Origin of the sequence: Candidatus Enterococcus willemsii (assembly GCF_009933335.1) — a bacterium.
Lineage (GTDB): Bacteria > Bacillota > Bacilli > Lactobacillales > Enterococcaceae > Enterococcus_F > Enterococcus_F willemsii.
In genome coordinates this window covers 1-57,671 of sequence record NZ_MAEL01000014.1, presented here as the reverse complement: position 1 = coordinate 57,671, position 57,671 = coordinate 1, and the positions used below count along the sequence as shown (strand labels likewise).

Annotated in this window: 62 protein-coding genes, 2 tRNA genes and 1 CRISPR repeat array (1 of these 65 running past the window's edge); of the genes, 3 read left to right on the top strand and 61 right to left on the bottom strand. The window is 36.5% G+C overall.

Translation table 11 applies throughout. The features are described 5' to 3' along the window. Window positions 1-702 carry the 3' end of a transglycosylase domain-containing protein gene (locus BAU17_RS02230; RefSeq protein ID WP_231474802.1) on the top strand. Its footprint begins 1,671 nt before the window's first position, so the window shows 702 of its 2,373 coding nt (coding positions 1,672-2,373); its start codon lies beyond the left edge, outside the window; the stop codon is at window positions 700-702. Between the two features lie 83 nt (window positions 703-785). Here BAU17_RS02230 and ccpA read toward each other — a convergent pair whose 3' ends face one another. Beyond that, on the bottom strand, window positions 786-1,784 hold the full coding sequence (gene ccpA / locus BAU17_RS02225) for a catabolite control protein A (protein WP_161901188.1): 999 nt from the start codon (window positions 1,782-1,784) through the stop codon (window positions 786-788). Window positions 1,785-1,966: 182 nt separating this feature from the next. Here ccpA and BAU17_RS02220 point away from each other — a divergent pair, with 182 nt between their 5' ends. Beyond that, window positions 1,967-3,070, top strand: coding sequence for a M24 family metallopeptidase (locus BAU17_RS02220; RefSeq protein WP_161901187.1), 1,104 nt, complete (start codon window positions 1,967-1,969; stop codon window positions 3,068-3,070). 60 nt (window positions 3,071-3,130) lie between these two features. Here BAU17_RS02220 and BAU17_RS02215 read toward each other — a convergent pair whose 3' ends face one another. The 25 genes from BAU17_RS02215 to BAU17_RS02095 form a co-directional block, all read right to left on the bottom strand. Continuing rightward, window positions 3,131-3,481: a hypothetical protein gene (locus BAU17_RS02215; protein ID WP_161901186.1), complete on the bottom strand. Its 351-nt coding sequence runs from the start codon at window positions 3,479-3,481 to the stop codon at window positions 3,131-3,133. Window positions 3,482-3,530: 49 nt separating this feature from the next. Then, on the bottom strand, window positions 3,531-4,079 hold the full coding sequence (locus tag BAU17_RS02210) for a YtxH domain-containing protein (protein WP_161901185.1): 549 nt from the start codon (window positions 4,077-4,079) through the stop codon (window positions 3,531-3,533). Beyond that, a complete protein-coding gene (locus BAU17_RS02205) occupies window positions 4,072-4,518 on the bottom strand; it encodes a DUF948 domain-containing protein (RefSeq protein ID WP_161901184.1) in 447 nt (148 codons plus the stop codon). Before BAU17_RS02205 ends, BAU17_RS02210 begins: the two co-directional genes overlap by 8 nt. A gap of 131 nt (window positions 4,519-4,649) precedes the next feature. Further along, window positions 4,650-5,570 carry a UTP--glucose-1-phosphate uridylyltransferase GalU gene (gene galU, locus BAU17_RS02200; RefSeq protein WP_161901183.1) on the bottom strand — a complete coding sequence of 307 codons (921 nt, stop codon included), beginning with the start codon at window positions 5,568-5,570 and terminating at the stop codon, window positions 4,650-4,652. A gap of 19 nt (window positions 5,571-5,589) precedes the next feature. After that, the gene (locus BAU17_RS02195) at window positions 5,590-6,603 is read right to left on the bottom strand and encodes an NAD(P)H-dependent glycerol-3-phosphate dehydrogenase (protein WP_161901182.1); all 1,014 of its coding nucleotides are present in this window, start codon (window positions 6,601-6,603) and stop codon (window positions 5,590-5,592) included. A gap of 81 nt (window positions 6,604-6,684) precedes the next feature. Next, on the bottom strand, window positions 6,685-7,518 hold the full coding sequence (lgt, locus tag BAU17_RS02190; protein WP_161901181.1) for a prolipoprotein diacylglyceryl transferase: 834 nt from the start codon (window positions 7,516-7,518) through the stop codon (window positions 6,685-6,687). Window positions 7,519-7,530: 12 nt separating this feature from the next. Next, window positions 7,531-8,466, bottom strand: coding sequence for an HPr(Ser) kinase/phosphatase (gene hprK, locus BAU17_RS02185; protein ID WP_161901180.1), 936 nt, complete (start codon window positions 8,464-8,466; stop codon window positions 7,531-7,533). Between the two features lie 131 nt (window positions 8,467-8,597). Beyond that, window positions 8,598-8,957, bottom strand: a complete 360-nt coding sequence (locus BAU17_RS02180; RefSeq protein WP_161901179.1) for a phage holin family protein — start codon at window positions 8,955-8,957, stop codon at window positions 8,598-8,600. Then, a complete protein-coding gene (locus BAU17_RS02175; protein WP_161901178.1) occupies window positions 8,957-9,265 on the bottom strand; it encodes a PspC domain-containing protein in 309 nt (102 codons plus the stop codon). Before BAU17_RS02175 ends, BAU17_RS02180 begins: the two co-directional genes overlap by 1 nt. Window positions 9,266-9,340: 75 nt before the next feature. Next, on the bottom strand, window positions 9,341-10,909 hold the full coding sequence (gene liaX, locus BAU17_RS02170) for a daptomycin-sensing surface protein LiaX (protein ID WP_161901177.1): 1,569 nt from the start codon (window positions 10,907-10,909) through the stop codon (window positions 9,341-9,343). Between the two features lie 171 nt (window positions 10,910-11,080). Then, complete coding sequence (gene phoU, locus BAU17_RS02165) at window positions 11,081-11,770, bottom strand: phosphate signaling complex protein PhoU (protein WP_161901176.1); 690 nt, start codon at window positions 11,768-11,770, stop codon at window positions 11,081-11,083. Window positions 11,771-11,816: 46 nt separating this feature from the next. Then, a complete protein-coding gene (gene pstB / locus BAU17_RS02160; RefSeq protein WP_161901175.1) occupies window positions 11,817-12,575 on the bottom strand; it encodes a phosphate ABC transporter ATP-binding protein PstB in 759 nt (252 codons plus the stop codon). 20 nt (window positions 12,576-12,595) lie between these two features. Continuing rightward, window positions 12,596-13,399, bottom strand: coding sequence for a phosphate ABC transporter ATP-binding protein PstB (gene pstB / locus BAU17_RS02155; protein WP_161901174.1), 804 nt, complete (start codon window positions 13,397-13,399; stop codon window positions 12,596-12,598). Between the two features lie 343 nt (window positions 13,400-13,742). Continuing rightward, window positions 13,743-14,627 carry a phosphate ABC transporter permease PstA gene (gene pstA, locus BAU17_RS02150; protein ID WP_161901173.1) on the bottom strand — a complete coding sequence of 295 codons (885 nt, stop codon included), beginning with the start codon at window positions 14,625-14,627 and terminating at the stop codon, window positions 13,743-13,745. Next, window positions 14,627-15,547: a phosphate ABC transporter permease subunit PstC gene (pstC, locus tag BAU17_RS02145; protein ID WP_161901172.1), complete on the bottom strand. Its 921-nt coding sequence runs from the start codon at window positions 15,545-15,547 to the stop codon at window positions 14,627-14,629. Before pstC ends, pstA begins: the two co-directional genes overlap by 1 nt. A 115-nt stretch (window positions 15,548-15,662) precedes the next feature. After that, entirely contained in the window at window positions 15,663-16,520 is an 858-nt protein-coding gene (locus BAU17_RS02140) for a phosphate ABC transporter substrate-binding protein PstS (RefSeq protein WP_161901171.1), read from the bottom strand. 169 nt (window positions 16,521-16,689) lie between these two features. Then, entirely contained in the window at window positions 16,690-17,574 is an 885-nt protein-coding gene (gene ftsX / locus BAU17_RS02135) for a permease-like cell division protein FtsX (RefSeq protein WP_161901170.1), read from the bottom strand. After that, window positions 17,567-18,253 carry a cell division ATP-binding protein FtsE gene (gene ftsE, locus BAU17_RS02130; RefSeq protein ID WP_161901169.1) on the bottom strand — a complete coding sequence of 229 codons (687 nt, stop codon included), beginning with the start codon at window positions 18,251-18,253 and terminating at the stop codon, window positions 17,567-17,569. Before ftsE ends, ftsX begins: the two co-directional genes overlap by 8 nt. A gap of 109 nt (window positions 18,254-18,362) precedes the next feature. Next, a protein-coding gene (prfB, locus tag BAU17_RS02125) for a peptide chain release factor 2 (protein WP_161901168.1) occupies window positions 18,363-19,473 on the bottom strand; the annotation gives its coding sequence in 2 pieces (ribosomal slippage) (window positions 18,363-19,400 and window positions 19,402-19,473; 1,110 coding nt in all). Between the two features lie 111 nt (window positions 19,474-19,584). After that, window positions 19,585-22,101: a preprotein translocase subunit SecA gene (gene secA, locus BAU17_RS02120; protein WP_161901167.1), complete on the bottom strand. Its 2,517-nt coding sequence runs from the start codon at window positions 22,099-22,101 to the stop codon at window positions 19,585-19,587. 195 nt (window positions 22,102-22,296) lie between these two features. Beyond that, a complete protein-coding gene (gene hpf, locus BAU17_RS02115) occupies window positions 22,297-22,851 on the bottom strand; it encodes a ribosome hibernation-promoting factor, HPF/YfiA family (protein ID WP_161901166.1) in 555 nt (184 codons plus the stop codon). 124 nt (window positions 22,852-22,975) lie between these two features. Next, a complete protein-coding gene (locus BAU17_RS02110; RefSeq protein WP_161901165.1) occupies window positions 22,976-23,653 on the bottom strand; it encodes a ComF family protein in 678 nt (225 codons plus the stop codon). After that, entirely contained in the window at window positions 23,643-24,947 is a 1,305-nt protein-coding gene (locus BAU17_RS02105) for an ATP-dependent helicase ComFA (RefSeq protein ID WP_161901164.1), read from the bottom strand. Before BAU17_RS02105 ends, BAU17_RS02110 begins: the two co-directional genes overlap by 11 nt. A gap of 82 nt (window positions 24,948-25,029) precedes the next feature. Then, entirely contained in the window at window positions 25,030-25,350 is a 321-nt protein-coding gene (locus BAU17_RS02100) for a PTS sugar transporter subunit IIB (protein ID WP_161901163.1), read from the bottom strand. Window positions 25,351-25,429: 79 nt separating this feature from the next. Further along, entirely contained in the window at window positions 25,430-25,738 is a 309-nt protein-coding gene (locus tag BAU17_RS02095) for a DUF7662 domain-containing protein (protein ID WP_161901162.1), read from the bottom strand. Window positions 25,739-25,848: 110 nt separating this feature from the next. On the opposite strand from BAU17_RS02095, the gene BAU17_RS02090 reads away from it, so the two are divergent. Beyond that, window positions 25,849-26,490 carry a YigZ family protein gene (locus tag BAU17_RS02090; RefSeq protein ID WP_161901161.1) on the top strand — a complete coding sequence of 214 codons (642 nt, stop codon included), beginning with the start codon at window positions 25,849-25,851 and terminating at the stop codon, window positions 26,488-26,490. Window positions 26,491-26,506: 16 nt separating this feature from the next. On the opposite strand, the gene BAU17_RS02085 is transcribed toward BAU17_RS02090, so the two are convergent. From BAU17_RS02085 to ilvD, 35 genes are all read right to left on the bottom strand, one after another. Next, on the bottom strand, window positions 26,507-27,214 hold the full coding sequence (locus tag BAU17_RS02085) for a GntR family transcriptional regulator (protein WP_161901160.1): 708 nt from the start codon (window positions 27,212-27,214) through the stop codon (window positions 26,507-26,509). A gap of 106 nt (window positions 27,215-27,320) precedes the next feature. Further along, window positions 27,321-27,485, bottom strand: coding sequence for a hypothetical protein (locus tag BAU17_RS14085; RefSeq protein ID WP_202622261.1), 165 nt, complete (start codon window positions 27,483-27,485; stop codon window positions 27,321-27,323). A gap of 112 nt (window positions 27,486-27,597) precedes the next feature. Further along, window positions 27,598-27,669 (bottom strand) — tRNA-Gln (locus tag BAU17_RS02080). A gap of 1 nt (window position 27,670) precedes the next feature. Then, window positions 27,671-27,754: transfer RNA gene (locus tag BAU17_RS02075), tRNA-Tyr, on the bottom strand. Window positions 27,755-27,846: 92 nt separating this feature from the next. Continuing rightward, on the bottom strand, window positions 27,847-28,080 hold the full coding sequence (locus BAU17_RS02070; RefSeq protein ID WP_202622263.1) for a DUF2969 domain-containing protein: 234 nt from the start codon (window positions 28,078-28,080) through the stop codon (window positions 27,847-27,849). Window positions 28,081-28,197: 117 nt separating this feature from the next. Further along, window positions 28,198-28,842, bottom strand: a complete 645-nt coding sequence (locus BAU17_RS02065; RefSeq protein ID WP_161901158.1) for a CBS domain-containing protein — start codon at window positions 28,840-28,842, stop codon at window positions 28,198-28,200. 3 nt (window positions 28,843-28,845) lie between these two features. Then, window positions 28,846-29,547 carry an ABC transporter ATP-binding protein gene (locus BAU17_RS02060; protein ID WP_161901157.1) on the bottom strand — a complete coding sequence of 234 codons (702 nt, stop codon included), beginning with the start codon at window positions 29,545-29,547 and terminating at the stop codon, window positions 28,846-28,848. Further along, window positions 29,547-30,323: an ABC transporter ATP-binding protein gene (locus tag BAU17_RS02055; RefSeq protein ID WP_161901156.1), complete on the bottom strand. Its 777-nt coding sequence runs from the start codon at window positions 30,321-30,323 to the stop codon at window positions 29,547-29,549. Before BAU17_RS02055 ends, BAU17_RS02060 begins: the two co-directional genes overlap by 1 nt. Then, window positions 30,304-31,281 carry a branched-chain amino acid ABC transporter permease gene (locus BAU17_RS02050; protein WP_161901155.1) on the bottom strand — a complete coding sequence of 326 codons (978 nt, stop codon included), beginning with the start codon at window positions 31,279-31,281 and terminating at the stop codon, window positions 30,304-30,306. The genes BAU17_RS02055 and BAU17_RS02050 overlap by 20 nt, the downstream gene beginning before the upstream one ends. 9 nt (window positions 31,282-31,290) lie before the next feature. Next, a complete protein-coding gene (locus BAU17_RS02045) occupies window positions 31,291-32,193 on the bottom strand; it encodes a branched-chain amino acid ABC transporter permease (protein WP_161901154.1) in 903 nt (300 codons plus the stop codon). A gap of 177 nt (window positions 32,194-32,370) precedes the next feature. Continuing rightward, window positions 32,371-33,555: an ABC transporter substrate-binding protein gene (locus BAU17_RS02040; protein WP_161901153.1), complete on the bottom strand. Its 1,185-nt coding sequence runs from the start codon at window positions 33,553-33,555 to the stop codon at window positions 32,371-32,373. Window positions 33,556-33,723: 168 nt separating this feature from the next. Then, window positions 33,724-33,999: a membrane protein insertion efficiency factor YidD gene (yidD, locus tag BAU17_RS02035; protein ID WP_161901152.1), complete on the bottom strand. Its 276-nt coding sequence runs from the start codon at window positions 33,997-33,999 to the stop codon at window positions 33,724-33,726. Between the two features lie 78 nt (window positions 34,000-34,077). After that, window positions 34,078-34,254, bottom strand: coding sequence for a DNA-directed RNA polymerase subunit beta (locus BAU17_RS02030; RefSeq protein ID WP_161901151.1), 177 nt, complete (start codon window positions 34,252-34,254; stop codon window positions 34,078-34,080). 13 nt (window positions 34,255-34,267) lie between these two features. After that, window positions 34,268-35,560 carry a UDP-N-acetylglucosamine 1-carboxyvinyltransferase gene (gene murA, locus BAU17_RS02025; protein ID WP_161901150.1) on the bottom strand — a complete coding sequence of 431 codons (1,293 nt, stop codon included), beginning with the start codon at window positions 35,558-35,560 and terminating at the stop codon, window positions 34,268-34,270. Between the two features lie 98 nt (window positions 35,561-35,658). After that, window positions 35,659-35,892 (bottom strand): DUF1146 family protein, encoded by a 234-nt coding sequence (locus BAU17_RS02020; protein ID WP_161901149.1) that lies wholly within the window; start codon window positions 35,890-35,892, stop codon window positions 35,659-35,661. Window positions 35,893-36,075: 183 nt separating this feature from the next. Continuing rightward, the gene (locus tag BAU17_RS02015) at window positions 36,076-36,498 is read right to left on the bottom strand and encodes a F0F1 ATP synthase subunit epsilon (protein WP_161901148.1); all 423 of its coding nucleotides are present in this window, start codon (window positions 36,496-36,498) and stop codon (window positions 36,076-36,078) included. 13 nt (window positions 36,499-36,511) lie between these two features. Then, window positions 36,512-37,918 carry a F0F1 ATP synthase subunit beta gene (gene atpD / locus BAU17_RS02010; protein WP_161901147.1) on the bottom strand — a complete coding sequence of 469 codons (1,407 nt, stop codon included), beginning with the start codon at window positions 37,916-37,918 and terminating at the stop codon, window positions 36,512-36,514. 26 nt (window positions 37,919-37,944) lie between these two features. Continuing rightward, window positions 37,945-38,847, bottom strand: a complete 903-nt coding sequence (locus tag BAU17_RS02005) for a F0F1 ATP synthase subunit gamma (RefSeq protein WP_161901146.1) — start codon at window positions 38,845-38,847, stop codon at window positions 37,945-37,947. A 15-nt stretch (window positions 38,848-38,862) separates the two neighbouring features. Next, window positions 38,863-40,425 (bottom strand): F0F1 ATP synthase subunit alpha, encoded by a 1,563-nt coding sequence (atpA, locus tag BAU17_RS02000; protein ID WP_161901145.1) that lies wholly within the window; start codon window positions 40,423-40,425, stop codon window positions 38,863-38,865. A gap of 24 nt (window positions 40,426-40,449) precedes the next feature. Next, window positions 40,450-40,992 carry an ATP synthase F1 subunit delta gene (gene atpH / locus BAU17_RS01995; RefSeq protein WP_161901144.1) on the bottom strand — a complete coding sequence of 181 codons (543 nt, stop codon included), beginning with the start codon at window positions 40,990-40,992 and terminating at the stop codon, window positions 40,450-40,452. After that, window positions 40,979-41,509 carry a F0F1 ATP synthase subunit B gene (gene atpF / locus BAU17_RS01990; RefSeq protein ID WP_161901143.1) on the bottom strand — a complete coding sequence of 177 codons (531 nt, stop codon included), beginning with the start codon at window positions 41,507-41,509 and terminating at the stop codon, window positions 40,979-40,981. Before atpF ends, atpH begins: the two co-directional genes overlap by 14 nt. Before the next feature lie 98 nt (window positions 41,510-41,607). After that, on the bottom strand, window positions 41,608-41,820 hold the full coding sequence (atpE, locus tag BAU17_RS01985; RefSeq protein WP_161901142.1) for an ATP synthase F0 subunit C: 213 nt from the start codon (window positions 41,818-41,820) through the stop codon (window positions 41,608-41,610). A 28-nt stretch (window positions 41,821-41,848) separates the two neighbouring features. After that, on the bottom strand, window positions 41,849-42,568 hold the full coding sequence (gene atpB, locus BAU17_RS01980) for a F0F1 ATP synthase subunit A (RefSeq protein ID WP_161901141.1): 720 nt from the start codon (window positions 42,566-42,568) through the stop codon (window positions 41,849-41,851). 306 nt (window positions 42,569-42,874) lie between these two features. After that, complete coding sequence (gene smpB, locus BAU17_RS01975; RefSeq protein WP_161901140.1) at window positions 42,875-43,333, bottom strand: SsrA-binding protein SmpB; 459 nt, start codon at window positions 43,331-43,333, stop codon at window positions 42,875-42,877. Window positions 43,334-43,354: 21 nt separating this feature from the next. Next, on the bottom strand, window positions 43,355-45,715 hold the full coding sequence (rnr, locus tag BAU17_RS01970; protein ID WP_202622262.1) for a ribonuclease R: 2,361 nt from the start codon (window positions 45,713-45,715) through the stop codon (window positions 43,355-43,357). 2 nt (window positions 45,716-45,717) lie between these two features. Beyond that, the gene (locus BAU17_RS01965) at window positions 45,718-46,476 is read right to left on the bottom strand and encodes an alpha/beta hydrolase (protein WP_161901138.1); all 759 of its coding nucleotides are present in this window, start codon (window positions 46,474-46,476) and stop codon (window positions 45,718-45,720) included. 80 nt (window positions 46,477-46,556) lie between these two features. Beyond that, window positions 46,557-46,796, bottom strand: coding sequence for a preprotein translocase subunit SecG (gene secG, locus BAU17_RS01960; RefSeq protein WP_161901137.1), 240 nt, complete (start codon window positions 46,794-46,796; stop codon window positions 46,557-46,559). Window positions 46,797-47,060: 264 nt separating this feature from the next. After that, a CRISPR array of direct repeats spans window positions 47,061-47,758; the repeat unit is 32 nt; unit sequence ATTTCAATCCATGCACTCATAAAGAGTGCAAC. 318 nt (window positions 47,759-48,076) lie between these two features. Then, complete coding sequence (locus BAU17_RS01955) at window positions 48,077-48,634, bottom strand: YpiB family protein (protein ID WP_161901136.1); 558 nt, start codon at window positions 48,632-48,634, stop codon at window positions 48,077-48,079. Between the two features lie 11 nt (window positions 48,635-48,645). Then, window positions 48,646-49,902, bottom strand: coding sequence for a tetratricopeptide repeat protein (locus BAU17_RS01950; protein WP_161901135.1), 1,257 nt, complete (start codon window positions 49,900-49,902; stop codon window positions 48,646-48,648). 11 nt (window positions 49,903-49,913) lie between these two features. After that, window positions 49,914-50,954 (bottom strand): hypothetical protein, encoded by a 1,041-nt coding sequence (locus tag BAU17_RS01945; RefSeq protein ID WP_161901134.1) that lies wholly within the window; start codon window positions 50,952-50,954, stop codon window positions 49,914-49,916. A 102-nt stretch (window positions 50,955-51,056) separates the two neighbouring features. Beyond that, window positions 51,057-52,313 carry a threonine ammonia-lyase IlvA gene (gene ilvA, locus BAU17_RS01940; RefSeq protein WP_161901133.1) on the bottom strand — a complete coding sequence of 419 codons (1,257 nt, stop codon included), beginning with the start codon at window positions 52,311-52,313 and terminating at the stop codon, window positions 51,057-51,059. Between the two features lie 26 nt (window positions 52,314-52,339). Next, complete coding sequence (gene ilvC, locus BAU17_RS01935; RefSeq protein WP_161901132.1) at window positions 52,340-53,335, bottom strand: ketol-acid reductoisomerase; 996 nt, start codon at window positions 53,333-53,335, stop codon at window positions 52,340-52,342. A 65-nt stretch (window positions 53,336-53,400) separates the two neighbouring features. Continuing rightward, window positions 53,401-53,874 carry an acetolactate synthase small subunit gene (gene ilvN / locus BAU17_RS01930; RefSeq protein ID WP_161901131.1) on the bottom strand — a complete coding sequence of 158 codons (474 nt, stop codon included), beginning with the start codon at window positions 53,872-53,874 and terminating at the stop codon, window positions 53,401-53,403. Between the two features lies 1 nt (window position 53,875). Beyond that, complete coding sequence (gene ilvB / locus BAU17_RS01925; RefSeq protein WP_418904812.1) at window positions 53,876-55,567, bottom strand: biosynthetic-type acetolactate synthase large subunit; 1,692 nt, start codon at window positions 55,565-55,567, stop codon at window positions 53,876-53,878. Window positions 55,568-55,630: 63 nt separating this feature from the next. Next, entirely contained in the window at window positions 55,631-57,313 is a 1,683-nt protein-coding gene (gene ilvD, locus BAU17_RS01920) for a dihydroxy-acid dehydratase (RefSeq protein WP_161901129.1), read from the bottom strand. Window positions 57,314-57,671: the final 358 nt, after the last annotated feature.

Sequence of the window (57,671 nt, the reverse complement as noted above, 5' to 3'; positions counted from 1 at the left end):
GTCTATCAAGAAGGTTATATTATTGAATCCATTAAAGATTCGAAAGGTAACGTTCTTTATCAACATGAAGCAGCACCTGTTCAAGTATTTTCACCAGCTACTGCCTCTATCATGAATGATTTGATGCGTAGCGTTTTAACAGAAGCAGTTACCACACCATTCTTATCGAACCTTAAAAACTTAGATTGGAATTTAGGCAATGCTGATTGGGTTGGTAAAACAGGAACAACCGATGAATATGTTGATTCATGGCTAGTTGTTTCTACCCCTAAAGTGACCTTGAGTAGCTGGTCTGGGCGTGAAGACAACAAACCAACTGATCAAGATGCAGGCCGTCGAACGGCACAATATATGGCATATTTAGCTAATTCTATCTATCAGACAAAACCTGATGTGATTGGTGTGAATGATAAATTTGAACTTGATTCAAACGTAAACACTTATCAAGTCTCTAAATTTACTGGAACCAAACCAGGTGGAAAAGTCACTGTCAATAATCGTTCAATCAGCGTTCCTAATGAGACAGTTGCTTCCTACTGGGCAAAAGGTGGGCCCGCTAATGCTAGTTTCAAATTTGGTATTGGTGGTACCGATGCTAATTATGCTGATTATTGGAAAAAAGCAATCCCTACTCCTTCAAACCAAAGAAGAGCAACCCCCCCTAAAAAAGAGAAAAAAGAAGAAAAGAAAAAAGAAGATTAGTTTTCGCTCCAAAAGTCCTTATGGCTTTTGGAGTTTTTTTACATAAAAAAAGTTCGGTAGCAAGCTACCAAACTTCGACTTTATTATTTTGTTGAACCTTTTTCTAAAATGTTGTATGGTAAAACAATTGTTTTTTGTTCAACATCTTCTTTATTCATCATTTTTGTTAATAGACGCATGGCAACCGCACCGATATCATATAATGGTTGACTCACACTTGATAATCGAGGACGAGCAACATCTGTTAATAATGAGTTGTTACTTGTGATAATTTCAAAGTCTTCTGGCACTTTGACACCACGATCATATAAACCATCTAAAATACCAATAGCTAATTCATCATCTGTAACATAAGCAGCTGTGGCGCCACTATTCAATAAACGTTCAACTAAAGCTAAACCGTCTTTGAAAGAATAAGGTGCTTCAAAAATTAAACCTTCGTTGTATTCCAAGTTGTTGTCTTTCAAAGCTTCTTTATACCCATTCAAACGATTTTGACCATTGATTGGATCAATTAAAGCACCACTAATGAAAGCAATTTTTTGATTGTTTTTTGCTAATAAGCTAACAGCTTCTTTTGTCGCTGACGTATAATCAATATTTACACTACCAACTTGTTCATCCGGATCAATTGAACCAGCTAAAACAACTGGAGTTTTTGAACGTGAAAATTCTCCACGAATTTCATCTGTAATACGGTGACCCATAAAGATGACACCATCTACTTGTTTTGCTAATAAATTATTCAATACATTTACTTCTTTTAGGCTGTCGCCATCAGAGTTTGCTAAAATAATATTGTATTTATACATCGTTGCAACATCATCAATACCACGAGCTAAAGAGGCAAAAAACATATTGCTGACATCAGGAATAATCACACCCACTGTGGTGGTTTTTTTACTAGCCAAGCCTCGAGCAACAGCATTTGGGCGATAATCAAGACGATCAATTACTTCTAGTACTTTTTTACGAGTGGCAGGTTTGACGTTGGGATTGCCATTTACAACACGAGAGACTGTAGCCATCGATACATTTGCTTCTCTTGCGACATCATAAATAGTAATAGTTTGTTTCTCCATATTCTTTAGTTCTCCTATCCAATTCCATTTTCTGAAAATACGGTTTACATTTCTTAGATAGAATAGCAAATTTCTTCAACATTTGCAACCGTTTTAGTTTCATTTTCATGAAAATAACAACTTGCTTCAAACTTTTTTAAGAATTTAGTGATACAATAGAAGAAAAAGAAAGAAGGTTGTTTATGAATCAAGAAAAAATACAAGAACTCAAACATTGGATGAGGAAAGAAAATGTTGACGTTACCTATATCACGAATCCAAATACAATTGCCTATCTCTCTGGCTTTACTAGTGACCCTCATGAGCGTGTTCTAGCGTTGTTTCTTTCTACTAGCCATGACCCATTTTTATTTACCCCTGCTTTAGAAGCCGAGACAGCTAGACAAAGTAGTTGGCCTTTTGATGTTGTTGGTTATTTAGATACAGAAAACCCTTGGCAAGTGATTGCTCATGAAATTAACAACCGTTATGGTCAACCCCAACAACTGGCAATTGAAAAAGCGACCTTTACATTAGATCGCTTTGAACAATTACAACCATTTTTTGCTTCAACTGACTTTTCTAAAGATGTCACACCCATCATCCAACGTATGCAATTATGCAAAACTTCGCAGGAAATCGATATATTGATAGAAGCTGGACAATGGGCCGACTTCGCCTTTGAAACGGGTTTTGCAGCAATTAAAGATGGAGCAACAGAAGAAGAAATTGCAGCAGAAATCGAATATCGCTTAAAACGTAAAGGTGTCGCGCACATGTCCTTTGATACAACCGTCCTTGTAGGACCACATGCAGCTAGTCCACATGGTGCACCGAATAAAACACTTGTGCAAAAAAATGAGCTTGTGTTATTTGACCTTGGAGTTGTTTGGAAAGGCTATTGTAGTGATGCTACGCGAACAGTTGCTTATAAAGAACCAACCGCTTTCCAAAAAGAAGTCTATTCAATTGTTTTGGAAGCACAACTAGCCGCGCAAGCAGCTGTGAAACCGGGTGTTACAGCTGGTCAGCTTGATAAAATTGCGCGTGATATTATCGAAAGTTACGGATATGGCGATGCATTTAATCATCGCTTAGGTCATGGGATTGGCACCTCTGTCCATGAATATCCGTCACTTGTGGCTGGCAATGATTTAGTCATCGAAGAAGGCATGTGTTTTTCAATTGAACCTGGTATTTATTTGCCAAATCAAGTTGGCGTACGAATCGAAGATTGTGTATATGTGACAAAAGACGGCTCACAACCATTGACTCATACTTCCAAAGAATTACTTATTATTGATTAATCCGAAATAAAAAATCCGAATGCTCGTAACAATTTCTTGACGTAAGCATTCGGATTTTCTTCAATTATCTTTCTCTTCAATTAAAAAAAGTTTTGCATGATCCACAACTTTCTTAGTAGTTGAGACGAATTCATAATGCACCACGAATGAATAAGTTTGTTGTTTAGCAGACAATACTCCTGTACAAGCACCGAATTTACCATGACTAATACTTGAAATAATTTTTATTCGTTGAATTTCTGTGATTTGATCAGCTAACTCAGTGCTCACTTGTCCCACAATTTCAAACCATTGCTCAGTATGTTGCTCCTTAAAATTTTCTAACTTTTCTTGGAATATCGCAAGGGTAAATTCTTCCACAAACCGGTTTTTCGGTGAATTATTACATGTATTACTACGTTCAATTTGCATCTTCGTACTCCTTTTTAGCAAAAAAGATGGGGCTTATGCCCCATCTTGCTTATACTTCTGGATTATTTTCTTCAAATTTTTCTTTTAATTCTTCGACTGTTTCTTCAAAGTCTTCTGTTGGAATTGGTTGAGTTTCCTCTACTTCTTCTACTCCTTCAGCAACAATTTCTTGTGCATCAGAAACAGTGTCTTTCACGTCAATGACGATATCTTCTGCGACATCTTCGGCTTCATCGGCCACATCTTCCGCATTTTTTTTGAAGCGTGAAGCAAAATCATTTGTATCTTCAGCCACATTTTCTACAGCATCTTCCGCATCTTCAACTGTATCTGATGCTTTGTCTTTCAAAGTTTGGGCCAAATCTTCGGCTTGCTTGCCTAAACTGCTTGCCTTTTCTTTCGCAAGATCGGCTAAATCTTCCCCTTTTTCTTTGGCGATATCCGTATAATCTGATGCTACATCTAATAAATCATCGACTTGTTTCCCTAATTTATTACGTAATTCTTTTCCTGATTCTGGTGCTAACAACAAAGCAGTTACTGCAGCTGCTGTCCCTCCGATAATTGCACCTAATAAAAAGCCACCGTTTTTACTCATTTAAATCACTCCCGCTATTTTTTTGTTTTTGTTGGTTAAAAAATTTCATTGCTGTTTGACCAACTTTTCCTGCAATTGTTGCTTGTGCAGTCGTACGACCTAAAGTCCCTAAACGAGAAACAAGATTTTTACTTGAATAATTTAATTCTGATACACTTGTACTCAAGTCAGCAACTGCTGTAAACAATGGATCTATTGTCGCTACTTTTTGATTTACATCTTGCAATAACTCATTGCTTTTCACCAAAAGACCTTCAACTTCTCGAGTTAGAATATCTACATCTTTGGTGACTACACTAATTGTTTTATTCGCTTCCACAACGGTTGTTTGCACAGATGCAACTGTTTTTTCAACTTTTAATAATACGCGGATTAAGAAAAGTACCAATACTGCAAAGGCAATAGCTGCGATTAGCCCTGCGATTCCTCCAGCTGTCATAGAAAAACTCCCTTCCAACTCTTATTATATAGCATATCATTTCAAAATTTATTATACAAATAAAAGCGATGCCATGAAAGCTTTTTTTGAAAAGACCTTATTCCATCAAAGAGTGGAAAAAGGCCTTTTTGTTATTTTTCTTTGGTCGATGTTGTTTCTTTCAAGACTGGTTGTTCTTTTTCTTCTAGCATTTTTCCTAGCTCAATAATGTAGTCTTTTAAGCCAATCTTGATTTCAGGATGTGTTAAACCATAATCAATACTCGTTTTTAAAAAGCCTAATTTATCGCCGACATCGTGACGTTGACCTTTAAATTCACGCGCAAATACACGCTGTGTCAAGTTTAAGGTATCAATAGCATCTGTTAATTGAATTTCATTCCCTGCGCCAGGTGCTTGATTTTCTAAAATATCAAAAATTTCTGGTGTCAGTAGATAACGTCCAATAATGGCTAAATCGCTTGGTGCATCTTCAGGCTGTGGTTTTTCGACAAAGCTTTTTACATTATACAGACCTTTGGTTACTTCACCTTCTGGATTAATGATGCCGTATTTTGATGTCTCTTCATGCGGAACTTTCATAACCGCAATGGTTGATGCATGTGTTTTTTCGTAGTCATTAATTAATTGTTTTGTAAGCGGCACTTTGTCTTCCATCAAGTCATCGCCTAGCATGACAATAAACGGTTCATTACCAACAAATGCTTTGGCTTGTAAAACGGCATGCCCCAATCCTCTTGGGTGCGTTTGGCGGATAAAGTGTAAATTCACTTCAGTTGTTTCTTCTACAAGCTTCAACAGCTCATCTTTGCCTTTTTCTTTTAAATTCATTTCTAGCTCTAAATTCGCATCAAAGTGATCTTCAATCGGACGTTTCGCTTTACCAGTCACAATTAAAATATCTTCAATTCCTGATTTTAACGCTTCTTCCACAATAAATTGGATGGTTGGTTTATCTACAATCGGTAACATTTCCTTTGCCATTGCTTTCGTTGCTGGTAAAAATCGTGTCCCTAAACCAGCTGCAGGAATCACGGCTTTTTTGACTTTCATCTTGTCCCCTCCTTCATGATTAAGAAAATTCATTTTCTACTTTACCATCACGAAGCATAATTTCTTTTGCTGCTTGATGGATATCTTTTCCTTCATACAAGACATTGTAAATGGTTTTGGTAATTGGCATATCAACATTTAGACTTGTTGCTAGCTCCATAGCTGCTTTTGTGGTAGCCACGCCTTCGACAATCATTCCCATATTTTCAAGGACTTCATCTAGTTTCTTTCCTTTACCTAAAAGATTGCCCGCACGCCAATTACGTGAATGAACACTCGTACCCGTCACAATCAGATCGCCGACACCACTTAAACCGATAAAAGTCAATGGATCAGCACCCATTGCGACACCTAATCGACTAATTTCGGCTAGTCCGCGTGTCATAATCGCAGCTTTGGCATTATCACCAAATCCTAAGCCAGCAATGGCGCCTGCACCAATAGCAATAATATTTTTCAATGCGGCCCCTGTTTCCACGCCAATTACATCAGTATTCGTGTAAATACGGAAGTAATCGTTCATAAATAAATCTTGTACATAGTTCGCAGCTTCTAATTTTTCGCTAGCAGCTGTAATCGTTGTAATATCATGAACAGCCACTTCTTCTGCATGACTTGGTCCAGACAATACGATAATTTCTTGACGCTTACTTTCTGGAATTTCTTCTGATAAAATCTCTGAAATGCGTTTGTGCGTTCCTTGCTCTAAACCTTTTGATGCATGGATGATATACGGCTTTGTATTCACAGATATTGCTACTTCTTTAGCCACTTCGCGAATGGCTTTCGTTGGTACAACAAATAAAATGGCATCAACATCTATTACGGCTTCTTTTAACTCTTTAATGCCTTTGATACTCGTAGGGATTTTAATATTTGGTAAATAATGTCTATTGGTATGGTATGTGTTTATTTCATCAATTTGTGCCGGATTGTGTCCCCATAACTTGACTGTATGGCCATTTTCAGCTAATACTTGGGCTAACGCTGTCCCCCAAGAACCTGGGCCTAAAACTGCAATTTTTTGTTTCACAATGGAAACCTCCTCTAATTCATAACAAATTATCTTCAAATATATAGCTCAATTTTATCATATTCTTCTTCATCTGTCTGGCTAGATTAAATACTCATTGGAACCACGTGAGCGATCATACTCCTTCAAACTTGTTTGTTTTTTACGACGCCAAATCAATACGATCCAACCATCAATAAATAACAATAAAGACAATAATTGAGATACGCGAATTGAACTAAACAAATATAAACTATCGGTTCGCATACCTTCAATAAACATCCGACCAAAGCTATACCAAAGGATATAACTTAAAAAGACTTCTCCTTGTTTCAATAAACCAGTCTTTTTACGTAAGAATAGTAACAACACAAAGCCAATGACATTCCAGACTGACTCGTATAAAAATGTTGGCTGTCGATAAGCCCCTTCAATATACATATTATTAATAATAAAATTCGGCAAATGAAGTTTTTCTAAAAAAGCACGTGTGGTTTCGCCACCAAATGCCTCGTGATTCATAAAGTTCCCCCAACGACCAATGCCTTGTGCTAATAAGACACTAGGTGCTGCAATATCTAAAAAGGTCCACGTTGAAATAAAATGACGTTGGCAATAGATATATAACCAAATACCACCTGCGATTAAGCCTCCATAAATTGCTAAACCACCAGAACGTATATTAAAGACCTGCATTGGCTCTGCTATATACGGCTCAAGATTAAATAAGACATAATATAGACGTGCACCAATAAATGCTATTGGCAAGGCAACTAACATAAAGTCTGATACATCATCTTGTCGCATCCCAACTCTTAAGGATTCTCGAGTGCTAAGCCACATTGCTATCACGACACCTGAAATAATAATAATCGCATACCAATAGATGGCAATCCCAAATAGTTCAAAAGCGACACGATTAACTGGTTCTCCCATTTCTATCACTTCCTATACATTTGAGTTTTCTTCAATTAATTGACTTAAACGATCTTCAAACGCTTGTGTCGCATCGTAGCCCATTGTTTTCGCTCGGAAATTCATCGCAGCAACTTCGATAATAATCGCAACATTTCGACCTGTTTTAACTGGAATCTTAATTTGCGGAATATCCACTTCTCCTAAAGTCACCGCTTCATCAGACGAACCCAAGCGATCGTATTTTTTATCCTTAGCCCAAGCCTCTAAGTAAACTGCTAATTGGACTTGCATTGATCCTCGAACAGCACTTGCTCCAAATAAATTCATGACATCAATAATCCCAATTCCGCGAATTTCGATTAAATGTTCTAAAATCTTAGGTGGTTCACCAATTAATGTTAATTCATCTTGTTTATAGATATCCACACGGTCATCGGCAATCAATCGGTGGCCGCGTTTAATTAGTTCTAAGGCAGTTTCACTCTTACCAATGCCGCTGTCCCCTTGAATCAACACGCCTAAACCATATACATCGACTAATACACCATGTACATTCGTACGTAATGCTAAGCGACCATCTAAATAACTTGAAATTTGTCCTAATAAACGTGATGTAGATACTTTTGAACGTAAGACAGCAATCTTATTTTCTTCACTCGCTTGAATCATTTCATCTGAAACTTTCATTCCACGAGAAATAACAAACGCTGGTGTATCATCTGCACACAAGCGACGTAAAATCATTAAACGCTCTTCCGGCATCATTCGATGTGAGAACGTAACTTCTTTACTTCCAAATAATTGTAACCGATTGTGTGAATAATAATTAAAATAACCAGTTAATTCTAATCCAGGACGAGAAATATCAGCTGTCGTAATATCACGATCCAGTGCTTCTTCTCCGCCCGAAACAATTTCTAATTTTAATGCTTCAGCTAATTCTCTTACTTTGACGGTTTCTGTCATTCTTTTCCCTCTTTTCTAAAACCTTGGTTCCGTTTTATTTTAACATTATCAGCGAAAAGATACTATGAAAGTAAAGATTTTCTCTTAAATAAATCAAAAAAACTCTCTTTAACACAAAGGTTAAAAGAGAGTTATTCTTGATATTTCTCCATATGATGCTCAGTTACAATCATATTTACAACAGACATAATAATAGCAACTAATATGGCTGCCCCAAATGACGAGAAAGCAAAATTATATTCACCGACAAAAACAGAAGTTAACCGGAGCATCAATGCATTAATCACAAAACTGAAAAAACCCAGCGTTAAAAATGTAAGTGGTAGAGAAATAATGGTTAAAATGGGTTTAATTAGCGCATTTAATATAGATAATACAAAACTTGCCATTAAAGCCATCGCAATACTTCGTACTTGTACCATTTCAGGAAGCAACACTGATAGTGAAATAAATGTCAGCATATTGATAATCAATCGTTGAAAATAAGACACTAGAAGTCACTCCAGTCGTCTTCTTCTACTTTTTCAGCTTCTTTACGAGGACGGCTATTTGTTCGGCGATCATTATTACGATAGTATTTATTGTTATGTCCATAAGTATTTGTGCGTTCCCCGTGATTCGATGGAATTAAAATAGCCATCACAATGTATAAAATGACAGGAGCACCAATAAATGTCAATGAAAGGAAGACATAAATGATACGGACAATTGTTGGATCAATATTTAAATATTCTGCGATTCCAGCCAAAGTTCCTGTTAAGACAACATTATTATTTGATTTCATTAATTTTTTTCTCATGTTCTTTCACCATCCTTTGTTTCTAAATTGGATAGAAATGGAGCAGACATGCTCCATCCTATCTCTATTGTAACTCTATTTTTCGCTATCTTTCAAATAAATATTTCCAGTTGTTGTTGAAAGATCAATTTGAGCAATGTTTTCTGATAGACGACGGAATTGTAATAATTGATTCATACGTTCTTTCTTTTGACGAACAATTTCGTACTCAGATAGACGGCTATTGATTGAACCTAGACTTGTTTTAGCTGTCCCTTCTAAACCTAAAGTTTCTGGTAAAGCTACTTTGACATTCCCGTTAACTGAAGTGGCATTTAAACGGCGTAAATGCGCTTCTTGTAATGTCAAACGAACATCTCCATTAACTAGTGAAATGCCAATATTTTGTGGTGTAGCTGTCATCGTAACTGTCCCATTGACTGTTTCGATAATTGAATCTAAGATTTCTCCAGCTGCCACAGTAATATTTCCATTGACACCTTCGATTTCTAACATGGATGCATTGATTTGTTCAATCTGAATATTTCCATTTGTTGATTTGGCATAAATATCTTTTACTTCTAATTCATTTACTAAAACATTGCCATTTAACAATTTGACAGAAACATGATCATATACACGATTTGGTAAGTAGAAAACCAAATCAGCGCGAACGCGTTTATTTGGAATTTGGAATGACATATGCTCATCATCAACTTGAATTTGACTACGTTCATCAAAGGCAGCTTCTGGTGAGACGGCATCCATTTTGCCATATAATTTAATTTTAGCTTCAACTTTCACACCTGGTTCATCCCATGTATTAAATTGAACGTTCCCATTTGCAACACGTACATCCAAAATACTTGCTTGTGTTTCAGCGAATTCAAATGTTTTTTCGAATTTTTGAGTGGCTACACCTGGAACACGTAAGCTGACGTCTTTCCATTCCACATTGTCGCCTACTGTTTCAGAGACGGATTGGAAGGTTTTCTTCAAGAATTTGCCAAGATGTGTGCTGGCTTCTGCTACCTTGCCACCAACTTGGTTTAGAGTATCTGTCGCTTGCTCTTTCCAATCGTCTGGAAGATCAATTTTCTTGCTAATTTTTTCTTTTTTCTTATCCCATTGATTGCGACGAATATTTTTTAGTTTCGCTTCTAACGCAATTCTTTCTTCCATTAATTCATCTAATGAAGCTTCTAAATCTTGAATTTCGGCTTCAATCGTTTGACGAGACGCTAAATCTTCCTCAAGCACTTCACCTAATTCTTCTTTTGTGTTCAATTCCATCAAGCTTTCTTGAGCTTCTTTTAATTCTACGTGAATTCCTTGAATTTCAGCATTGACTTCATCTAACTCAGCAGACGCTTGGTTTGCTTCAGTAGCTAGAGCATCTAAAATTTTCTCTAATTGTTCACGATCTTCCGCTTCTTTTTGATGAAGTGCATCTTCACCATCTGAAAGGTCCTCTTCAATATTAAAATTCTCTATATCATCAATCCATTGGTTTCTGTCTTGTTTTTCTGCAGTGACTTCATCGGCTACTTTTTGATTTTGAGATTCATCTTTCGCCTTTGCAATGCCTTCCAGCAAATCCAAAGCTTCTTCCGTAGAAAGTACACCTTTTTTTACTAAATCCAAAATACGTTCTCTCTCGTTCATGGAAATTGCCTCCTTAAAGCAAATTTATTTTTTGCAAGTTTTTCTTACACACTTATTATGCCTTGTTTTACTCAAAAAGCATATAGGTCTTAAGTACCAACTTTTTATCAACCTTTAGAACAAGCAAAAATAAACGATTGGAAATTGCAGTAAACCACAATTTCCAATCGTTTATTTATATTCTGCTGGACCTTCATCACGGTTACTATTTAGCTCACTGATTTTTCCAGTTGCCAAGTAAACAATCCATTCACAAATATTTGTTACATAATCACCAATACGCTCTAAATACTGTGCAACATCCAGATAATCTGTTCCACTAACTACCGTTTCTGGATTAGCTTTCATCGCTGCAATCGTGTTGTAGTAAATAGACTCATAATATTCATTTACACGATCATCCATTTTCGCAATTAAACGCGCATCTTCTTGATCAGTTTTAACATAGGCTACTAAGACATTATCAACCATTTTTTTCACATAATCAGACATATCTGAAATCTCTTTTTCAATCTCCAAAATACGTTCTTGTCCTTTGACACGAATTGTTGACTTGGCAATCGAAACCGCATGATCTCCCATACGCTCCAAATCAGAGCTTGCCTTCATGACAGTAATAATACGACGTAGGTCAGTCGTTACTGGTTGTTGTAATGCAATCATTTCAAAACTTTTTCGTTCTAATTCTACTTCAAGTTCATTGACAAGTTCATCACGCTCGATTACTTCTTTTGCTAATTTTTTGTCATGGTCTACATATGAACGAACTGATTTATGAATAGCTTTACTAACCATCATTCCCATTTCATAAAATTGATTGTGTAAATTTAATAATTCTTCTTCAAACTGTGTACGCAACATGCTTTCTTCTCTCCTTTTGAAATTTTATTTATCAAAATTCACTACTTTAACCAAATCGACCAGAAATATAATCTTCAGTCTCTTTTTTACTCGGATTCAAGAAAATTTCTTTTGTATCATTGAATTCAATTAAATCACCATTTAGGAAAAAGGCTGTTTTATCAGAAATACGTGATGCTTGGGACATATTGTGAGTAACCATAATCATCGTGTATTTTTCTTTTAATTCTAAGAGTGTGTTTTCGATTTTTCCTGAAGAAATCGGATCTAAGGCACTTGTCGGCTCATCTAGAAGAATAATTTCTGGATTAACGGCCAACACGCGGGCAATACAAACACGCTGTTGTTGTCCACCAGATAAAGATAGGGCACTTTGATGCAATTTATCTTTTACATCTTCCCAGACAGAAGCCGCCTTTAAACTTTCTTCAACCACTTGATCAAAAACTTGTTTGTCTGTTTCTCCTTTTAATTTCAATCCGTAAATAATATTTTCATAAATTGAAAAGGGGAACGGATTAGGTTGTTGAAAAACCATCCCAATTTCTTTTCTTAAATCAACCGTATCGGTTTTTGGTCCATAAATATCTTTTCCTTTGTAAACAACACTACCAGTAATGGTTACATCCGGAATTAAATCATTCATCCGGTTTAAACAACGTAAGTAGGTAGATTTTCCACATCCTGAAGGACCAATCATCGCAGTAATTTCACCTTGATTAATGCTTAAATCAATTCCTTTTAATGCTTCTTTTTTTCCGTAGTATAGATGTAAATCTTTCGATGTGATAATTTCTTTTCCCATGATTTTTCCTCCGTTTCCCACTAACCAAAGTGTCCTGATACATAATCTTCAGTTGCTTGAATTTTAGGACGTGTAAAGATTTTAGTTGTCTCATCATATTCAATCACTTTGCCAAGATAGAAGAATGCTGTATAGTCACTAATCCGTGCAGCTTGTTGCATGTTGTGGGTTACGATTACAATTGAATACTCTTCTTTTAAGTTAACTAATGTTTCTTCTACCGTACCAGTAGAAATTGGATCTAATGCACTTGCTGGCTCATCTAACAATAAAATATCAGGCTTCATGGCAATGGCACGAGCGATACATAGACGTTGTTGCTGTCCACCAGACAACGCATGAGCGCTTTTATGCAACGAATCTTTGACTTGATCCCAAAGTGCCGCTTGTTTCAAACTTGTTTCAACAATTTCATCTAATACTTTTTTATCTTTTTCCCCATGACGTTTCAGTGCAAAGGTAATATTTTCATAAATTGATTTACTAAAAGGATTTGGACGTTGAAATACCATACCAATTCGTTTTCTTGCTTCAAATACATCGACTTTTGGTGAATTGATATCTACATCTTTGTACATGATTTCGCCAGTCACTCTCGTATTTGCAATGCCATCATTCATACGATTTAGTGAACGTAGATACGTTGATTTTCCGCATCCAGAGGGACCAATCAATGCAGTAATTTTATTTTTTTCAAATGCTAAATCGACACCTTTAATCGCTTCATTATTTCCATACCACACATGTAAATCATTTGTGTGTAAAATAAGCTCTTTATCTTCTAATGTAATGATGTTTCGCTCATCTAAATTATATTCTTTCATAGTCGCTGCTCCTTGTTCATATTAAGGATATAAATTTTTTCAAAATTTAGTTCTATTTTCACGCCGTATATCATTCCACTACCTGACTTTTTTTGCTAAGTGGAACTGACATCCTTGTTCATATTAAGGATATAAATTTTTTCAAAATTTAATTCTATTTTCACGCCGTATATCATTCCACTACCTGACTTTTTTTTGCTAAGTGGAACTGACATCCTTGTTCATATTAAGGATATAAATTTTTTCAAAATTTAGTTCTATTTTCACGCCGTATATCATTCCACTACCTGACTTTTTTTGCTAAGTGGAACTGACATCTTTATTTATCTTATTCCACGATTCATTATGCTGAGGTCATGCGTTTGTACAATCGTTTCCCAACGGCACGTGCACCGAAGTTGAACGCTAGTACAGCAATAATTAACACAGCAGAAGCTCCCGCCGATACGGCTACACCATCTGGCATCGTTCCTTCTGTATTGATTTTCCAAATATGAACCGCCAATGTTTCAGCTTGACGAAACAAACCAATCGGGCTTGATGCACTTAACGGATTCCAATTTGTAAAATCTAAGGCTGGCGCACTCTGACCGGCAGTATAAATCAAAGCAGCCGCTTCTCCAAAAATACGTCCTGAACTTAAGATAACACCAGTTAAAATTCCCGGGGTTGCTTCTGGCACAACGACGCGTAAAACTGTTTCCCAGCGAGAAAGTCCTAAAGCTAAACCTGCTTCACGTTGTGTATAGTGAACAGCACGCAAAGACTCTTCGACATTTCTAGTTAGTAATGGCAAGTTAAAGAATGTTAGAGCCAACGCCCCAGAAAGAATAGAGAAACCATATTCAAATTGAATAACAAAAATTAAAAATCCGAATAAACCAACAACAACTGATGGTAACGAACTTAAAATTTCAATCGAGGTACGAATCACATCTGTTAACCAATTCTTTTTTGCATATTCAGAAAGATAGATACCTGCACCTAAAGAAATCGGGAAACTAATAATCATTGTAATTAAAAGTAAATAAAATGAGTTAAACAACTGGATACCAATTCCGCCACCTGCTTGATAAGCTTTCGATGGTTGAGTTAAAAACTCCCAGGAAATATGAGGAATTCCACGAATCAGAATATACGCTAATAGCGAAGCTAAAATTAAGACGATAATTCCTGAAATAAAATAAAGTACACCTGTTGCAATTTTATCTGCACGTTTTGCATTCATTATTTCAATGCTCCCTTCTTACCGATAAGACGAATCACAATGTTAAATAGCAATGACATTAATAATAAAATTAACGCAAGTGACCATAGTACATTGTTTTCGACTGTTCCCATAATTGTATTTCCGATTCCCATTGTTAGAATAGACGTTAAAGTTGAAGCTGGCGTTACCAAGCTTGTTGGAATTAATGCCGCATTCCCGATAACCATTTGAATCGCTAGCGCTTCACCAAATGCACGAGCCATGCCAAACACAACAGCTGTTAAAATCCCTGGTACAGCTGCACGCAGTACAACTTTGTAAATTGTTTGCCAACGTGTGGCACCTAAAGCCAATGATGCTTCACGATAATGACGAGGGACGGCTTTTAATGCATCGACTGTCATTGTTGTTACAGTTGGTAAAATCATAACAAACAAGACAAATGTTCCAGCTAAAATACCAAAACCTGTGCCACCAAAGATAGAACGCACAAATGGTACAATCACAGATAACCCAATAAATCCATAAACAACTGAAGGAATACCTACTAATAGTTCAATAACTGGTTGTAGAATTTTTTGACCTTGTTTAGGTGATATTTCCACCATAAACACAGCTGCACCAATGGCAAATGGAGTAGCAACAATAGCCGATAAGAACGTTACAATAAATGATCCTAAAATCATTGGCAATGCACCGACCATTGGCTGTCCGTCTGGTCCAATTTGACTAGGATTCCAATTTGTTCCGAATAAAAAATCAAACAAGTTCACTTTGTTTACAAAAAAGGTCGCTAAACCTTTGCTGGCAACAAAATAGAAGATCGATAAAACCACTAAAACAATTAATGCAATACACGCAAAACTAATCATGCGTCCTCGTTGCTCCATTCGGGCACGTCTTGATTTTTTTGTTAACACTTCTTTTACATTTTCCACGAGGGTTCCTCCTCAAAAGCTAAATTTTCACTCTCACCTAGTGTACAGTTCCAACGTCAATTTTAGTTTAACGTTTTGTAAAGGATTGGCGAAGTTTGTAAATTTTGTGTAAATATCACTTAATAACTGTCGTATTTCCTTCTGCATCACGTTCGACTTTCATCTGTGAAACTGGAATATAACCTAGTTCACCCACAATCGTTTCCTGAACAGTCTCAGACAATACATAATCTAAGAATTCTTTTGTTAACGATGTTGGTTCACCCTTTGTATACATATGCTCATATGACCAGATAATCCAATCATTTGTTGTTACATTTTCATCTGTTGGCTCCACCCCATCAATTGACAACGTATTTACTTCATCCGTGACATAAGAAAAAGCAACATAGCTAATAGCTCCAGGAGTATCACTTACAATTTGACGTACCATCCCACTTGAATCTTGTTCTTGCGCTCGTTTTGATACTTCTCCGTCTAGCACCCATTTTTCAAAAGTGCCACGCGTACCGCTACCAGTTGCTCGATTAAGTAACACAATATTTTGATCAGCACCGCCGATTTCTTTCCAATTCGTAATTTTTCCTGTAAAAATTTGTTTTAATTGTTCTAAGGAAACATTATCTACACCAACTTTTTTGTTAACAATTGGCGTAATCCCTACAGCAGCGACACGATGATCCACTAATGCAGAGGCATCGATTCCATCTTTTTCTTCCGCAAATAAATCTGAGTTTCCAATATCGACAGCTCCTGATTGCACTTGACTCAGTCCAGTGCCACTTCCGCCACCTTGAACATTAACAAATTTCCCAGGATTTTCAGATTGATAAGATTCAGCTACCGTTTCTACAAGTGGTTGCAAAGCAGACGATCCTACTGCTGTAATTGACTCTCCTCGATCAATCCATTTTGCACAACCTGTCATTAAAAGTGTTAATCCAATAATTGGAAGTAATAATTTTTTCTTCATCACATATAACTCCTCATTTTTAATAGTCCTTAAAATAGAATCACCTCTATTTTACCATTATCTGAAAAACTTGGAAAATACTTCTTGATAAAAATGAGGTATTTCTTTTTTTACTTCAACAAAAAAACTGTAAGTATTCATTTTCTGAATACTTACAGTTGTCGTTTAATTAGATTTTTAAGAAACGTCTCATTGAAATAACGGATCCCAATGATCCAATCGCCATACCAATAATTGCCAATAACACACAGATTTGAATACTAAACAGTCCTGGTGCTAATAAACTATAATTGGAACGTAACAGAATTGGATTTGCAATTCGATAAAATTCTTGATAGCCAAAGAACATTAAGGCCACTGGAATAACAGCACCTAACAAGCCAATCCAACCACCCTCTAAAAAGAATGGCCAACGGATATAACCATTTTTGGCACCCACTAAACGCATAATCTGAATTTCTCGTTCACGAGAAAGAATCGTAATACGAATCGTATTTGAGATTAGGAACATGGCTACCAACAATAGTAACGCTGAACCTACCAAGCCCCATGTTCGCACACCTTGAGCAATTCCGAAGATTTTATCAGAAATATCTTCTCCATAACTTGCTTTGTCTACATATTTTGTCAGTTTCTCTGCTTCTTTCGTAATTCCCTTAACATATTGTGGTTCTGTAGCACTTACAACATACACATCTAACAATGGATTGTCTTGATCAAATAGTCCCCAGACATCTCCAAAACTTTCTTTAATACGTTCTAATTGCTCATCCTGACTTGAATAGGATACCGACTCCACATGTGGAATTGCTTTTAATTCTTTTTCAAGTTCTTTTTTGCCTTCTTCATCTGTTCCATACGTAATGAAGACAGACACGTCTACGTTATTTTCCATATCTTGTGCTAATTTTACTGTGTTCATAATGACAACTAAGAAGACACCCAATAAAGTGAGGGTAATAGTCACAGCACTGATAGATGAGATTGTCATCCAGCCATTACGACGTAAGCTTTTTAAGCTCTCTAAAATATGTCGAAAAAAGGTTCTAATCATCGTAGCCATACTCTCCTTCTACTTGATCTCGAATAATTCGACCATTTTCAATCGCGATTACTCGGTGACGGATTGTATTTACAATCGTGCTATTGTGTGTTGCCATAACAATAGTAGTGCCTTGTGCGTTGATGCGTTCCAACAATTTCATAATTTCCCAAGAATTCTCTGGATCCAAATTACCAGTTGGTTCATCGGCAATTAATACTTTCGGTGTATTTACAATCGCTCGAGCAATTGATACACGTTGTTGTTCCCCACCAGATAATTCACTTGGAAATACGCGAACTTTGTGTTTTAAACCAACTAAATCCAACACTTCCATAACCCGCTTTTTAATTTCACGTGGTTTACGACCAATTACTTGCATTGCATATGCCACATTTTCATAAACTGTTTTTTTAGGCAATAATTTGTAATCTTGGAAAACAACACCAATTTCTCTACGCATTAGCGGTACTTCACGATTTTTTATTTTCGTTAAGTTATGGTCTGCAACGGTTAGTGATCCTTTCGTTGCTTTTTCTTCTCGATACATTAATTTGATAAAGGTAGATTTCCCTGCGCCAGAAGGTCCAACGACATAGACAAATTCTCCTTGATTAATTGAAACCGAAAGATTACGGATAGCAGTCGTACCATTAGAGTACTTTTTCATTACGTCTTGCATTTCTATCATGGCTATCTATCTCTCCAATCCATTTTATTCATACTGGCTCATTATAGCATGTCAATATTTCATCTGTCTTTCAGTAAGTTACATTTTCGTTTCAATTAAATAACTTTTATTAATTTGCCTCAGTTAATTTTGATTTTAAATAGGCGTCAATAAAGCCATCTAAATCACCATCCATCACCGCTTGAACATTTCCTGTTTCATAATTTGTTCGGTGATCTTTGACCATTGAATATGGATGGAAGACATACGAACGAATTTGTGAGCCCCAACCAATCTCTAATTGTTCACCCCGAAGAGCCGCAGCTTCTTGTTCTTGTTTTTCAACTTCTAACTGATACAATTTCGCTTGTAACATCCCCATAGCTTGCTCTCTATTTTTCAATTGAGAACGTTGAGCTTGACTAGCAACCACAGTTCCGGTTGGTAAATGGGTAATTCTGACAGCCGATTCAGTTTTATTAATATGCTGACCACCTGCACCACTTGCACGATACGTATCAATTTTTAAATCATCCGGATTAATATCAATCGCAATAGCAGCATCTAATTCTGGCATGACATCTACTGAACAAAAAGAAGTATGACGACGTTTAGCAGAATCAAATGGCGAGATACGGACTAAGCGATGGACGCCTTTTTCCGATTTCAAATAACCATAAGCATTGTGACCTTTTATTAGTAATGTCACACTCTTAATTCCAGCTTCATCTCCTGCTTGGTAATCCACCATTTCGACTTGATACCTATGTTGTTCAGCCCAGCGAGTATACATTCTCAAAAGCATACTTCCCCAGTCTTGTGATTCCGTACCGCCAGCACCCGGATGTAATTCAACAATCGCATTATTACGATCATAAGGCTCATCAAGTAACATTGATAATTCATAAGTAGCAATTTCTTCATTCAATTTTTGCATTGCTGTCACTAGTTCCTCTTCAATATCTGCATCTGGCTCTTCTTGAAGCATTTCTAGTAACACTTCCAATTCCTCAACACCACTTGCCAAATGATTGAACTGATTATAGGCATCTTTATTTGCATTATTGTCACTAATTAATTGTTGTGCTTGCTCAGCATTGTCCCAAAAACTAGGATCAGCCATCCGGTGCTCTGCTTCAGCGATATCTTCTTCTAATTGTTCGAGGTCAAAGAGACCCCCTGAAGCTTGAGATTTTTTCATTCATTGTTTCTAATTGATTACGGATTTCAGCAATTTCCATTAAAATTCCTTCTTTCTTTTGATAATAAGAGGACTGGACCTATGTTATGGCCAGTCCTCTTAAAAAATACATCGACAAGTTGTCAAATTTATACGAATAGCCGTTTACTAACTACATGCCTTTTCCATGGCAATTTTTGAATTTTTTGCCACTACCACAAGGACAAAGTTCGTTACGCCCAACTTTTGCGACTTGCACTGGACGTTTTTCAGCTGTATTTGTTTCTGTTGGTTCATTAGTCTCAGCTTCTCCTTGCGCAACTTGCTCACGTTGCACATTTTGACGAATTTCAGCTTTCATGAATAGACGTGTCACATCGTATTCAATTGCCCCTACCATATTTTCAAACATGGTATAACCTTCTGTTTGATATTCCACTAATGGATTGTTTTGACCGTATGCACGTAAGCCAATTGATTGACGCAATTGATCCATTGCATCAATATGATCGGTCCATTTTGTATCAACTACGCGTAAAATAACCACTTTTTGGAATTCCAATAATTGTTCTGGACTATTTAATTGTGCTACTTTTTCATCAAATTTTTCTTGTGCACGAGACATTAAATAATCTTTCACTTCTTGGGCAGATTTGCCTTCTAAATCACTCACTGAAATAGAATCCTCATGAACTAAGACACTTCCTGCAAAATCCACAATTCCTTCAATATTAATTTGGTTGGCTTCTACATCAGTATGACCGTCAACAACACGATTAATTGTCCGTTGTACCATGTTCATCAATACATTAGATAGAGAATCTTCTTCCATGATGACTTGTTGGCGTTGTCCATAAATGACTTCACGTTGCTCACGCATCACATCATCATATTGCAAAACATTTTTACGCGTATCGTAGTTGTTCCCTTCTACTCGTTTCTGTGCTGCTTCCACTTGTCGAGAAAACATTCGACTTTGAATAACGGAATCTTCCTCTTCAATATTCAAACGGTCTAAGAACATTTTGATTCTTTCTGAGCCAAAGCGTTTCATTAAATCATCTTCTAAAGAAAGGTAGAACTGAGACACCCCTGGATCCCCCTGACGTCCAGCCCGTCCACGTAACTGATTATCAATGCGTCGAGATTCATGACGTTCTGTCCCAATTACGGCTAAGCCACCTAATTCAGCAACGCCTAAACCTAATTTAATATCCGTTCCACGACCTGCCATATTAGTTGCAATTGTAACGGCACCTTTTTGCCCTGCATTTAAAATAATTTCCGCTTCTTTAAAATGATTTTTCGCATTTAGGACTTCATGCGGAACACGTTCTTGCGTAAGCATATTAGATAGCAATTCTGATGTTTCAACTGCTACTGTCCCCACAAGTACTGGCTGTCCTTTACGATAACGTTCCTTAATATCTTGCACCACAGCATTAAACTTGCTTGTCAAAGTTGGGTACAATAAGTCTGCACGGTCATCACGAACAACTGGACGATTGGTTGGAATTTGGAAAACTTGCATATTGTAAATTTCACGGAATTCTTCTTCTTCTGTTTTAGCAGTCCCTGTCATCCCTGCAAGTTTTTGATACATGCGGAAAAAGTTTTGGAAAGTAATACTTGCCATTGTTTTTGTTTCGTCTTCAATTTCTACGCCTTCTTTGGCTTCAATCGCTTGGTGTAGACCATCTGAATAACGGCGACCATCCATGATACGACCAGTAAATTGGTCAACGATCATCACTTTGCCTTCTTGTACCACATAATCAATGTCACGAATCATAATATAATTTGCACGCAACGATTGATCTAAGTGATGGGTCAATGCGGTATTTTCGATATCGTATAGATTATCCAAGCCGAATGTTTCTTCCGCTTTTTCAATCCCACTTTCCGTTAAACCAATTGTTTTTGATTGAATATCAATTTTATAGTCTTCATCTTCTTTTAGTCGTTTGATAAAATTATCCGCACGAACGTATAATGCTGTTGATTTTTCGGCTTGACCTGAAATAATCAATGGTGTTCTCGCTTCATCGATTAAAATGGAATCAACCTCATCGACAATCGCATAATTTAATGGACGTTGTACCATTTGATGACGATAAACAACCATATTATCACGTAAATAATCAAACCCTAATTCATTATTAGTACTATAAGTAATATCACAAGCATAGGCAGCTCTTTTTTCTTCTGAAGATTTTGAATTAATATTTAAACCAACCGTTAATCCTAAAAATTCATATAACTCACCCATTTCAGTTGAGTCACGAGTAGCTAAATATTCATTGACTGTGACAACGTGTACACCTTTACCTGTAATTGCATTTAAATATACAGGCATAGTAGCCGTTAGGGTTTTACCTTCCCCTGTACGCATTTCTGGAATGTTCCCGTCGTGTAAAACAATCCCTCCCATTAATTGTACATGGTATGGAAATAGTCCCAATACACGTTTTGCTGCTTCACGAGCAACCGCAAATGCTTCAAATAATAATTCATCTAAAGTTTCCCCATTTTGATATCTTTGACGAAACTCAGTCGTTTTTTCACGTAATTCCTGATCAGATAAGGCACTTGTTTGTTCTGCTAATGCTTCAATTTTATTTGCCATTTGATCTAATCGTTTAAGTTCTTTTTTATCATTTTCAATTAAGGTCTTAAAAAAATTGGCCATTCTTGTCTAATTCTCCTTTTTCACACGTTGTTCCACTTTCATTCAAGGAAAGTCTCCCATTCATTTTATCACTTGTTTCCCTTGATTGCTACAGTTTACCTCAATTCTGCTTTTGCTTTTTTCATTTCTTAAATTTGTTTATAAAAAAACAGAAAAAAATCTAGGTGCTGTAAACACCTAGATTTCTTTTTTTAATTAATCTGTTTCGATTAAGCCGTATTTGCCATCTTTACGACGATAAACAATGCTAGTTCCATTTGTTTCTGCATCTTCAAAGATAAAGAAATTATGTCCTAACATATTCATTTGCAATACAGCTTCCTCGCTGTCCATTGGTTTTAATGAAAGACGTTTTGTACGAACGATTTCTAATTCAGAATTATTGTCTTCGTCAACTTCCTCAGAGTTAGCAAAAATTGCTGTATTTACTTCTGGAAGAGCTGTTTCTCGAGATTTTCGGTTGATTTTAGTTTTAAATTTACGGATTTGTCGTTCTAATTTATCGACAACCAAATCAATACTTGCATATAAATCTGGTGAAGTTTCCTCTGCTCGTAGTACTAGATAAGGTAATGGGATAGTAACTTCTACTTTAGCGGTTTTCTCTGTGTAAACTTTTAAATTTACATGAGCTGTTGCATCGGGTGCATCGCTGAAATAACGCTCTAATTTCCCTACTTTTTTCTCTACATAACTACGGATAGCCTCAGTAACTTCAATATTTTCTCCGCGTACATTGTATCTAAACATAACAATTGCCCCTTTCATCTACCAATTAAAGAGTAACAAAATAAATTTTGTTCTCTTCTTATCTTTATTATATCGAACTTTGTAAGAAATGCAAAAGAAATCGTTATCAAAAACAAAAAATATTTTATCTAGCTAATGATAAAGTACGAATTTCTCTAGGATTATAAGGAAGTAGAATCTCGGCTGCATGAAATAAAGTGCGACCTGTTGTGTAAACATCATCCACAATAATCACTGTTCGATTAGTTATATCTTTAGCTTTTGCTGTTGCTTCAAAAGGTTGTTTCGTAGCCAAACGTTCTTGTCGATTCTTCTCAGCTTGTGGAGATGTGTGTTCTTTTTTTATTAATAACGGGGTCGTTTTGATATTTGCTGCGTCTAAAAAAGATGTCACTTGATTAAAACCACGTTCTGAGAAACGGGTATCAGATAATGGAATTGCGGTAACGATGACATCATTTTCGTATTTAAAGTAGGATACTAGTTCTGTCACAAATGTTTGTTTTAATTGATAATTTCCTAGCTTTTTATATTGATAAATCCATTCTTTAAATCCTTCGTTGTATTGAAAAAATGCGTGATGTTTAAAGATATAATCTGGATACTGTTGCTGCCAACGTTCACACTCTTGACACTTTTTGTCAGTACCTTCCTTACAACAATACGGACAGCACTTTTCAGGGATAGGAACAAACTGTTCCGCACATAATTGACATCGCTCTTCACGAATACACCAAGGAAATAAAATTTCTTTCATTTGCAAATTGCGAATAATTTCTTTTTGGCACCAACTACACTTCATCTGTTTGCCACCTCTTTGCTAATCGATTCATTTCTTTGATTTCTCGACAAGCTTGTCGAATCGCATAAGTTTGTTGATTCAACACAAACAATACCCGTCCATAATTAAATTCTCCTTTGCGATCAACTCTACCAGCGATTTGAACTAGTGCTGATTTAGTGTACACTGCATGATTAGCTCCCATGATAATAACTGATACATTTTCAAATGTCACACCTCTTTCAAGAATCGTCGTACAAAATAATATTTGATACTTTTTTTGACGCATCTGTTGAACTTTTTGTTCACGTTCGCTATCTTGAGACGATACACAAGCCGTTTGTTCTACTGGAAAAAAAGAACGAACCGCCTGATAGACGCGTTCCATATAAGCAATACTCGGACAAAACACAAGCACCGCATTATCTTTTAACAATTGACGAAGCAAGCGAATGAGTTTTCGACTTCTATGTCTCTGGTAACATCTTTCCCACTCTTCATACCAAATAATCTCAGGAACAATTAATGGACGTTGATGAAAACGAATTGGTAGTTTCTCAATACGAAATGACTCCGCAACTTCTTGCAGTAGATGATTCGGTGGTGTTGCTGTTAAATACACAAAACGACCTTCTTTTTTGATTGATTGTTTCAAAGCAAAACGTAATTGTGGGTCACCTTCATACGGAAAAGCATCAATTTCGTCAACAATTAATAAATCAAACGCCTGATAAAAATTCATCAATTGGTGAGTTGTACAGATTGTCAGAGCATTGTAACGATATGCTTCTTCAGAACCTCCATAAAGCAAGAGTGTTTTTTCGTCAGGAAAAGTAGACACAATTCTAGGATATAGCTCTCGACATACATCAATTCTTGGTGAAGTGATACATACACGACCACCATTAGCCAGTACTTTTTTGATAATAGGAAAGATCATCTCAGTTTTTCCCGAACCAGTCACTGACCAAATCATAGAATGCCAGCCTTCCTGATAGTTTGTTACGATGGCTTTAGCGACATGCTGTTGTGGAGGTGTCAAACTGCCGTCCCAATTAAAATGAATCTTTCTTTCATGAGTTTTTGTTGCATGTTGACTGACTAATTGATGATTGCTCGTCAGTCGTCCGAACCGAATGCAAGCAGGACAATAGTAGGCACCATTAGGTAACCATACCTCTTCTTTAGTAAATGCCGTCCCACAGCGCTGACAAAAACAATTCTCAGCTACAATAATCGCTTCACGAGCAGACAATTGCTCAGAAATTTCCTGATCTTTCAAGACTGCAAGTTGTCTGCCTAGATATTCTTCCATAAACATCACCTACTTTTAATTACGCAAAAAAAAGAGAAAATCTTTTCGATTCTCTCTTTTTGTTTATTTTTATGAAGTAATGTTATTCACCAATTAATGACAATGCTTGTGCTAATACTTTTTCACCATTCATCATGCCATAGTCCGCCATGTTGATAACTTCTAATGGAATACCTTTTGGTGCTAAGCGTTTTTCAAAATCGCCTTTCATAAAGCGAACTTGAGGTCCTAATAATAAAACATTGACGTCTTTATTTTCTAAATGGCTGTCTGCTTCTGAAGCAGATACTGCAAAAATATCTGTATCCAATCCTTTTTCATCTGCTGCTTTTTGCATTTTAGTTACTAGTAAACTTGTACTCATCCCTGCTGAACATACAAGCATAATTGTTTTTTTTGCCATATTAATTCTCCCCTTACTCCAATAAAATTATTTATAGTGTATCTCCATTATAAAACAGTTTTTATCTTTGTCAACGCTATCAACGTTTTTTAATCGGTTTATTTTCAATCAACCAACTCGATTTAACTAATGGTCGAAAAACAACAAATTCTTTTTCCAGATTAATATGAATAACTTCATAATTGGCATTAATCCAAGCATAGGCACCGTTTTCTGAATGCCGATAATTATTTGACCACCAATCAGCACTTGTTCTTGCAGTTTTAGGTAAACCATTTGCGGGAAACAATAATTCATCAATTTGGGTAAACGTCAATGTCACCTGTGAACCACCGTTATTTTTTAAATAATTAGTGATAACATCATACTTCTTTTTTCTTGCGACCATTGTCATTCCCCCTTTCATCTATTATTGCGCTTTCATTGAAAAAATGCAAGAACAGCTTTTATTGAAAGTTTCGACTTTTTTTTCTATACTAGTAAAAAAGGAGCGATTCGATGTTAAATACATACCTGACAATAAAAAACGACGGGCAAGCAGAAATGGAAATCAAAAAATCTCGCTTTATTTGCTCATTGAAGCGGATAAATTCGGAGGACGAAGCCAAAGAATTTATTCAAGACCTAAAAAAAGAACACTGGAAAGCGAATCATAACTGTAGCGCCTTTGTTCTTGGAGAAAAAAATGAGATTCAACGCTCCAGCGACGATGGCGAACCTAGTGGAACAGCTGGCGTTCCTATGTTAGAAGTATTGAAAAAAAATGAATTAATGGATGTAGTTGCGGTCGTCACACGCTATTTTGGTGGTACGAAATTAGGGGCGGGCGGCTTAATTCGCGCATATGCTGGGGCTGTCTCTCACGCTTTGACTGAAATTGGTATCGTCCAAGCAATTTTGCAAAAAGAAATCTATGTCACAATCGATTATCCGCAATTAGGAAAGTTACAACATTATTTAGAGCAACAGAATTATCATACAAAAGAAACAGAATTTCTGGAACAAATTACTTTATGCGTAATGGTTGAAGATCCTGAAGCGTTCCTACAAGCTGTAACGGATTTACTAAATGGGCAAGTGACCTTTAAGGAAGGGAATTTTTCCTACATCGAAGTACCTATTGAACAAAAAACGAGCTGAAAAAAATCAGCTCGTTTTATTTTTCTAAAAAGAATTCAAATCGATTTCCAACATATTGACTACGTACATATTCAAATGGAATCCCATCTTCTAAGAAAGAAATCTGGCGCATTCGCAAAATGGCATCGCCTTTTTTTATATCTAGATAGTCGGCAATCTTTTCAGAAGCAACCATCGCCGAAATTGTTTGGTTCGCACCACTAATTTTCTTCTGTCCTTTTTCTGCTAAGACACGGTACAGAGATGATGTAATTTCAGCTTTACTAAATTCACGAATCAATTTTTCTGGGATACTTGCAACTTCAAAGCAAATTGGTATACCATCTGCCAAGCGAACCCGCTCCATTCTTAAAATCAGCTCGTCACTCGTTAACTGCAATTTCTCCATCTCACTTGAACTTGGTGAAGTAAAGAAATAAGACACGGCTCGACTTGAAGGAACACGACCTTGTGCAATCATAATTTCTGTAAAACTTGTTGTTCCTGTCATTTTTTCTTGAACTTTTCGACGTGCGACGTAAGTACCTGAACCAATTTTTCTTTCTAAAATTCCTTCATCAGCCAACGTCTGAATGGCCTGGCGCAAAGTCATACGACTCACACCAAATTGTAACGATAGCTCTCTTTCTGAAGGGAGTCGATCACCAATTTTCCAGAAATTTGCTTCAATCTTTTCTTTAATTGCATCATGTATTTGAATATATACAGGTAATGTGTCCGCCATGTTTTCACCTTTCTTTCTGTTCTTTTACTATTATAGACGGTATATACCTTCAAATTCAATGAAAAAGTAACTTTTGGGGTATTTTGTCCAAAAGTTACTTTTACTCTTAATGATTTTTCGCGCGCCATTTAATTGTATGACGTGTAGGTCGTGGTTTTGAAATTTTAACACCGGTTTTTTTCACTGAAATTTCGACATCTTTTTTCGCCACATCATAAATATGTTCGGCAGCTTCTGTAATTTTTTCTTTTAAGTTAAATGGAATTTTCATTGGATACACTCTCCTTTTTTATTAAATAACTTTATTCCTTACTCATTAGGTTATCTTAAAATAGCATTTTATTCAACAAAAAAAGACACGTTAGAAAACGTGTCTTTAGAAACTGGGGTAGCTGGATTCGAACCAACGCATGAGGGAGTCAAAGTCCCTTGCCTTACCGCTTGGCTATACCCCAATGGTGGAGGAGAGTGGATTCGAACCACTGAACCCTAAGGAACGGATTTACAGTCCGTCGCGTTTAGCCACTTCGCTACTCCTCCAAAAGGTTGTTAATCAACCTGACTTAGTTATAATACTAAATTATTTATTTTTTTGCAATACTTTTTTTCAATTTTTTTATTTTTTCTAGAAATTATTCATGTAAGTTCCATTGACGAATAATTGATTCAATTGCAAGGTCTAATGTCTTGCTTGTTCCTAGCTCTTCGTTATCCATAAAACTTTGGAATTCTTTTGGTCCATAAGCCAAAATTTCACCTATTTTTTTCTTACCAATATAAAGTTCTGTTACTTCATACGTATTCCCTTGGATGTTTTTTTTCGTTTCTTCCATGCGGACTTCAATATCTTTATTTTTTTTCACTATTTTCACCTCGCTCTCCATTTTATCACAAATTTTTTTATTTCCTAGTCTTAGCGAATATTCTTCCAATCTTTTTTCAAAAAAAGAGCTTTCTAAATTGAATTAGAAAGCTCTAAAGACTTATTGATTCGTTAACACCGCATTAGTTACATTGTATCCCGCTGTCGTTAACGCTTGTTTGATTCCATCGACTGCTTGTGATTCGACTTGAATTTCAATGATAGTTCTTGCCTCAATACGATTCACAACAATAGTTGCAATACTAAAATCAGCATCTGCTAACACTTGTGCTAGATTAGCTAAAATCCCTTTATGATCTTCTGTGATTTCAATCGTGACACGCGTGCCTCCATTGTTGTAACCAGTAATTTTCAAAAAGGCATCAAAAATATCATTATTAGTAATAATTCCTTTTAATTCGCCGTTTTCTAACACAGGGAGTACCCCAATATTTTTCGTACGCATAAGAGAAATAGCATCTTCTAACAAAGCATCTGGTGCAATGGTTTCAACTTCTTGAATCATTACATCCTTAACTGTTGTTTTATTTAACAAATAATTCACTTCATATACGCTTAAGCTAGTGGCTTTAGAAGGCATTGCTTCTTGAATAATCCCTTCTGTGATAAGACCGACTAAACGTCCTTCTTTTAAAACAGGTAACCGATGAATGTCATGTTGTTTCATCAAATCGACTGCATCAAAGATTGGCGTTTCCGGTGTCACTGTCACTAAACTTGTTGCCATAAAATCACTAACACTCATTTTTTATCCTCCTAAATACGCTTTTTTCACCGCTTCACTGGCTAATAGCTCTTTTCCAGTTCCTTCAAGCACAACTTTACCAGTTTCTAATACATAACCACGATCGGCAATTGACAATGCCATACTCGCATTTTGCTCAATTAGCAGAACCGTTGTCCCTTGTTGTTTGATTTCTTCAATAATAGAAAAAATCTCGCGAATAAAAATAGGTGCTAAGCCCATAGAGGGTTCATCAAGTAGTAATAATTTGGGTTTTGACATTAAGGCACGGCCCATTGCCAACATTTGTTGTTCCCCACCCGATAAAGTGGCTGCATCTTGATTTTTTCGTTCTTTTAACACTGGAAACTTACTAAAAATTTGTTGATACTCTGCTTGGACATCTTTTCCTTTTCGCAAAAAAGCACCCATTTCAAGATTCTCTTGTACGGTTAAGCCTGAAAATACGTGACGCCCTTCTGGAACTTGAGAAAGCCCAGCCGCAACGATTTTCTGAGGTGCTTCTTTTTCAATTGCTTGGCCTTCAAACTGAATAGTTCCTTCTGATGGACGAATCAGACCTGAGATAGTACGTAAAATCGTCGTTTTCCCCGCACCATTTGCACCAATCAAAGAAACAATCTCTCCTTGATTTACTTGAAAGGAAACATTATGAACAGCTTGAATCATGCCGTAACGTACTGATAGATTATCTACTGATAACATTATAATTCCCCTCCTAAGTAGGCCTCAATAACACGAGGATCGTTTTTAATTTTTTCTGGATTGCCCTCTGCGATAACTTGACCATATTCTAACACATAAATTCGTTCACACACATCCATAACTAAGCTCATGTCATGTTCAATCAAAACAATGGTTAAACCAAAATCTTTTTGAATTTGACGAATTAATTGCGTTAATTCAGCAGTCTCTTGTGGATTCATACCAGCTGCTGGTTCATCTAAAAATAGAATTTTTGGTTCAGTTGCCAACGCACGAACAATTTCCAAACGACGTTGTTGTCCATAAGGTAAATTTTTTGCCAACGTATCTACTTTATCAGCTAAATTAAAGATTGTTAGTAATTCTTTGACTTTATGACGCATCTTTTCTTCTGTTCGATAAAATTTCGGTAAACGTAACACACTGCTTAAAAAGCCTTCTTTATTTTTAGAATTCATTGCAATGAGAACATTGTCCATGACTGTTAAATCTTTAAATAAACGAATATTTTGAAAGGTTCTTGATAAACCTAAATCGGCTATTTTATATGGTTTCATCCCATTCAAACGTTCTTCTTTTTCATTAATCGTAAATAGGACATCTCCACTACTTGGCTCATATACACCTGTTAATAAGTTAAATAGTGTTGTTTTTCCTGCACCATTCGGACCAATTAAGCCCACTAATTCATTGTTTTCAAAGGTCATATTTACATGAGACACGGCTGCCAAGCCACCAAAGTTTTTAGTCAAACTATTAACTGTTAATAGAGGCATCTGAATCGTCCCCCTTTTTAGAAAATTTATCAAATATACGTTTCACAGAAAACTCCCAAGAACCTAGCAATCCACTTGGTTTAAAAATCATAATACCAATAATTGCCAAAGCATAAATAATCATGCGTAGGTTACCAAAATCTTGTAAATACATATTTAAAAAGCCTAATACTGCAGCAGAAACAATTGCACCAGTGGTACTACCAATTCCACCAAATACTACAATAATTAACACATCAATTGATTTCATGAAACCATAATCTTGCGGAAATACCGATTGTTGGTAACTTGCAAACAAGGTTCCTGCGACACTTGCCAAAACAGCCCCCATCACAAAAGCTATTACTTTGTATTTTGTCGTATTGACTCCCATAGATTCCGCAGCAATTTCATCTTCCCGAATCGCTAAAGTTGCACGACCAGAGCCACTATGAATAAAATTAGACACCACTAACACAGATACTACCATTGCAATAAAAATAACTTGCCAGTTGCTAAATTGTGGCAAACCAAATATCCCCGCTGGACCATTGGTTACTTCATCTAAGTTCACAATTAAAATACGAATAATTTCCGAGATTCCTAATGTAGCAATTGCTAAGTAGTCACCTTTTAATCGTAATGTTGGTATTCCTACTACCAATGCTACAATTCCTGAAATAATCATCCCAACCAATAATCCTTTGAAAAAACCACCAAATGTCGGATCATCTCTGGTGATGATTGCAGTTGCATAGGCACCAATTGCCATAAAACCAGCATGACCAAGTGAAAACTGACCAGAAAAACCAATGATTAAATTTAACCCAACAGCTAAGATCACATTAATGCCAATGTTAGCAATAATCGCATCTGTATACAGATTAATAAAACCACCATTGTATAAGGCAAATAATCCAACATAAAGAATGACAGCAATTGCTAACCAAGTAAGATTATATTTCAAATTCTTTTTCATTGCTGGCACCTACACTTTCTCTTTAATATTCTTACCCAAAATACCTGCTGGGCGAATAAGTAAAATAATAATTAGTACTGCATACACAAGCGCGTCTTTGTAATCAGAAAAACCAAAAGCAATTGACATTGTTTCAATTAAACCTATGACGAATCCACCTAATGCAGCTCCTGGAATAATTCCAATCCCACCTAGAACGGCAGCAACAAAGGATTTAAGACCAGGCGCAACTCCCATCATCGGATTAATCGAATTGTAATACAAACCGATTAGCATACCACCAGCAGCAGCTAATGCTGAACCTAACGCAAATGTGAACGAAATCGTTCTGTTTACATTGATACCCATCAATTGCGCAGCATCAGCGTCAACACTTACTGCACGCATTGCTTTCCCCATACGTGTTTTCTGAACAATTATTTGAAGCCCAATCATCAGTGTCACTGAAATTGCTAATATCAATAATTGAATATTACTGATATTAACAAATCCTATCGAAAAAGTTTGACGAGCAATTGCTTGTGGGAATGGTCGTGTATCAGGTGAAAAGAAATAAATCATCACATTTTGTAATAAATAAGATACGCCGATAGCTGTAATCAAAGCTGCAATTCGTGTTGATTTTCTTAAAGGACGATAAGCTAAAAATTCCACCGTCACACCTAGTAATGCGCTAACTGCCATTGAGATAATCATTGCGACAAAAAAGCCCCAACCATTTGGTAGTATCCCCCAAGTATTAAATGAATTAATCAAAAAATACCCAATAAAACTACCAATCATATAAATTTCTCCATGTGCAAAGTTAATCAACTTTATAATACCGTATACCATGGTGTACCCTAACGCCATCAATGCGTAGATACTACCAAGAAACAATCCATTAATTAATTGTTGGATTATTATTTCCATTTTTATCACATCCAAATAGGTCATTTTATTGAACTTCTGACAGATATCAGATTCCTATATTAAGGCAATCCCCATTGTTCAAATGGTTATCTTATTCTCTTTCACTACCCACAAAAAAAGCTGTGACAAAACCAATTGTGCGATTTTGTCCCAGCTTTTTTCATAAGCTTGATCCAACTATGGATTTACACCTTCAGCTGAGCTTTCTTTACCATCTGTAAAACCAACAACTACAAGAGATTTTTCTGGGTTGTGGTTGGCATCCATTGTGATATTTCCTGTTACTCCAACAAAGTCTTTAAGCTCAGATAATCCTTTAGTGATTGAGACAGAATCTGCAGAATCTTGTGACTCAATCGCTTCTTTAATCATGAACATTGCATCATAAGCCAACGCATTAAATGTTGATGGTTCTTTACCATATTTTTCTTTGAATGCTGCGATAAATGGCTCAACTGTATCATTTGCTGGCGCTAATGCAGAGAAATGACCTGTGTAGAATACATTAGTTACATTTTCTGCTCCAGCAAGCTGAATCATTTTTTCATCACCAAAACCATCTGCGCCAATAATTGGTTGCTCAATACCCATTTCGCGTGCTTGTTTAATAATTAAACCAGCTTCTTCATAGTATCCTGGAACATATAATACGTCGAAATCTTTATCTTTAATTTTTGTCAATACTGCTTGGAAGTCAGTATCTCCTTTTGTGAAGTTTTCTTTTAATACAATATTTCCTTTATATTCCCCTTCAAAAGCTTTTGTTAGACCTTTGGCATAATCACTTGAATTATCACCTAAAATCGCAACATTCTCCGCATTTAAGGTTTCATTCGCATATTTCGCTAAGATAACCCCTTGGAAACTGTCTTGGAAACAAGAACGGAAAATATATTCTTGAACTGTTTCTCCATTTACTGTAATCGCATCATCGGTACCTGATGGCGTAATCAATGGTACTTGTGCTTTTGTTACATTAGGAATTGAAGCTTTTGTCGCACCTGAAGTTGCAGGACCGATAATCGCAACAACGCCATCATTAGTTGTTAGGTTCGCTGCCGCTGTGGCTGCTTCATTACTATCTGATTTATTATCTTTAACCACTAATTCAACTTTTTTTCCTAAAATACCGCCATCTTCATTAATTTTTTCAACGGCTAATTCTACGCCATCGCGCTCTTGTGTACCATATCCTGCAACAGCTCCAGATAATTCAAGATTTAATCCAATTTTGATGGTATCTCCTTCTTGCTTGTTCCCTCCGTCACCTGAGCCTCCATTTGAGCCACTGCCACTTGGTCCAGCACTACAAGCCCCTAATAAAAACAAGCTAGCAAATAAAAATGCAAATTTCTTCTTCATGTATTTTCCTCCCTTTTTTACTCCCCTGAGTATGATAAATAATATACATAACTTTTCTGTAATTGTCAACGAATTTTCAGAATATTTTATATATTATGTCAAAAAGCAACTATTATCTTTTCCAAATAAAAAAAGAACCGAAAATTATTCATGAATATTGAATAATTCTCAGTTCTTTCTATACGTATATTCTGGTCGAATTTTATCTGATGTATTACGTTTTAATGTAAATTTTCGTGGAACATAATCAATGCCGCCTTTGACAAAAGGATGGCATCGTAAAATACGGGCAAGTCCCATTAAACTTCCTTTAAACGCACCATGTACTTGTAGAGCTTCAATTGTATAATTAGAACAAGTAGGATAATAACGACAACTCGGCGGAAATAATGGTGAGATGAATCTTTGGTAACCTCTAACCAAATAAATAAATATTTTCCGCATGAATTTACCTCCTCTCCATCAAAGTAATTTCTTTTCCTACAATGAAAAAGAAACCACTCACAAAGGAGTGGCTCTTTCTTATCTAATAAAATCTAAAATCCGATCCCATAATTCACCATCGAATACTTGGAACGGCGAGCCATCGCCAATCACACCATAGCCTATCATTAAACCGACAAAAAAGAGAATCATAGCGATAAGGATAACTACAAGTACTTTACTAATACTTATGAGAATATACCGACTGCTGTCCATCTATTCATCTCCCTTACGAATGAACGACTACTTCTGTCGCTTCTTCAGAGTCAACACGTTCAACATCTGCCCCTAGACCCTGTAATTTTTCATGGAATTTATAATAACCACGATCTAAATATTTTAGATTACGTACACGTGTGCGTCCAGTAGCTGTCAAACCAGCTAAAATCAATGCTGCTGCCGCGCGTAAGTCTGTTGCAGAAACAATGGCACCTTGTAACTGATGACCGCCTTCAATTATTGCGATATTACCATCAATTTTTACATGTGCATCCATGCGACGCATTTCTTCTAAGTGTTGGAAACGATTTTCGAAAACAGTTTCCGTTACAACACTTGTACCATGAGCAACTGCCTGAATAGCAGTCATTTGTGCTTGCATATCTGTTGGGAAACCAGGATGAGGCATCGTTTTAATATCTGTTGGTTTTAATTTTTCTGGACCAATAATACGGATGCCGCCTTCTTCCTCAATGACTTGCGTACCCATCTCCATCAATTTAGATAACAATGGACGGTTATGTTCAGAGATAGCATCTTGAATCAATACATTTCCTTGAGTCATTGCTGCTGCTACCATAAAAGTACCTGCTTCAATACGATCTTGTACAATCGGATGATTTACTGCATGTAAATGCTCTACACCTTCAATACGCATAGTTTCAGTTCCGGCACCATAAATTTTAGCACCCATTTTATTCAAAATATTTGCTAAATCAACAATCTCAGGTTCTCTTGCAACGTTATCAATGGTTGTTGTTCCCTTTGCTTTAACAGCTGCCATCATAATATTTTGAGTAGCGCCAACACTTGGGAAATCCAAATAAATACTATTACCAATTAGTTCATCTGCGATTGCTTCAATATAACCATCTTTTTGAATAATTGTTGCTCCCAACGCTTGAAAACCTTTAAGGTGCAAATCAATTGGACGTTTTCCAATGGCACAGCCTCCAGGCATTGCGACTTTAGCATGACCGTTTCTTGCTAACAATGGCCCCATAACAACAATTGATGCACGCATTTTGCTCACGTATTCATACGGTGCCTCTACTTCCAATTGTCTTGTAGCATCAATAGTAACTTCATTATTATCAGTATCAAATTCAACATCTACGTTTAAGTGGCGAATCACCTGATTCATTGTAAATACATCCGAAAGAATCGGAACGTTACGCAAATTTGTGACGCCTTCTTCAGCTAATAAACTAGCTGCTAAAATTGGTAAAACTGCATTTTTTGCCCCTTCAATTTTAACAGTTCCTTTTAGTTGATTACCACCTTGAACGATAATCTCTTCCATCTTGTTCCCTCCAAATAGAACGCTATGTGACATTTCAATCAAAATCTTTTTTATTATAGCATATTCATTTTATTTTCTATAGTTGATTTACCCATTTATTAAAATCCCACTATAAATAAATTCTTGCACAGTACGATAATCTCTAAGAAAAATGTACTCGCTGTAAAACCAATTGCGATAGAAAGTAAGACAAGAATTAAACGAATTTGTGTTGTATGAAGAGCTTTAAAAAAAGTTTCTATTCGGATTGAACCTAATGACCAAAATGTTAAATAAATAAATGTCAAATGACTAACAATTCGAATCAAGGCATCTATTCCATAGACTTGCATAGAAAAACTCCTTCTTAACAAAAATTCAATATATAGATAATACCACAACTTATTGAAATAAAGAAATATTGTCTTTTTTTTAAAAGTTTTTAAAGGTTTTTTTAAAGTCTTTTTAATTCAACTTTCAGAATTCAGCGTGTTTACGACATTCAAAAGGACCTTTCATACGAAAGGTCCTCTAAATTAGTAATGTTTTGATACATTAATTCGATTAATTGCGCGATGCAAAGCAACCGTTGCTCGACGTAATTCATCCACATCATCATGTTCTTTTGCTTCAAGAATTAAATGTTCTGCACGTTGCTTCGCTCTTTCTGCACGTGATAAGTCAATCTCACGTTCGCGTTCTGCACTGTCAGCAATTACTGTTACAATATTATCACGAACTTCCATTACTCCGCCATTGACAGCAACCCAGTCGATATGTGTTTCTGAATCAATACGAGTCACACGTAACTCGTCAATTGCCAAAGGCGCAATAATCGGTGCATGGTTTGGTAGGATACCTAACTCTCCATCTAAAGTTTTGACAACGATAAGTGTAGCATGATGGTCATAAACCACGCCATTAGGTGTCACAATATTGATTGTCAAGTATTTCTCCATAAGGCACCTCTTTCTAGTAACCTAATTTTTTAGCTTTTTCAATGACTTCTTCGATTCTACCTACGCTACGAAAAGCTTCTTCCGGTAAATCATCATGTTTTCCATCTAGAATTTCTTGGAAACCTTTGATTGTTTCTGCTACAGGAACATAAGAACCTGGTTGACCAGTAAATTGTTCTGCAACATGGAAGTTTTGCGATAAGAAGAATTGAATACGACGCGCACGTGACACTAATACTTTTTCGTCATCAGATAGCTCATCCATCCCTAAGATAGCAATAATATCTTGTAATTCGCGATAACGTTGCAACGTACGCTGAACTTCGCTCGCTACACGGTAATGTTCTTCTCCAACGATTTCAGGTGCCAAAGCACTGGATGAAGAAGCCAGTGGATCGACAGCTGGATAAATCCCTTGTTCTGTTAATTTACGTTCCAAGTTAGTTGTTGCATCTAAATGCGCAAATGCTGTGGCTGGAGCTGGATCAGTATAGTCATCCGCTGGAACATAAATTGCTTGAATAGACGTAATTGAACCTTTTTTAGTTGAAGTAATTCGTTCTTGCAATTGACCCATTTCTGTTGCTAACGTTGGTTGATAACCAACAGCTGAAGGCATCCGACCTAGTAAGGCTGATACTTCTGAACCAGCTTGAGTAAACCGGAAAATATTATCAATAAATAAAAGAACATCTTGTCCTTCTACATCACGGAAGTATTCTGCAATTGTTAAACCAGTCAATGCTACACGCATACGTGCACCTGGTGGTTCATTCATTTGCCCAAAAACCATCGCTGTTTTTTCAATAACACCTGAATCTTTCATTTCATAATATAAGTCATTTCCTTCACGTGTTCGTTCACCAACTCCTGTAAAAACAGAAATTCCGCCATGCTCTTGTGCAATATTATGAATTAATTCTTGGATTAAAACAGTTTTACCTACACCAGCACCACCGAATAATCCGACTTTCCCACCTTTTAAATAGGGGGCTAATAAGTCGATAACTTTAATCCCCGTTTCAAGAATCTCTGTACTTGTATTTAATTCATCAAAATCTGGTGCTTTTTTGTGGATACCGCTTTTTTTAGCATCTTCAGGAAAAGGTGCTTCTAAATCAATCGTTTCTCCTAAGACATTAAATACACGGCCTAAAGTTTCTTTTCCAACAGGGACTGAAATCGAAGCCCCTGTGTCAATGACTTCCATTCCACGTTGCAAGCCATCTGTTGATTCCATTGCAATCGTACGAATAATACCATCACCAAGCTCTAAAGCTGCTTCAAGTACTACTTTTGTTTTTTCATCGTTCTTTTTATAAACAACCAATGCGTTATTAATATCTGGTAAGGATTGGTCCAAAGAAAATTCCACATCAACAACCGGACCGATGACTTGAACAATCTTGCCTGAACTCATTTGTTTTCCTCCATTCATTCACGAAATTATTCGAGAGCGGCTGCTCCACCAACAATTTCAGTAATCTCTTGGGTAATTGCCCCTTGACGCGCACGATTATAAGAAATCGTTAAGTCATCAATAATATTTGATGCATTATCTGTCGCTGTCTTCATTGCTGTCATACCAGCTGCATGTTCTGCTGTCTTTGCATCAACAATTGCGCCATAAATCAAACTTTCCGCATATTGTGGTAATAATTGGTTTAAAATCACTTCTTTGGAAGGCTCAAAAATATACTCTTGTTCATATACTGTTGCACCTTCTGGATCAATACCAGAAATGGGTAACATTTTTTCAACACGAAATTGGCTGGTCAATGAATTTACATGATGATTGTAACAAACATACAATTCATCAAATACTTCATTTTGATACATAGAAGTTGTCAAATTGACAATTTTTCTTACTTCTTCAAAACTCGGTTGATCAGATAGGTGACGTAACTCATACGCGATATTGATACCTCTCGCTTTGAAAAAATCAGCACCTACGCCACCAATCGCAATCATCACATATTCGTCCACAGCGCGATGGTCTTTTTCTAACATTGTCATCATTTGCTTCAAAATCGAACTATTATAACCACCTACTAAACCACCATCGGAAGTAATCACAATGTAACCAGTTTTTTTAACTGGTCGGCTAATTAACATGCTATTAAAATCTAATTCATCAAAATCATCTGAGCCTTGAATCGTTGTTAATTGTTGTTTTGCAATGTGTGTGACTAATTCACGCACTTTTTCAGCATAAATTTGAAATTGAGTAGAATGCGCTTCTGATTTTGTTAGTTTCGAAGCCGAAACCATCTGCATGGCTTTGGTGATCTGACTGGTCTTCTTCGTCGAAGTTATACGTTGTTTAATTTCATTTAGAGAAGCCCCCATTTTTCTTCACCTCTTCTATGCTGGATTCATATTTGTTAAATGCTCTTTGATAGCTGCTCTGTTTTGTTCTTTTTTCTCTGCAACATACATCTCTTGGAATTCTTTAATTCCTTTATCCAAGTCAGCTTCTGCTGGTAAATCCTTCGTCTCACGAATAACATCAAATAACTCACTATGGTTTGCTTCTAAATACTCAAACAATTGTTCTTCAAAATCTAACAAGCTATTTACTGGCACAGCATCCAAGAAGCCATGAGTTAAAGCGTATAAAATGACCACTTGTTTTTCAACAGGGAGTGGTGAATGTAATTTTTGTTTCAAGATTTCTACTGTTCGGCGACCGCGACTTAATTTTGCTTGTGTTGCAGCATCTAAATCTGAACCAAACTGAGTAAATGCTTCTAATTCACGATAACTTGCCAAATCTAAACGCAATGTTCCGGCAACTTTTTTCATCGCTTTGATTTGAGCTGAACCACCAACACGAGAAACAGACAAGCCTGCCGCTACTGCCGGACGAACACCTGAATAGAACAAGTCATTTTCCAAGAAAATTTGACCGTCAGTAATCGAAATAACGTTAGTTGGAATGTATGCTGAGATATCTCCTGCTTGTGTTTCTACGAATGGTAAAGCTGTCATCGAACCTCCACCCAAGTCGTCGCTTAACTTCGCTGCACGTTCTAACAAGCGTGAATGTAAATAGAAAACATCCCCTGGATATGCTTCACGACCTGGAGGACGGCGCAATAGTAATGAAAGTTCACGATAGGCAACGGCTTGTTTTGATAAATCGTCAAAAATAATCAAGACATGCTTGCCGTTATACATGAACTCTTCCCCCATTGCTGTACCTGCATATGGTGCAATGTATAGAAGCGGTGCTGGTTGAGAAGCCCCTGCTGAAACCACAATCGTATAGTCTAACGCTCCATATCTACGCAATGTTTCTACTTGTGCACGGACAGTAGAATCCTTTTGACCAATTGCAACATAGATACAAATCATATCTTGCCCTTTTTGGTTAATAATTGTATCAATGGCAATAGAGGTTTTCCCAGTCTTTCTGTCACCGATTACTAGCTCACGTTGTCCTCTACCAATTGGTACCAAGGCATCGATTGCTTTTAAACCTGTTTGCATTGGTTCTGCAACTGATTTACGTTGCATTACTCCTGGTGCTTGTGCTTCTACTGGTCGACTTTTCTCTGTATCAATTGGACCTTGCCCATCGATTGGTTGGCCTAAAGGATTCACAACACGACCAATTAAGGCCTCTCCCACAGGAACTTCCATGATACGTCCTGTACGTTTTACTTTATCTCCTTCACGGATGGTTTCAAAGTCTCCTAAAATAATAATCCCAACGTCATTCGACTCTAAATTTTGTGCCATACCGAAAGAACCATTTGAAAATTCAAGTAACTCTCCACTCATTGCATTTTCAAGTCCATGCGCACGTGCAATACCGTCACCAATATAGGTTACAGTTCCCACTTCTTCGACAGAAAGTTTACTTTGATAATTTTTTATTTGCTCTTTAATCAAAGCACTAATTTCTTCTGCTTTAATGGCCATTCGATTCACCTCTTACTCTTTGTATTATTTGCGTAATTCCTTACGTAAATATTCTAAACGGCTTTTTATACTCCCATCAATCACACGATGATTGGCTTCAAAAACCATTCCACCGAGTATATCAGGATTCACTATTTCTTTTAATTGCGCAGTTTTGTAACCGAAACGTTCCGCAGCTTTGTTAGACAAAACTTGTCGTTGACTTTCCGTCAAAGGTACAGCAGTTGTCACGCTACCTAATAAAACGCCTCGTTTATCATTAAATCTTTTTTCATATTCATCAATAATCAGCGGCATATCATACATTCGGTTGTATTGATAAATCACTTCAAGCGCATTATGCACAATACCTGTAAAACCTTCTAATAAGTTATCCATAATTTGACGCTTTTCGTCATTTTCTAATCGAACATCACTTAATAAGTCTCCTAATTCAGGAATTTCCTCAAATATGCCTCGTACTTTCAACAACTCATTGTAGACATCTTCGGCTTGCTTTGATTCGACCGCCAGCTCAAATAATGCTTTGCCATAACGTCTTGCAACTGTTAATTTATCGAGCTTCATCTTGTGTTCCTAACCCTTCAATACATTCATCAATCAATTCTTGATGAGATTCAAGAGAAATTTCTTGGCTCAATAATTTTTCAGCAATTTGAAGAGAGATCTCCGCAACTTCATCTTTCACAGAAGCCAATGCTGTTTGACGTTCCATTGAAATGTCATTTTGCGCTTTTTCTTTTAAATGAGACACTTCTTCTTTTGCATTATTTAAAATTGTTTGGCGGCTCACTTCCCCACTGTCTTTCGCGCGTTTGATAATTTCAGCTGCTTCTGAGCGTGACTGAGACAGCTGTTCTTTTCTTTCATCTGCTAATTTGGCAGCTTCAATCCGAGACTGTTCGGCTGAATCTAAATCATTGGCAATCTTGTCTTCACGTTTTTTCATGATTGATGCGATAGAGTCCCATGCAAAAATCTTTAAAAGTACAAGTAAGAGAACAAATGAACCTGTAACTACAAGGATATTACTTATCATTGTATTGTGTACTTCTGCTACTGATAAAACAGATAAATTAAACATACACTACAACTCCTTTTAAATTTTTGTCTCTTTTATTTGTCGCTTACTTCTCGCAAAAAAAGCAGAAGAGTCCATACTTCTGCTTTATTTTGTTAGTCTTATTTTAAAACTAGAAGTAAAGCAATAACGATACCTAAGATTGGCACAGCTTCGATAAATGCCATCCCTAAAATCATGTTTGAACGTAATTCTTTCACCATTTCTGGTTGGCGAGCCATTGATTCCAATGCTTGCTTAACTACTTGAGAGTTACCATATGCTGCTCCTAATGCTGATCCGATAATAGCCATTCCTGCTGCGATAAATTCCATAATAATTCTTCCTCCTAAAATATCTTCTTTATTCTTCTAATTCAATTTTGTGACTTAAGAATACCATAGTCAATGTTACAAATACATAAGCTTGAATTGCTCCAATAAATAATGAGAAGCCAATCCAAATCATTTCTAATGGAATTGCTAGCGGTAATGCTAACCACCCCATATTATTTACCATCGAAACGATCAATCCTAAAAGAACTTCCCCCGCGAAAATATTTCCATATAAACGCAAACCTAAACTAATTACATTGGTAAACTCTTCCAAAAGTTTAATTGGGAGAATAATACTTACTGGTGTAAGATATGAGTTTTTAAAATAGGTTTTGAATCCCAGCTCCTTCACACCAAAATAATGTGTTAACAAGATAACCATTAACGCCAAACTCAATGTCACAAAGGGATCCGCAGTTGGACTTTTCCATAGATTAATTTCGTCGGCTGTCACAATTTTTGTCACTAAACCAATTTCATTTGCTACTAAAATAAAGAGAAACAGCGTAAAACCTAAGAAATGGTAATTATTAATATCTTTCTTAGGTAACTGATCTGAAACAATCCCTCGAACAAAGTCAATTGCATATTCAATAAAATTTTGCTTACCTGTCGGTTTCATTTTTAAATTACGTGTGCAAATAAAAACAACAGCAAAAACGATAATACACGTAAGTAACGTCATGAGTATGACTGTTCCATCAAACCAAATGGGACCTATTTGAAACAGCAGTGAACGTTCTTCCAAAATTTCTCACCTCTTTTCCTATAATCTGCACACTTGTGAAAAAAAATAGTTTGTGCAATTTTTTTCACAGTTGTAGTAACAATCGGTATCATACCACCATATAAGGAAAATTTCAAAGTTTTTTCAGTAAAATAGGACATTTCAGCCTATTTGAAAAACGAATCAAAAATTAAGAAAAGCTAAATTTTATTAATAATAACATTTATACAAACAAAAAAAGCAATTTTCACAACCGATTTTGCACATTTCGTAACAAGCATGTGGGAAATAAAGAAAAGACCATCTTTTCTTTATTTCCAAAGAATATCAGAAGTTTTTCATCACACGCTGCAATTGACGATCTTGATCTTTTCGTTTTAATGTTTCTCGCTTATCGTAATCGCGTTTTCCTTTAGCTAATCCAATTAACACTTTAGCATAACCATCTTTTAGGTAAACTTTTAATGGAACAATTGTCATCCCAGTATTTTTCGTTTCACCTAATAATTTCGTTATTTGCTTCTTATGAAGAAGTAATTTACGAGTACGTAAAGGATCATGATTGAAGATATTCCCTTGTTCATATGGACTGATATGCACGTTATAGAGAAAAGCTTCTCCGTTACGAATACGGACAAATCCATCTTTTAAGTTAATTCGACTATTCCGAATAGATTTTATTTCCGTTCCTTGTAAAACAATCCCCGCCTCAATAGTGTCGACAATAGTATAATCATGTCTTGCTTTTCTGTTTTGTGCAATGAGATTTCCTTCACCTTTTGGCATTGTGTTTCCTCCAATTACCTACTATTTTTTCTTATCGGCTTTTTTTCCCTTTTTTTTAACTACACTTTTGTAAAAAGGTTTCTTTTTCCCTTTTTTATGTTTCTCTTTTGGTTTTTTGCCGTATTTTGTTTCTTTTTCCTCTGTTGATTTATACTGTTTTTTTGGTTTATTTCGTCTTTGTCTACGATTCTTATTGATATCTGTTAATGATGGAATATCTTCTGCTTCGATCAACTCAAAATCAATTTCTCGTGTTTCTGGATCAGCTTTTACAACACGAATACGTACTTTTTGACCAATTTTGAAAGTCATGCCCGTACGTTCACCAACTAATGCCAAATGGTTTTCCAAATAATGGAAGTAGTCTTGTTTCAAGTCATTGATATGAATTAATCCTTCAATCGTATTTGGTAATTCAATGAATAATCCAAATTTGACAACCGAGCTAATAATCCCATCAAACTCTTCATCGATATGATCTGCCATAAATTCGGCTTTTTTCAACGAATCCACTTCACGTTCCGCTTCCACTGCGCGTCGCTCCATTTGCGAGCTATGCAGGGCAATATCCGGTAGCGCTTCTGCCCATTTTTCTTGATTTTCTTCGGTTCGATCTTGTGCATAAGAACGAATCAAACGATGAACAATCAAATCTGGATAACGACGAATTGGTGAGGTAAAATGCGTATAATAGTCGGCTGCTAGACCATAGTGACCATAGTTTTCTTCTGAATATTTTGCTTGTTGCATACTACGTAATAGCATCGTATTAATCACCATAGACTCTGGTTTATCTGCAACATCTTCCACTACTTTTTGTAAATCTTTTGGAGTAATTGAACCTTTCGTTTGTTTGACTAAAATACCCAAGGCTGCTGCAAAATCAAAGAAACGACGTAACTTTTCTTCTTTGGGATCTTCATGAATACGATAAATGAACGGTAGTTTTCGACTATTAAAATGTTCTGCTACTGTTTCGTTAGCTGCTAACATAAACGATTCAATTAATCGTTCCCCAATTCCTCTTGTACGAAGTTGGATTTCTAATGGATGACCTTCTGAGTCAACTAACACTTTTGCTTCATTATCTTCAAATGAAACTGCTCCACGACGCACACGCATCGCTTCTAAAATTTCATGCAATTGCCTCATTTCTTGAAACATTGGAACTAATGCTCGATAGCGTTCCATTATCTCTGAATCTTGCTCCTCCAAAATAGCATTGACTGCTGTATATGTCATCCGCTCTGTTGTTTGGATAATGCTTTGAAAAATCTCGTGGGAAATAACATGACCTTCTGGGCTAATTTCCATTTCACAACTCATTGCTAAACGAGGAACATGAGGATTTAACGAGCAAATTCCGTTTGATAAGCGTTGTGGCAACATGGGAATCACTCGGTCTGTTAAGTACACACTTGTGCCACGTTCAAAAGCTTCTTTATCTAACTGACTATCTTCGGTCACATAATAAGAAACATCTGCAATATGCACACCCAAGAAATAATTGCCGTTGGCTAATTTTTTCACTGTCACTGCATCATCTAAATCTTTGGCATCTTCACCATCAATTGTCACGATAAGTTGATCACGTAAATCTCTACGTTCTGGGAAATCTTTCGGATCAATTTCATCAGGTACCGCATTCGCTTCCGCCAAAACTTCTTCTGGAAATTTAGTCGGAATGCCATTGGCAACAACGATAGATAAAATGTCCATTCCTGGATCATTTTTGTGGCCAATAACTTGCTTCACAATCCCTTCCAAACTTGTGGCATAATCTTTTTCAGGATAATGAGTAATTTCAACACTCACAATACTACCATCAACTGGACGAATACCTTCCGCTGCAATAAATACTTGTAATTCTTCTAATTTTTTATCTTTTGGTTTAACCACACCATACAAGTCAGATTCTTTAATTTCTTCTTCTGAAAATAACGTAAATTCACCGACAATTTGGCTAGCTTGTCGTTTGCGTACTTCGACAACTTTCCCTTCGGCCCCTCGATCTCCAAACGGATCTGCAGGTTTCACAATGTCGATGGCAACGGTGTCACCATCCATCGCATAACCGGTCGCTTCTTTCGGGATAAATACATCTGCTTCTTCAGGATCAATTGTCACAAAACCAAAGCCTCGACTATTCGCTCGAAAGGTTCCTTCAACGACAACTTGTTTTTGTGGAAGCTTTATCTTTCCTTTCTTATTGAAAATAATTAATTTTTCTCTTTCCATTGTCGCTATAGTTTGCACCAAAGCTTTAAAATCGTCACTTTTTTGCAAATGAAGATTTTCTGCTAGTTCTTCCATTGAAAAACTTTGCTTGCGACTCTGTTCCATAAAGAGCAAAATTTTTGTTTTTATGGTTTCTTTCATAATTTTTATTCCCCATTCCAAGACAAGCTCTCTATAAAAGCTAATACGTCTTTTTCAAATTCTTTTCTTTCTTGATCTACGGTAATAACATGACCACTATTTGGATACCATTGCACCGTAATTTTTGTTTGAGCAAGTGCTTGAGCTGTCCGGTAGACAGTTTCGGGAGCAATCATTTTATCTTGACCTGCTTGGGCTAAAAAAACAGGAATTGTAATATTGGCTAATTTTGCTTGTACCTCACTTGCAAAAGTTTCAATTGCTGCCAGTTGCTTCACAGCATCTTCTTTAATAACTGACATCATACGTTGTTGCTCCTCAACTGAAAAATCAGAGTAACTCAATACTTTTTCAGCATAACGAATAAAATTCTCAGGTACACTATTTTCTGTTTTAAAAATTGGCGAACAAAAAGCTCCTCCACCAACAATCGCTGGATCATTCAGGGTAAGTGCGCCCATTGCCATAATACCACCCATAGACAAACCTAAAACAGCAATTTCTTGGTAGCCTTTGTCTTTTAAAAATTGAATTGCTGTCTTCGTATTTTCAAACCATGTATTGACCTCTTCATTTAAAATATCTTGCGGATTCAATGTGCCATGACCTGCAAACATTGGTGAATATACTGTATAATTTTCTTGTTCTAAATATCTACAAAGCATCCTCACATCATTTGGACTACCAGAGTAAGCATGCAATAATAAGACTGCTCTAGCGCCATGTTCAGCAAAGAGCGGTTTAGGTAAACTCATTTTTTTCATTTTCAACACCTCAGTACTCATTTTACCACATTTAAAACTAAAAAAAGAGCTTGAGAAATTATCGTCTCAAACTCTTTTTATTATCTAGTCGATGATAGTAATACTAATACAAATAGTAATACTAACCAAACAGCACCCAAGATAGCTGTTGCTCGTTGCATGACAGCTTCAAACCCACGTGCTTTTTGTTTACCAAAAAGTTGATCTGCACCACCAGTAAATGCACTTGCTGCACTATTTTGCTTACTTGGCTGCATCATGATTGCGATAATTAAAATAATTGAAAGTACAATAACTGTTCCTAATATAAAGTTATACACGTTTGGAACCTCCTGCCTATTATTCGTCTAATATACTTTAGCACATTTTCAATTGATTGACTAGTGAAAGTCTTGTTTTTAAGATACGAGTGTTACGATACTACAATGACATGCAGTCAAAAAATCACAGTACTGGAAACTTATAAAGACCTCCTTGATTGTAAAGAGTATGCATGCTCGTATAAAGTAGAAGTTTTTTCATAAGTTTATAGTATCTACTAGCTAATTTTCCAATTTATTATTTATAGAACATACTCCTAAGTAATTTCAATGCGTGCACTCATAAAGAGTGCAACAATTGTTTATCATCATTTGTGATTCGATAGTCTAAATTTCAATCCATGCACTCATAAAGAGTGCAACTAGCGTAATCATAAGATGGGAAATACTCGTCAATATTTCAATCCATGCACTCATAAAGAGTGCAACGTTGGAAGAATTAGTAGATGAATACGACTATCCATTTATTTCAATCCATGCACTCATAAAGAGTGCAACATCGCATCACGTTCTGCCTCAGCGTCCATTTTTTATTTCAATCCATGCACTCATAAAGAGTGCAACAGCTTATATTTATGGTGTGTTTGTTGATACGAAAATTTCAATCCATGCACTCATAAAGAGTGCAACGCGTACCTGAGACAAGAGTCAACTGAGGACACTGCTATTTCAATCCATGCACTCATAAAGAGTGCAACTAACCACCAATATGGTGGTATTATATAAATATAATTTCAATCCATGCACTCATAAAGAGTGCAACAAGATTATTGATAATGATAGTGAGAATATCGAAATTTCAATCCATGCACTCATAAAGAGTGCAACCTTGATTAGACGGTCAAATGACTTGGCTAATGGTTCATTTCAATCCATGCACTCATAAAGAGTGCAACATTAGGAGTTGATTACATGGAGAATTATATCAAAATTTCAATCCATGCACTCATAAAGAGTGCAACGGCGATTTTTTCGTAAAACAAGTCAAAAACCCTACTTATTTTTGATAAACATCGCCCAATTATATTTTTTTCTGATAATAAAAATATAATCGTATTTATTCTCTCATCATTTTTTCATTTTACCTCTTTTTTTCAGTGCGAATCTCCCAGGGAATTTCTGGGAGCATAGGGTTCGCACCACGTGATAACAGATTAATCCGTTCGTTTCTCTCAACTTGTCTACACTATTACTATACAATCAATTCTGCTACTTTGCACGTAATGATTTCATTAAAAAGAAAAAAGTCAAAAACCAACAGTTTCTGACTTTTTCTAACATTAATCCAATACTAACGCTTTTTGTTCCAATAATTGATTCACTTCTGAAGACAGGGATAAAAATTGGGCTTGGTCACCGTTTTCTAAAGCATCATCAATTTGTTGATAGAGTTCCGCTATCCGTGCTTCGATATCTTCCTTTACAAAAAAATCTGCTACTTTAGAAGTCATTTCTGTATCTAACGTCTCATTCCAACGATGAAACGGATTGTCTTCTAATACAGCTAAAAACAAGCTATTTTCCCACGAATTAGCAAATCGACACTCCAAATACAAAGGTTCTTTCCAGTTTAAACGTATTTCATGAAAAATTTGATCGCTGTCTACAAAAACTTTTCCTTCTAAAAAAAGAGAAATAGGATTTCCGATATGTTTATTTGTCTGCATACAAATTCCACGTGGTGTTTTTTCAGCGTGTTCCACAATATGAACATTTTTCAAAATTGTTTCATGGGTCGCTAAATAGTTTAAAATCCACGAAACTTCCCGTCGTGCAAAAGATTCATGTGATGCCAACCAATTTAAAAATTGCTTTTTGTCTGTTATGTTGATGGTCATGTATATTTCACCTATCTTTCCAACAAGTCATCTAGAATCGATTGGACCTCCATATCACCTGGTTCATGTGATAAGTAATGTTGCAACAATTGAGTTGCTTCTTCTAAGCGACCTTCTTCGCGTAAAAATACGCCATATTCTTTCATGAATTCGGGCTCATGGTGTAAAGTTGCGTTTGCTTCTTCATAATATTTTGCCGCAGAATCGAACTCTTCTAATTCATTATACGCATGCGCTAAATTCCAAAGAGCATATGGATTGTCTGTCTCTTCCATCCGTTGAATGGTTTCGATAACTTCTTCAAACATCGACTCATTTAAATATAAATTACTTAACGTTAATAACGTTTCATCTTCTTTTTCGCCCGTTTCCAAAGCTTTTATTAAATATTCTTCGGCTTTTTTTACATCATGTAGACGATAGCTATTTTCTGAAGCAAAATGGTATAAATCTACTTGGAACGGATTTTCTTTAATCCCTTCCTCTATAACTTCTTGCGCTTCTTCTAGTAATTCTTCCTCTTGTAACGCTTCTGCTAAATACAGATAGAGCGCTTGATATTGTGGATTCATTGCGCGCAATTGTTGTAAATAGAAAATGGCTTTTTCATTTTCTTTTAATTGCAAATACACAAAAGCCGTTTGGAATAAACGATCATCCGTCTGTTCTTCCTCTAATGCTTCTTCCAAAAAGACAACCGCTTCTTCAAATTTACCTTGCATACTTAAAGCCGAGCCAATTCGTTCTGCTATTGAAATATTCGCAATTGATTGCTCCTCACCACTGAATAACAAACGATACAATTGTTCTGCTTCAGCAAATTTATCTGTTGAAAAATAAAGCTCTGCTAAAGCAAATTGAATAAGACTCTCTTCAGGTAACAATTGAGCGGCTTCTTTTAATTTGGCTTCACTTACTTCGGGAATTCCCAAAACTTGATACAAATCAGCTGTAATCAATAACGCTTGCGGATAATTCTCATTGTCTGCAGAAATAGACTCTAAATGCTCAAAAGCTTCTTCAATTTGATTATTTTCAATCGCGATTTCTGCCAATGACAAATGATACATTTCTTCATTTGGTTGGCGTGTTTGTAAGGTTTCAAAAATCGTCTTAGCTTCTTCTAAAAAACCAATGGCAAATAACTCTTCTCCCAATTCTGCTAGAATAGCTGAATCGTCCTTTTTTAATGCCTCCGCTAATGCTAATTGCGCTTCGGCTAAATCTTCATTATGCAATGCTTGTAACATTTTTTCACTATATGTCATTCTTTTTTCCCTCAAATCTCCATAACCAGTTTCTGGTAATGTTCTATGGCTTGAATCAACTGTTTTTCTTTGATTGATTCTCGTACACCTATTGTACCAATTTCCGATAAAACCACCAACTCAGGATACTTATCTTGTAAATGTAACACATTTTGCAAGTATTCAGCAACCGAAATTTGTGATGGAAAATCAATAGGAAAACCGAGATGTTTTAACCAAATCATAAAATTTTTAATATGAAAGGATGAGTCTATCACTTCTAAATTCCAAAATAAATGCAACAACATTCCTAAAAAGCGTTTCATATTTTCTGAAAGCAAATGTCCATTTGTAGTGATATAAAAAGCTTCTTCAAACAATTTCCCAAACATATCAATTTCAACGGCTGATTTTTGATACAGTTGCGTTAACCCTTCAACAAAAACAGTAAAAGAAGTGGCATGTAATTGTTTTGTCGTTGAAAAACTTCGAAATAACGCATGCAATAAGGGATAATCACAAACAAGAGCAGCACGAACAAAAATTTGCAAATCCACTAATTTCCCTTCATTTTGCTTGGCAATAATCGTTTGGTCTAAAAAAATACGAGTAGGTAAATTTTCTTGTTTTAAAATCAGTTCCATCGGTTGCTTATAAATATATCTTTCTTCCATCAAAGCCATCGCATAAGACTGCAAAGAAACCGGCAATGCCCAAAATTCAGCCTTTAAAATAGTTGTTTGTTGCAAGAAACCGGTCAATTGCATTACACCTTCATTCCCAAAACCAATAAATAAATAGTTTTCTTGCGGTGAAAATGGCTCTAAAAAATGTAAAATATCCATCATTTCTTGTACATGATTGCTATATAACAAATTACTACATACATACCAATCAATGGTTTGCGTAGAGAAAAGACGTTGAATCTTATCAAAGAAACGATCATAATATCGTTGATTTGTAAAAATAATAATGTGTTTTCCTTGATACATGTCACGCTTAATACTGGTTGATAAAATTTCACCGAAAACAATCGTTGTTTCCTTTGTCTTTTTCTTGTAATTAAGCTGCATACTTTCCCTCCTATTCCAAAACCATTGGTTATATTATTTTTATTATACCATGTCTCACATCATGCAAAAAAAGCAAAATCTCGAAAGATTTTGCTTTTTTCATTAAACAAGTAAGGTGAATAACGATTGGTTTTCACTCAAATCAATATAGGTTGGATCAAATTCTGCGATGCGTTCAAATAAGCTCGGTACATCTTCCCGTGTTTTTGATAAGACACCTAGAACAACTGGTCCTGAACCACGATTAATTTTCTTCGTATATTCAAAACGAGTAATATCATCATCTGGTCCCAACACCTCACTAACGAACTCTTTCAAAGCTCCTGGACGTTGCGGGAAATTGATAACAAAATAATTCATTAATCCTTGATAAATTAATGAACGTTCTTCAATTTCTGCCATTCGATTAATGTCATTATTTCCACCGCTGATGATACAAATCACTGTTTTTCCTTTGATGTCCTCTTTCATGGCTTCTAATGCACTCACACTTAATGCTCCCGCAGGCTCAGCAACAATGGCTTGTTTGGTATATAACTCTAAAATTGTTGTACATACCAAACCTTCATCTACTGCTAACAATCGGTCAACATGTTCTTTTGCATGCTGATACGTAAGTTGTCCGACTTCTTTCACAGCTGCTCCGTCTACAAATTTATCAATATTCTCTAGTGGCACAGGTGAACCGTAATCAAAAGCCTTTTGCATAGAAGGTGCACCTTTTGGCTCCACACCAATAATCTGTGTAATTGGACTGACGTCTTTTACATAAGTACTTACGCCACTAATTAATCCTCCACCGCCAATGGCTGCAAACACATAATCTGGTTGGTAGCTTTCTTTTTGTGCATCTGCCATCATTTCGACGGCTAAAGTGCCTTGACCTGCAATAATAGCAGAATCATCGAATGGATCAATAAATGCCATACCATGTTCTTCTGCATATGCTTTAGCTGCAGCCGCCGAAGCATCAAAAGTATCACCTACTAATTGAATTGTCGCATTATCCCCACCAAAAAAAGAAACTTGTGAAACTTTTTGTTGAGGTGTTGTACTTGGCATAAAAATGACAGCTTGCGCATCAATTTCACGACAAGTATATGCCACCCCTTGTGCATGGTTGCCTGCACTTGCGCAGACAACCCCATTTTCTAATTCTTCTTTTGGTCGTTGCATAATAGCATAATATGCACCGCGTAATTTAAAAGAACGTACTTTTTGTAAATCTTCACGTTTTAGTAAGATTGTTGCTTGATATTTTTCTGATAAATATCGATCATATTGTAATGGTGTATGGGTAACAGCTGATTTGAGTAGCTGATACGCGTTGTCTACATCATTTCTTGTTACTAACCCCAAATTATTCACCCCTACTTAGTTCTTTTTTAGTCGATTGTTTTTACGAAAGGCATCATTTTTCTCAATTCAGCACCAACGGCTTCAATTTGATGACCTGCGCGTTCTTTACGCATTTTGTTAAATTCTGGGAAGCCATTTTCATTATCTTCTACAAAGTTTCTTGCAAATGTACCATTTTGGATGTCTGTTAGAACGTCCTTCATGTTTGCTTTGGCAACTTCTGTGATAACACGTGGTCCAGAAACGTAATCACCGTATTCAGCTGTATTTGAGATTGAATTACGCATTTTAGCGAATCCTCCTTCATAAATAAGGTCGATGATTAATTTCATTTCATGACAAACTTCAAAGTAAGCCAATTCTGGTTGGTAACCAGCTTCTACTAGTGTTTCAAAACCTGCTTCAATCAAGCTAGTTAAGCCACCACATAATACAGCTTGTTCACCAAACAAGTCAGTTTCTGTTTCTTCTTTAAATGTTGTTTCTAATACACCTACACGAGTTGCGCCAATCCCTTTTGCATAAGACAATGCTTTATCTGTTGCTTTACCAGAAGCATCTTGATACACAGCGAACAATGCTGGTACTGCAAATCCGTCAACAAATGTACGACGAACTAAATGACCTGGTCCTTTCGGTGCAACTAAAAATACATCCACATCTGCTGGTGGTGTAATAACATCAAAGTGGATGTTAAATCCATGAGCGAAAACCAATGAGTTTCCTGCTTCTAAATTAGGGGCAATTTCTTTTTCATACAATCCACCTTGAATTTCATCAGGTGCTAAAATCATGATGACATCTGCTTGTTTAGCAGCTTCATTTACTTCAAAAACATCAAACCCATCTTCGCGGGCTGCTTCTGCTGATTTACCTTCACGAATACCGATGATAACTTGGTGGCCATTATCTCGTAAATTTTGTGCATGCGCATGTCCTTGTGAACCATACCCAACTACTGCAATTGTACTTCCTTCTAGTGCGTTTTCCGCTACTGCATCATCATAATAAACTTTTACCATATTCTATTTCCCTCCAAAGTTATACTCTCGTTTTTTCTATATTTATTAAAAGCAATTTAATGCGATTAACCTCTTGTCAGTCCGGTAATTCCGGTTCTTGCTAACTGTTTGATACCATACGGACGTAATACGTCAATAAAAGCATCAATTTTGTCGTGAGTGCCAACGACTTGCACGATAATTGTTTTTTGTGCAACATCGACAATATCTGCTCGAAATGGTGCAATCACTGCTTGAATCTCTGAACGTGATGTTGGCGGTGCACTTACTTTAATCAATGCCAGCTCGCGTTCAATATGCGGATCATTTGTGATATCAGATACTTTCACAACTTCAATTTGTTTATTCAATTGTTTGGTTACTTGTTCTGCCTCTGATAATGTCTCCACATTTACCACGATAGTCATTCGCGAAATTTCAGATTCAACAAGACCTACTGAAATACTCTCAATATTTACTTGTCGGCGGTTCAAAACACTCGTAATACGGCTAAGTACACCTGATTTGTTATAAACCATCGCCATCATAATTCGTCTCATTTTACTCCACCCCTATCATCTGATCGTTCGGAATACCTGCTGGTACCATTGGCATTACGTGTTCTGTGTTCGATACAATTACCTCAATTAGCATTGGGCCTTCTTTAGCAAAGGCTTCTTCCAATTCATCATCAAGTGTTGCTGGATTTGAAATGCGAACCGCATCGATTCCATACGCATCTGCCAATTTGATAAAATCTGGTTGCCCAGAAAAAACAGACGAAGAGCGACGTTCATTGTGGAAACTTTCCTGCCATTGTCGAACCATTCCTAAAGAACCATTGTTAATCAAAACAAACTTAACATTCAATCCATTTTCATTTAAGATAGCAAATTCTTGATTCGTCATTTGGAAACCACCGTCACCCACAAATACAACAACCGGACGGTCACGGTAGGCAAATTGCGCGCCAATTCCAGCAGGAATACCAAAGCCCATTGTTCCTAACCCACCACTGGTAATTAATTGATTTGGGAAATTAAATGGATAGTATTGTGCTACCCACATTTGATGTTGCCCAACATCTGTTGAGACAAAGGCTTGCCCTTTTGTAATTTCACCAACTTTTTCAATCACTCGTTGCGGTTTAATCTCTGATTGATCTTCACGATTAAAAGTAAATGGGTAGCGTGCTTTGCGCTGCTGACAAAGTTCTTGCCATTGTGTACTATCCACATCAAATGGCTCAAAAGTTAATAGCTGCTCGAGTGCTTTTTTCGCGTCCCCTACAATTGGAATATCCGTCTTAATAATTTTACCAATTTCAGCTGGATCAATGTCAATATGCGCAATCGTCGCTCCTGTTGCAAATTGACTTGGACACGTAGCTAAACGGTCATCAAAACGACTTCCAATATTAATTAACAAATCACATTCAGCTAGTGCCATATTTGCGGCATAGCTACCATGCATGCCACCCATTCCTAAGAAATAAGGAAAGTTGGCAGGCACAGTCCCTAATCCTAGCAAAGTAGTAACCGTCGGTAGTTTATATCGTTCAACAAACGTTTGTAGTTCTTGTGCGGCATTTGCTGCAGTCACACCAGCACCAGCTAAAACAATCGGTTTTTTCGCTTTTTTCAATTGTTCCATCAATCGATTAATCTGCATTTGTGAAGGAACCACCGTTGGTTGATAACTGATAAGATTTACAGGTTTCGTACGGTGTCGGTAAGTACCTTCAATAATTGAAATATCTTTTGGCAAATCAATCACAACAGGTCCTTTGCGACCAGTTGTCGCTATATGAAATGCTTCATCAATAATTTTTTCTAGTTCATCTACATCCCGAACTTGATAATTATGTTTGGTAATAGGCAATGTAATACCTAAAATATCTGCTTCTTGGAACGCATCTTTTCCAATTCCTGGGGTTGCTACCTGTCCAGTAAAAACAACTAAAGGAATCGAATCACCCATTGCATCTGCAATTCCAGTGACAACATTCGTTGCACCAGGACCACTAGTTACAATCACAACTCCTGGTTTGCCTGTTGCTTTCGCATATCCTTCTGCTGCGTGAACAGCACCTTGCTCATGACGCGTCAGAATATTAGGAATTTCTGCATCATATAACGCATCATATAATGGAAGTACGGCACCACCCGGATAGCCAAAAACTAATTCAACACCATGTTTTTGTAAACTTTTTAAAAGTACTTTGGCCCCTGACATAGTTTGAGATGTCTGCATATGCTCTTGATCCTTCATAGATTTTCCTCCTATTTTAGTTGATAGTAGTGTCAACTTCCTTTATTAATCTTCTGGTACACGCATGATGCCACCTGTATGAGCAGATGTTACTAATGCGGTGTATCTCGCTAACCAACCATGTTTTACTTTAAATTCAAATTTTGGACGTGATTGTTCACGCTGAGCTAATTCCTCATCCGAGACTTCCACATTCAATGTTCGATTAGTTAAATCAATATAAATAATATCGCCGTCTTTTACCAAACTTAATGGGCCGCCCGCTGCAGCTTCCGGTGAAACATGTCCAACAGCAATACCTCTAGTTGCTCCTGAGAAGCGTCCATCAGTAATTAAAGCAACATCTCGTCCTAAACCACGACCAACAATACTTGACGTAGGTGCTAACATCTCAGGCATTCCCGGACCTCCTTTTGGTCCTTCATAACGAATCACAACAACATGACCTTTTCTGACGGTTCCATTATCAATTGCTTCCACCGCTTCGTCATGTGTGCTAAAACAAATCGCTTCTCCTCTAAATTCATGTATGTCCGAATCAACACCACCAACTTTGATGACACTACCTTCTGGTGCAATGTTTCCATAAAGGATAGATAATCCACCAACTGGACTATACGGATTCTCTTTTGGATGAATTACCTCTGTGTTATGAATGACTGAATCTTTGACATTTTCACGGATTGTTTTCCCAGTTACCGTGATTCGATCTGGATGAATCGCACCTTCGATATCACAAAGTTCACGAATAATTGCTGACACGCCGCCGGCTTCATGTACATCATGCATCGAATAAGCAGAAGATGGTGCTATTTTTGAAAGATATGGTACTCGTTTGGCAATTTCATTGACATCAGCTAAGTTGTAATCAATTTCCCCTTCGTTAGCAATAGCTAATGTATGAAGAACGGTATTTGTTGAGCCTCCCATCGCCATGTCTAGTGCAAATGCATCATCAATCGCTTCTTTCGTTACGATGTCACGTGGTTTGATTTGTTTTTTCACTAAATCCATTAAACGAAATGCCGCTTGACGAACAAGTTCGCGACGATCTTCCGAAACTGCTAATGTTGTCCCATTTCCTGGTAAAGCTAATCCTAAAATTTCCAACAAGCAATTCATTGAATTCGCTGTAAACATCCCGGCACATGACCCACACGTTGGGCAAGCATTTTCTTCCATAAATTTAAATTCTTCAGCTGACATCGTTCCAGCTTTATGTGCGCCCACTGCTTCAAACATATTAGATAAAGTAATTTGATGTCCACGAGGGTCAACACCTGCCTTCATTGGACCGCCCGAACAAAAAATCGCTGGCACGTTTGTTCGCATTGCTGCCATAATCATCCCCGGTGTAATCTTGTCACAATTCGGCATGTAGAAGACACCATCAAACCAATGCGCATTGATTACTGTCTCTGCGGAGTCACAAATTAGTTCTCGACTAGGTAATGAGTAACGCATTCCGATATGTCCCATTGCAATACCATCATCCACACCAATTGTATTAAATTCGAATGGAATTCCCCCGGCTTCTCGGATTGCTTCTTTAGCAACATCGGCCAGTTCTCTTAAATGAACATGCCCCGGAACAATATCAATATATGAATTACAAATTGCGATAAATGGTTTATTCATATCTTGAATATTTTTTACTTGTCCTGTCGCATATAATAAACTTCTAGCTGGTGCTGCATCGATTCCTTTTTTTATTTGATCACTTCTCATAGTCTCACTCCTAGTTCCTAACAACCTATTAAATTTTATTCCAACTAATTCTCTGAATAGTTGACTAGCTTTTTCTGAAAAAAAGAGCATCCTTCTAACGAGTAGAATGGGATGCTCTTTTGTAAGAATCCCATTCATTAACACAAATAGGACTCAAACAACCGGATTGTTTTTTCCGTGTTCTAAGTCCGTTTACCTAATAATGACTAATAAGTAGTGTCTTTCTTTGTGCATATGAATCGTCTCCTTACAATTGAAAAATCTAATTTATTTTATTGATTTTTTACAATATAACGTGTATCAAAATAAAAGTCAATGAATTTTCTGAATTTTTTTTATTTTCTGCACTAATTAATAA

Bases quoted from the DNA above. Each gene is read 5' to 3' on its own strand.
- ccpA (WP_161901188.1), bottom strand. From the start codon at position 1,784: ATGGAGAAACAAACTATTACTATTTATGATGTCGCAAGAGAAGCAAAT.
- BAU17_RS02220 (WP_161901187.1), top strand. From the start codon at position 1,967: ATGAATCAAGAAAAAATACAAGAACTCAAACATTGGATGAGGAAAGAA.
- BAU17_RS02215 (WP_161901186.1), bottom strand. From the start codon at position 3,481: ATGCAAATTGAACGTAGTAATACATGTAATAATTCACCGAAAAACCGG.
- BAU17_RS02210 (WP_161901185.1), bottom strand. From the start codon at position 4,079: ATGAGTAAAAACGGTGGCTTTTTATTAGGTGCAATTATCGGAGGGACA.
- BAU17_RS02205 (WP_161901184.1), bottom strand. From the start codon at position 4,518: ATGACAGCTGGAGGAATCGCAGGGCTAATCGCAGCTATTGCCTTTGCA.
- galU (WP_161901183.1), bottom strand. From the start codon at position 5,570: ATGAAAGTCAAAAAAGCCGTGATTCCTGCAGCTGGTTTAGGGACACGA.
- lgt (WP_161901181.1), bottom strand. From the start codon at position 7,518: ATGGGAGAACCAGTTAATCGTGTCGCTTTTGAACTATTTGGGATTGCC.
- hprK (WP_161901180.1), bottom strand. From the start codon at position 8,466: ATGACAGAAACCGTCAAAGTAAGAGAATTAGCTGAAGCATTAAAATTA.
- BAU17_RS02175 (WP_161901178.1), bottom strand. From the start codon at position 9,265: ATGAGAAAAAAATTAATGAAATCAAATAATAATGTTGTCTTAACAGGA.
- liaX (WP_161901177.1), bottom strand. From the start codon at position 10,909: ATGAACGAGAGAGAACGTATTTTGGATTTAGTAAAAAAAGGTGTACTT.
- phoU (WP_161901176.1), bottom strand. From the start codon at position 11,770: ATGTTGCGTACACAGTTTGAAGAAGAATTATTAAATTTACACAATCAA.
- pstB (WP_161901175.1), bottom strand. From the start codon at position 12,575: ATGGGAAAAGAAATTATCACATCGAAAGATTTACATCTATACTACGGA.
- pstB (WP_161901174.1), bottom strand. From the start codon at position 13,399: ATGAAAGAATATAATTTAGATGAGCGAAACATCATTACATTAGAAGAT.
- pstA (WP_161901173.1), bottom strand. From the start codon at position 14,627: ATGAATGCAAAACGTGCAGATAAAATTGCAACAGGTGTACTTTATTTT.
- BAU17_RS02140 (WP_161901171.1), bottom strand. From the start codon at position 16,520: ATGAAGAAAAAATTATTACTTCCAATTATTGGATTAACACTTTTAATG.
- ftsX (WP_161901170.1), bottom strand. From the start codon at position 17,574: ATGATTAGAACCTTTTTTCGACATATTTTAGAGAGCTTAAAAAGCTTA.
- ftsE (WP_161901169.1), bottom strand. From the start codon at position 18,253: ATGATAGAAATGCAAGACGTAATGAAAAAGTACTCTAATGGTACGACT.
- secA (WP_161901167.1), bottom strand. From the start codon at position 22,101: ATGGCCAATTTTTTTAAGACCTTAATTGAAAATGATAAAAAAGAACTT.
- hpf (WP_161901166.1), bottom strand. From the start codon at position 22,851: ATGTTTAGATACAATGTACGCGGAGAAAATATTGAAGTTACTGAGGCT.
- BAU17_RS02110 (WP_161901165.1), bottom strand. From the start codon at position 23,653: ATGAAGTGTAGTTGGTGCCAAAAAGAAATTATTCGCAATTTGCAAATG.
- BAU17_RS02105 (WP_161901164.1), bottom strand. From the start codon at position 24,947: ATGGAAGAATATCTAGGCAGACAACTTGCAGTCTTGAAAGATCAGGAA.
- BAU17_RS02100 (WP_161901163.1), bottom strand. From the start codon at position 25,350: ATGGCAAAAAAAACAATTATGCTTGTATGTTCAGCAGGGATGAGTACA.
- BAU17_RS02095 (WP_161901162.1), bottom strand. From the start codon at position 25,738: ATGGTCGCAAGAAAAAAGAAGTATGATGTTATCACTAATTATTTAAAA.
- BAU17_RS02090 (WP_161901161.1), top strand. From the start codon at position 25,849: ATGTTAAATACATACCTGACAATAAAAAACGACGGGCAAGCAGAAATG.
- BAU17_RS02085 (WP_161901160.1), bottom strand. From the start codon at position 27,214: ATGGCGGACACATTACCTGTATATATTCAAATACATGATGCAATTAAA.
- BAU17_RS14085 (WP_202622261.1), bottom strand. From the start codon at position 27,485: ATGAAAATTCCATTTAACTTAAAAGAAAAAATTACAGAAGCTGCCGAA.
- BAU17_RS02065 (WP_161901158.1), bottom strand. From the start codon at position 28,842: ATGAGTGTTAGTGATTTTATGGCAACAAGTTTAGTGACAGTGACACCG.
- BAU17_RS02060 (WP_161901157.1), bottom strand. From the start codon at position 29,547: ATGTTATCAGTAGATAATCTATCAGTACGTTACGGCATGATTCAAGCT.
- BAU17_RS02055 (WP_161901156.1), bottom strand. From the start codon at position 30,323: ATGCCTCTATTAACAGTTAATAGTTTGACTAAAAACTTTGGTGGCTTG.
- BAU17_RS02050 (WP_161901155.1), bottom strand. From the start codon at position 31,281: ATGAAAAAGAATTTGAAATATAATCTTACTTGGTTAGCAATTGCTGTC.
- BAU17_RS02045 (WP_161901154.1), bottom strand. From the start codon at position 32,193: ATGGAAATAATAATCCAACAATTAATTAATGGATTGTTTCTTGGTAGT.
- BAU17_RS02040 (WP_161901153.1), bottom strand. From the start codon at position 33,555: ATGAAGAAGAAATTTGCATTTTTATTTGCTAGCTTGTTTTTATTAGGG.
- yidD (WP_161901152.1), bottom strand. From the start codon at position 33,999: ATGCGGAAAATATTTATTTATTTGGTTAGAGGTTACCAAAGATTCATC.
- BAU17_RS02030 (WP_161901151.1), bottom strand. From the start codon at position 34,254: ATGGACAGCAGTCGGTATATTCTCATAAGTATTAGTAAAGTACTTGTA.
- murA (WP_161901150.1), bottom strand. From the start codon at position 35,560: ATGGAAGAGATTATCGTTCAAGGTGGTAATCAACTAAAAGGAACTGTT.
- BAU17_RS02020 (WP_161901149.1), bottom strand. From the start codon at position 35,892: ATGCAAGTCTATGGAATAGATGCCTTGATTCGAATTGTTAGTCATTTG.
- BAU17_RS02015 (WP_161901148.1), bottom strand. From the start codon at position 36,498: ATGGAGAAATACTTGACAATCAATATTGTGACACCTAATGGCGTGGTT.
- atpD (WP_161901147.1), bottom strand. From the start codon at position 37,918: ATGAGTTCAGGCAAGATTGTTCAAGTCATCGGTCCGGTTGTTGATGTG.
- BAU17_RS02005 (WP_161901146.1), bottom strand. From the start codon at position 38,847: ATGGGGGCTTCTCTAAATGAAATTAAACAACGTATAACTTCGACGAAG.
- atpA (WP_161901145.1), bottom strand. From the start codon at position 40,425: ATGGCCATTAAAGCAGAAGAAATTAGTGCTTTGATTAAAGAGCAAATA.
- atpH (WP_161901144.1), bottom strand. From the start codon at position 40,992: ATGAAGCTCGATAAATTAACAGTTGCAAGACGTTATGGCAAAGCATTA.
- atpF (WP_161901143.1), bottom strand. From the start codon at position 41,509: ATGTTTAATTTATCTGTTTTATCAGTAGCAGAAGTACACAATACAATG.
- atpE (WP_161901142.1), bottom strand. From the start codon at position 41,820: ATGGAATTTATCGCAGCAGGAATGGCTATTATCGGATCAGCATTAGGA.
- smpB (WP_161901140.1), bottom strand. From the start codon at position 43,333: ATGCCAAAAGGTGAAGGAAATCTCATTGCACAAAACAGAAAAGCAAGA.
- BAU17_RS01965 (WP_161901138.1), bottom strand. From the start codon at position 46,476: ATGAAAAAAATGAGTTTACCTAAACCGCTCTTTGCTGAACATGGCGCT.
- BAU17_RS01955 (WP_161901136.1), bottom strand. From the start codon at position 48,634: ATGACCATCAACATAACAGACAAAAAGCAATTTTTAAATTGGTTGGCA.
- BAU17_RS01950 (WP_161901135.1), bottom strand. From the start codon at position 49,902: ATGACATATAGTGAAAAAATGTTACAAGCATTGCATAATGAAGATTTA.
- BAU17_RS01945 (WP_161901134.1), bottom strand. From the start codon at position 50,954: ATGCAGCTTAATTACAAGAAAAAGACAAAGGAAACAACGATTGTTTTC.
- ilvC (WP_161901132.1), bottom strand. From the start codon at position 53,335: ATGGTAAAAGTTTATTATGATGATGCAGTAGCGGAAAACGCACTAGAA.
- ilvN (WP_161901131.1), bottom strand. From the start codon at position 53,874: ATGAGACGAATTATGATGGCGATGGTTTATAACAAATCAGGTGTACTT.
- ilvB (WP_418904812.1), bottom strand. From the start codon at position 55,567: ATGCAGACATCTCAAACTATGTCAGGGGCCAAAGTACTTTTAAAAAGT.
- ilvD (WP_161901129.1), bottom strand. From the start codon at position 57,313: ATGAGAAGTGATCAAATAAAAAAAGGAATCGATGCAGCACCAGCTAGA.